The organism is Terriglobales bacterium, assembly GCA_035561515.1.
Classification (GTDB): Bacteria; Acidobacteriota; Terriglobia; order Terriglobales; family Acidobacteriaceae; genus DATMXP01.
On sequence record DATMXP010000007.1, the window covers coordinates 1 to 57671 of the forward strand.

At 54.5% G+C, this 57671-nt stretch carries 46 protein-coding genes; 30 read left to right on the forward strand and 16 right to left on the reverse strand.

Annotated features, from left to right (window positions below; translation table 11 throughout):
- The first annotated feature begins 85 nt into the window (after positions 1–85).
- The 9 genes from VN577_01265 to VN577_01305 all read left to right on the forward strand — a co-directional run bounded on the left by VN577_01265 (position 86) and on the right by VN577_01305 (position 9429).
- A complete protein-coding gene (locus VN577_01265; GenBank protein HWR13427.1) occupies positions 86–799 on the forward strand; it encodes an MBL fold metallo-hydrolase in 714 nt (237 codons plus the stop codon).
- Entirely contained in the window at positions 796–1830 is a 1035-nt protein-coding gene (locus tag VN577_01270; protein HWR13428.1) for a PLP-dependent lyase/thiolase, read from the forward strand. Before VN577_01265 ends, VN577_01270 begins: the two co-directional genes overlap by 4 nt.
- The gene (locus tag VN577_01275; GenBank protein ID HWR13429.1) at positions 1830–3290 is read left to right on the forward strand and encodes a M81 family metallopeptidase; all 1461 of its coding nucleotides are present in this window, start codon (positions 1830–1832) and stop codon (positions 3288–3290) included. The genes VN577_01270 and VN577_01275 overlap by 1 nt, the downstream gene beginning before the upstream one ends.
- Complete coding sequence (locus tag VN577_01280) at positions 3287–4051, forward strand: SDR family NAD(P)-dependent oxidoreductase (GenBank protein HWR13430.1); 765 nt, start codon at positions 3287–3289, stop codon at positions 4049–4051. The genes VN577_01275 and VN577_01280 overlap by 4 nt, the downstream gene beginning before the upstream one ends.
- A 99-nt stretch (positions 4052–4150) precedes the next feature.
- On the forward strand, positions 4151–5068 hold the full coding sequence (locus tag VN577_01285) for a succinylglutamate desuccinylase/aspartoacylase family protein (GenBank protein HWR13431.1): 918 nt from the start codon (positions 4151–4153) through the stop codon (positions 5066–5068).
- Positions 5069–6061 carry a dihydrodipicolinate synthase family protein gene (locus VN577_01290; protein ID HWR13432.1) on the forward strand — a complete coding sequence of 331 codons (993 nt, stop codon included), beginning with the start codon at positions 5069–5071 and terminating at the stop codon, positions 6059–6061.
- 92 nt (positions 6062–6153) lie between these two features.
- Positions 6154–7032 (forward strand): kelch repeat-containing protein, encoded by an 879-nt coding sequence (locus VN577_01295; protein ID HWR13433.1) that lies wholly within the window; start codon positions 6154–6156, stop codon positions 7030–7032.
- Between the two features lie 106 nt (positions 7033–7138).
- Positions 7139–8470 (forward strand): aspartate aminotransferase family protein, encoded by a 1332-nt coding sequence (locus VN577_01300; GenBank protein HWR13434.1) that lies wholly within the window; start codon positions 7139–7141, stop codon positions 8468–8470.
- Positions 8471–8484: 14 nt separating this feature from the next.
- Complete coding sequence (locus tag VN577_01305) at positions 8485–9429, forward strand: aminotransferase class IV (protein HWR13435.1); 945 nt, start codon at positions 8485–8487, stop codon at positions 9427–9429.
- Positions 9430–9518: 89 nt separating this feature from the next.
- Here the strand turns inward: VN577_01305 and VN577_01310 are convergent, their stop codons facing one another.
- Positions 9519–11024, reverse strand: a complete 1506-nt coding sequence (locus VN577_01310; protein HWR13436.1) for a sodium/solute symporter — start codon at positions 11022–11024, stop codon at positions 9519–9521.
- Between the two features lie 200 nt (positions 11025–11224).
- Here VN577_01310 and VN577_01315 point away from each other — a divergent pair, with 200 nt between their 5' ends.
- The 11 genes from VN577_01315 (at position 11225) to VN577_01365 (ending at position 29316) form a co-directional block, all read left to right on the forward strand.
- Positions 11225–14524 (forward strand): TonB-dependent receptor, encoded by a 3300-nt coding sequence (locus tag VN577_01315; GenBank protein HWR13437.1) that lies wholly within the window; start codon positions 11225–11227, stop codon positions 14522–14524.
- A gap of 184 nt (positions 14525–14708) precedes the next feature.
- A complete protein-coding gene (locus tag VN577_01320) occupies positions 14709–16385 on the forward strand; it encodes a sialidase family protein (GenBank protein ID HWR13438.1) in 1677 nt (558 codons plus the stop codon).
- A gap of 36 nt (positions 16386–16421) precedes the next feature.
- Entirely contained in the window at positions 16422–17531 is a 1110-nt protein-coding gene (locus VN577_01325; GenBank protein ID HWR13439.1) for a sialidase family protein, read from the forward strand.
- Between the two features lie 20 nt (positions 17532–17551).
- Positions 17552–19390 carry an exo-alpha-sialidase gene (locus VN577_01330; GenBank protein HWR13440.1) on the forward strand — a complete coding sequence of 613 codons (1839 nt, stop codon included), beginning with the start codon at positions 17552–17554 and terminating at the stop codon, positions 19388–19390.
- Between the two features lie 418 nt (positions 19391–19808).
- Positions 19809–21836 carry a VCBS repeat-containing protein gene (locus VN577_01335; protein HWR13441.1) on the forward strand — a complete coding sequence of 676 codons (2028 nt, stop codon included), beginning with the start codon at positions 19809–19811 and terminating at the stop codon, positions 21834–21836.
- The gene (locus tag VN577_01340) at positions 21833–22633 is read left to right on the forward strand and encodes an SDR family oxidoreductase (GenBank protein ID HWR13442.1); all 801 of its coding nucleotides are present in this window, start codon (positions 21833–21835) and stop codon (positions 22631–22633) included. The genes VN577_01335 and VN577_01340 overlap by 4 nt, the downstream gene beginning before the upstream one ends.
- A gap of 18 nt (positions 22634–22651) precedes the next feature.
- A complete protein-coding gene (locus VN577_01345; GenBank protein HWR13443.1) occupies positions 22652–23773 on the forward strand; it encodes a sialidase family protein in 1122 nt (373 codons plus the stop codon).
- 4 nt (positions 23774–23777) lie between these two features.
- Positions 23778–24179 carry a RidA family protein gene (locus tag VN577_01350; GenBank protein ID HWR13444.1) on the forward strand — a complete coding sequence of 134 codons (402 nt, stop codon included), beginning with the start codon at positions 23778–23780 and terminating at the stop codon, positions 24177–24179.
- On the forward strand, positions 24179–26647 hold the full coding sequence (locus tag VN577_01355) for a VCBS repeat-containing protein (protein ID HWR13445.1): 2469 nt from the start codon (positions 24179–24181) through the stop codon (positions 26645–26647). The genes VN577_01350 and VN577_01355 overlap by 1 nt, the downstream gene beginning before the upstream one ends.
- Positions 26648–26917: 270 nt before the next feature.
- Positions 26918–28570, forward strand: coding sequence for a sialidase family protein (locus VN577_01360; protein HWR13446.1), 1653 nt, complete (start codon positions 26918–26920; stop codon positions 28568–28570).
- A complete protein-coding gene (locus tag VN577_01365; protein ID HWR13447.1) occupies positions 28567–29316 on the forward strand; it encodes a phytanoyl-CoA dioxygenase family protein in 750 nt (249 codons plus the stop codon). Before VN577_01360 ends, VN577_01365 begins: the two co-directional genes overlap by 4 nt.
- Positions 29317–29714: 398 nt before the next feature.
- On the opposite strand, the gene VN577_01370 is transcribed toward VN577_01365, so the two are convergent.
- Positions 29715–29993, reverse strand: coding sequence for an HU family DNA-binding protein (locus tag VN577_01370; GenBank protein ID HWR13448.1), 279 nt, complete (start codon positions 29991–29993; stop codon positions 29715–29717).
- A 187-nt stretch (positions 29994–30180) separates the two neighbouring features.
- On the opposite strand from VN577_01370, the gene VN577_01375 reads away from it, so the two are divergent.
- Together VN577_01375 and VN577_01380 are read left to right on the forward strand one after the other, a co-directional pair.
- Positions 30181–30423 (forward strand): hypothetical protein, encoded by a 243-nt coding sequence (locus VN577_01375; GenBank protein ID HWR13449.1) that lies wholly within the window; start codon positions 30181–30183, stop codon positions 30421–30423.
- Positions 30424–30727: 304 nt separating this feature from the next.
- On the forward strand, positions 30728–30976 hold the full coding sequence (locus tag VN577_01380) for a helix-turn-helix transcriptional regulator (GenBank protein ID HWR13450.1): 249 nt from the start codon (positions 30728–30730) through the stop codon (positions 30974–30976).
- Positions 30977–31126: 150 nt separating this feature from the next.
- Here VN577_01380 and VN577_01385 read toward each other — a convergent pair whose 3' ends face one another.
- The 5 genes from VN577_01385 to VN577_01405 form a co-directional block, all read right to left on the reverse strand.
- Entirely contained in the window at positions 31127–31309 is a 183-nt protein-coding gene (locus VN577_01385; protein ID HWR13451.1) for a hypothetical protein, read from the reverse strand.
- Between the two features lie 162 nt (positions 31310–31471).
- Entirely contained in the window at positions 31472–32470 is a 999-nt protein-coding gene (locus VN577_01390) for an alpha/beta fold hydrolase (protein ID HWR13452.1), read from the reverse strand.
- A 488-nt stretch (positions 32471–32958) separates the two neighbouring features.
- Positions 32959–33786: a response regulator gene (locus VN577_01395; protein HWR13453.1), complete on the reverse strand. Its 828-nt coding sequence runs from the start codon at positions 33784–33786 to the stop codon at positions 32959–32961.
- Positions 33787–34141: 355 nt separating this feature from the next.
- Positions 34142–35593: a hypothetical protein gene (locus VN577_01400; protein HWR13454.1), complete on the reverse strand. Its 1452-nt coding sequence runs from the start codon at positions 35591–35593 to the stop codon at positions 34142–34144.
- A gap of 51 nt (positions 35594–35644) precedes the next feature.
- Positions 35645–37270, reverse strand: a complete 1626-nt coding sequence (locus tag VN577_01405) for a recombinase family protein (protein HWR13455.1) — start codon at positions 37268–37270, stop codon at positions 35645–35647.
- Positions 37271–38050: 780 nt separating this feature from the next.
- Here VN577_01405 and VN577_01410 point away from each other — a divergent pair.
- Positions 38051–38974: a 3-hydroxyacyl-CoA dehydrogenase family protein gene (locus VN577_01410; protein ID HWR13456.1), complete on the forward strand. Its 924-nt coding sequence runs from the start codon at positions 38051–38053 to the stop codon at positions 38972–38974.
- Positions 38975–38979: 5 nt separating this feature from the next.
- Here VN577_01410 and VN577_01415 read toward each other — a convergent pair whose 3' ends face one another.
- The 5 genes from VN577_01415 to VN577_01435 form a co-directional block, all read right to left on the reverse strand.
- Positions 38980–39498 (reverse strand): cupin domain-containing protein, encoded by a 519-nt coding sequence (locus VN577_01415; GenBank protein ID HWR13457.1) that lies wholly within the window; start codon positions 39496–39498, stop codon positions 38980–38982.
- A gap of 19 nt (positions 39499–39517) precedes the next feature.
- Positions 39518–40390 (reverse strand): 3-hydroxyacyl-CoA dehydrogenase NAD-binding domain-containing protein, encoded by an 873-nt coding sequence (locus VN577_01420; GenBank protein HWR13458.1) that lies wholly within the window; start codon positions 40388–40390, stop codon positions 39518–39520.
- Between the two features lie 98 nt (positions 40391–40488).
- Positions 40489–42204 (reverse strand): carboxylesterase family protein, encoded by a 1716-nt coding sequence (locus VN577_01425; GenBank protein ID HWR13459.1) that lies wholly within the window; start codon positions 42202–42204, stop codon positions 40489–40491.
- Positions 42205–42228: 24 nt separating this feature from the next.
- Positions 42229–43218 (reverse strand): 3-keto-5-aminohexanoate cleavage protein, encoded by a 990-nt coding sequence (locus VN577_01430; GenBank protein ID HWR13460.1) that lies wholly within the window; start codon positions 43216–43218, stop codon positions 42229–42231.
- A 213-nt stretch (positions 43219–43431) separates the two neighbouring features.
- Entirely contained in the window at positions 43432–44490 is a 1059-nt protein-coding gene (locus VN577_01435; GenBank protein HWR13461.1) for an AraC family transcriptional regulator, read from the reverse strand.
- 306 nt (positions 44491–44796) lie between these two features.
- Between VN577_01435 and VN577_01440 the strand changes: the two genes are divergently transcribed.
- The 7 genes from VN577_01440 (at position 44797) to VN577_01470 (ending at position 55514) form a co-directional block, all read left to right on the forward strand.
- Complete coding sequence (locus tag VN577_01440) at positions 44797–45459, forward strand: 3-oxoacid CoA-transferase subunit A (protein ID HWR13462.1); 663 nt, start codon at positions 44797–44799, stop codon at positions 45457–45459.
- Positions 45449–46135, forward strand: coding sequence for a 3-oxoacid CoA-transferase subunit B (locus VN577_01445; GenBank protein ID HWR13463.1), 687 nt, complete (start codon positions 45449–45451; stop codon positions 46133–46135). The genes VN577_01440 and VN577_01445 overlap by 11 nt, the downstream gene beginning before the upstream one ends.
- A 21-nt stretch (positions 46136–46156) precedes the next feature.
- Positions 46157–47338: an acetyl-CoA C-acetyltransferase gene (locus VN577_01450; GenBank protein ID HWR13464.1), complete on the forward strand. Its 1182-nt coding sequence runs from the start codon at positions 46157–46159 to the stop codon at positions 47336–47338.
- 389 nt (positions 47339–47727) lie between these two features.
- Positions 47728–51204 carry a carboxypeptidase-like regulatory domain-containing protein gene (locus VN577_01455; GenBank protein HWR13465.1) on the forward strand — a complete coding sequence of 1159 codons (3477 nt, stop codon included), beginning with the start codon at positions 47728–47730 and terminating at the stop codon, positions 51202–51204.
- 349 nt (positions 51205–51553) lie between these two features.
- Positions 51554–52348, forward strand: a complete 795-nt coding sequence (locus tag VN577_01460) for an SDR family oxidoreductase (protein ID HWR13466.1) — start codon at positions 51554–51556, stop codon at positions 52346–52348.
- A 167-nt stretch (positions 52349–52515) separates the two neighbouring features.
- Complete coding sequence (locus VN577_01465) at positions 52516–53853, forward strand: MFS transporter (GenBank protein ID HWR13467.1); 1338 nt, start codon at positions 52516–52518, stop codon at positions 53851–53853.
- Positions 53850–55514, forward strand: a complete 1665-nt coding sequence (locus tag VN577_01470; GenBank protein HWR13468.1) for a carboxylesterase family protein — start codon at positions 53850–53852, stop codon at positions 55512–55514. The genes VN577_01465 and VN577_01470 overlap by 4 nt, the downstream gene beginning before the upstream one ends.
- A gap of 127 nt (positions 55515–55641) precedes the next feature.
- On the opposite strand, the gene VN577_01475 is transcribed toward VN577_01470, so the two are convergent.
- The 4 genes from VN577_01475 to VN577_01490 form a co-directional block, all read right to left on the reverse strand.
- A complete protein-coding gene (locus VN577_01475) occupies positions 55642–56367 on the reverse strand; it encodes a DUF932 domain-containing protein (GenBank protein HWR13469.1) in 726 nt (241 codons plus the stop codon).
- A gap of 53 nt (positions 56368–56420) precedes the next feature.
- Positions 56421–56681 carry a hypothetical protein gene (locus VN577_01480; protein HWR13470.1) on the reverse strand — a complete coding sequence of 87 codons (261 nt, stop codon included), beginning with the start codon at positions 56679–56681 and terminating at the stop codon, positions 56421–56423.
- A 294-nt stretch (positions 56682–56975) separates the two neighbouring features.
- Complete coding sequence (locus tag VN577_01485) at positions 56976–57371, reverse strand: type II toxin-antitoxin system VapC family toxin (GenBank protein HWR13471.1); 396 nt, start codon at positions 57369–57371, stop codon at positions 56976–56978.
- Positions 57368–57619 (reverse strand): AbrB/MazE/SpoVT family DNA-binding domain-containing protein, encoded by a 252-nt coding sequence (locus VN577_01490; GenBank protein HWR13472.1) that lies wholly within the window; start codon positions 57617–57619, stop codon positions 57368–57370. Before VN577_01490 ends, VN577_01485 begins: the two co-directional genes overlap by 4 nt.
- Positions 57620–57671 lie beyond the last annotated feature (52 nt).

The following is a 57671-nucleotide window of genomic DNA, read 5'->3' on the forward strand; positions in this document are numbered from 1 at the left end:
AAAATATCCACTTGACGTTGGAGATGTATAAGTATACTGTCGACGGTCGATGCGGATCGCCGAGTCACTAGCGATGGTGGGAAGCATGCAGTTTGGTCTTTCAGGACCCCACGACTGTCATGTTTACGCATTGCGGGTACCCGGGGGGCTCGCGCTTATTGATTGCGGCGCGGGGACACACATGGATCGAATCGTCGACCACATCTCCAGTGAATATCCAAACTGCCCCGTTTTGGCGCTATTAATAACGCATGCTCACCTAGACCACTGCGGTGGCGCGGCCTTGACGAAACTGCGTTACGGCTGCGAGGTCATCGCTCCTGAATTGTCCAGAACAGTGCTACAAGATGCCGACGAGGAAAGATCTGGCCTTCGCACGGCGAGGGACCAAGGGGTCTATCCGGCCGGCTTCCGGATGCAACCGTGCACATTGGATCGGGTCGTTCAGGACGGCGACCGTTTTTTAGTAGCAGGACAGGAATTTACCGCGATTCATGTTCGCGGACATAGCCGCGATGCTTTTTGCTACGAAGCCCAAACTGACCTGGGGACCATTCTCTTCAGTGGTGACGTAGTCTTCTATGGCGGGGTACTCGGAGTCATCAACGCCGACGGCTCGGGAATGGAAGGATATCGAGCAGATCTGCACAAGCTCGAAGGTAGAGACATTCACGGACTCTTTCCGGGACACGGGATGTTCACCGTCAGCCAGGGGCAAAGGCACGTGAACATGGCCATCGAACAACTCAGGAGCGGGTTTCTTCCGCGACAGATTGGACAGGGAGATCTCCTGTTTTGAGCCGGATTGCAACACTCGGTGAAGGAAACACGCCACTCGTCGAGAGCGCGGAAATCGGCCGTGAATATGGCTTGCGAATTCTCTTCAAACTCGAGATGTGCAATCCAACTGGCTCTTACAAAGACCGGTTTATCGCAGCGGAAATAACGGAGCTTCTGACGCGTAACATCAAGGCCTGCATTGCAACCTCGTCCGGCAACACGGGAGCGTCGTTGGCGTCATTTAGTTCAAGGTATCGAATCGCATGCGCGATCTTTGTGAACGAGGCCGCTCCTGCGGGGAAGCTAGCGCAGATGCAGGCGCACGGGGCGCGAGTGTTCCGAGTGAAAGACTTCGTGACCTCTCCTGAAGTGACGGCCCGCGTGTATCGACGGCTGGACAAGATATCGAAGTGCGGCACAGTTCCCATGGTGGTTTCTGCCTATCGGTATTGCCCTAACGGGATGAAAGGAGTCGAAAGAATCGCCAAGGAACTGATCGAGCAATCCAATTCGCAGATCGATCACGTTTTTGTTCCGGTTGGCGGTGGAGGATTGTTCAGTGCTGTGTCGCGTGGTTTTTCCGCTGACGGGAACCCGCGGACCAAGATTCATGCCGTGCAGCCAGAAGGTTGCGCCACTGTGGTTTCCGCCTTCGTCGAAGGCCGCAATTCCATCGAACCGATCGTCAGCACAACGTGCGTAAGTGGTCTGTCGGTTCCGTACGACATTGATGCGAGTCTTGCTTTGTCGCAATTGAGGCAGGGGGGTGGTCGGGGGGTAACCATTTCTGACAGGGATGTCTTCGAAGCCCAACAACTCATGATGAAAACAGAAGGAATTTGGTGTGAACCGGCTGGGGCAGCCGCACTTGCAGGATGTCTTCGCGCGAGAAGGGCTGGCTGGATTAACAAGGGCGAGACCGTCGTGTGTCTCGTCACAGGTCATGGTTTCAAAGATCCAGAATCATTGGTTAGTGTCGCGAACGCGAATCCAGTCAAACTCATCGACGAAGGTGAAATTGGAGCAGAACTGCTGGGGGCATCGGCATAATGCGCATCGCGGTTGGAGGAATCTACCACGAGTCGAATTCGTTCTTTTCCGAACGCATGACACTAGAGCGCTTTGCCGAGTCACAGCTTCATTACGGCGAAGAGATTTTTCAGCGCTGGGCGGGAACTTGCTCGGAAATGGCTGGTTTTCTGAAGGGAGCGGAGCGATTCGGATTCGAGCCGATCGCTACGTTAATGGCTTGGGGCATGCCATCCGGTGTGGTAACGAGTGACACCTTTGAAATACTCGTTGGCGATCTCGTTGCCCGTATAGAAGCGTCGATGCCGCTGGATGGCGTCTTACTGAGCCTTCACGGTGCGATGGTATCCGAATCTTTTGACGATGCCGACGGAGAAATTCTGCGCCGTGTCCGGGCCAAAATCGGTTCTGAAGTTCCGCTTATTGCTACGCTCGACTTTCATGCGAATTTGACCGAACAGATGGTTCGCTGGGCCGATGCACTGGTCGTTTACGATACCTACCCACATGTGGACCAAGTCGAGCGAGGTCTCGAAGCTGCCGACATCATGCGCAGAATGCTGCGAGAAGGTCTTCGAGTGAGGATGGCGCTTGCTCGCCGTCCACTTCTGCCGCACATCCTGACCCAGTGCACTGACGGTCCTCCGATGGCGGACATACTTTCGGCTGCCCACGAGTGTGAAAACTCTCCTGAGATCGTCTGTGTCTCCGTAGCCGCAGGTTTCTCTTACACCGATGTCCCTCAGGCGGGTTTTGCCGTAGTTGCGGTGGCGGAATCACAGGATGCCGCAGATACGAGCGCTCGTTCGGTGGCCGATCTAGCCTGGCGGAGGCGCATCGAATTCGGGCGTGAGCTGCCAGATCCGAAAACTGCCGTTAAAGAGGCAATCTCCGCACGGGAAGGACTCACCGTATTGGTCGATGTAGGGGACAATCTCGGAGCCGGCACACCAGGCGACGGAACCATCCTGTTGCAGGAGTTACTCCGGGAAGGAGCACAAGATGCCCTCGTGCTGCTGTGTGATCCCGAATCGGTTGATGTTTCCATTCGGGCCGGAGTCCGCAGCAAGTTTTCTGCCAGAGTAGGCGGTAAGCGCGATGCTCATCACGGTGCGCCGGTCGAGGTAAATGGAACAGTGCGACTGTTAAGCGACGGTATTTATCGCAATGTCGGGTTCATGCGCGAAGGAGTACTCGAAGATCAGGGTCGCACCGCTGTAATTGATGCAGGCGGGGTGGTTCTGGTGCTGACTGAGCGTCGCATGCCGATGTGGAACTTACAGCAGTTGAGGTCATTGGGTATTGAGCCAACCAAGCTAAAAATAGTCGTGGTGAAGGCTGCGATTGCATACCGGGCTGCTTACGCGCCGATTGCGAACAAGATAATTGAGGTCAACACGCCAGGGCTGTCTGCGGCAGATGTGAAGGCCTTTAATTATAAGAAATTGGCACGCCCAATCTATCCGCTGGACGAAACATGAGCCTTGCTGGAAAAACCGCATTAGTCACCGGAGGGGCCACAGGTATTGGATTTGCAGTGGCTAAGTTGCTATCGGATCGAGGCTCACGGGTCGCCATTGGGCAGCCTGATCCGGATCAAGCTCGAAGTGCTGCCGCGCAATTACAGACCCCAGAAGCGATCGGCTTAGAGTTGGACATCCGAAGCCACTCTTCGGTAATTCGCTGCGTGGACTCACTCATTCACGCTTATGGCAGCCTTGATGTACTCGTGAACAACGCTAGCGTTACAGGCTGCACAGCATTGGAGCCATTCCTGACAAGCAGCCCCAGACTGGTTGACTTGATCGTCGATACCAATCTGAAGGGTACGATCTATTGCTCCCAAGCCGCCGCACAGCACATGAAAAGCTCAAAGCGAGGAGGAGCCATCGTGACCATAGCCTCCGTCGCAGCATATGCAGCACAAGAAAACGCGAGCCTTTACTGCGCTACGAAGAGCGCACAGGTAGCGCTGACGAAGGCCATGGCAATTGAGCTAGCGCAACATGGCATTCGGGTGAATTGCGTTGCGCCAGGAGATATTGAGACAGAAACGAGCGCGAATGCGATCAGTGACATAAAGGAGTCAGGAGCCAGTGGACGATTTCTAAGATATACGCCCGCAGGGCGACGAGGATCTCCTGCCGAAGTTGCGCAAGCAGTCGCTTTCCTCGCGTCGGATGAGGCACGTTTTATCACGGGCACAACCTTGCTGGTTGACGGCGGATTCCTTGCTTATTAGGAAACAGAGATTTTGAGCGATTTGAATCCAGTTCGGACAATTAAACCGTGCGACTTCGATCCATCGGAATACAGGCGCGGAGCTAAGTATGCGTTTGGGATGGATTTGGGGGGCGATGGCGTGGTCATTCCGTTGCTTCTGGTTCGTGGGGGCAGGCCGGGGAAAACCTTAGTGGTCACGGCCGGGGTTCACGGTGACGAGTTCGAAGGCGTTCGCGCCATCATGGAAACGTACGATGAGCTCGATCCGAACGACATGAGGGGAGATGTTCTCGCGGTGCCGGTTGCGAATCCGCCGGCATTCTGGAACCGGACGCGCACAAGTCCGCTGGATGGTAGCAATCTCGCGCGCTCTTTCCCGGGAACCGAAAGCGGTACTCCGACGCAGCTCATTGCCTTCCATCTTGGCCGCAGCATCATCGCCCGAGGTGACTTCTACCTGGATCTACATAGTGCGGGCATAAAGTTACTGATGCCGAGCATGGTTGGTTTTGCGGCGCATGATGCTCGCGCATGCGAGGCAGCCAAAATTTTTGGAGCGCCTGTTCTATGGGCACATCCATCCATTTCGCCCGGAAGGACCATATCTCTTTCAACTTCTCTCCATATTCCATCGTTGTACACCGAGGCACGAGGTGCGGGTCGAATCTCTCCTGATGATCTGAAGATGTTCAAGCGAGGAATTCGCAACCTGCTTTTCCACCTTTCGATCCTGGAAGGCAGTCCTGAAGTACTTCCGATTGAACACTATCTTGAAGGTGGTGGAGATATCGATGCGAGTGTCAGTGCCAGCCACAAGGGCTTTTTTGTCCCCTCCGTGGAGTTATTGGAGGAGGTTCGTGCAAATCAGTACGTTGGTAAAACTGTGAACCTATACGGACAAGAGGTGGAAAAGTTTATATCGCCTCGGGATGGCGTGATCGGCATGATTCATGCGCTCCCAGTCGTACAAGCGGGCGATTCGGTTTTTCTGATTACAGGTAAACACAAACAAGAGCTTCGGCGAGGAGACATTTGAATGGCAACGGATTGGAATCGTCGTGACTTCCTTAGAGCAAGCGTACTTGCCGGGACCGCTGCAGCATTGCCGCAGGTCGTGTTTGCGCGACATGCCGCAAATTCAAATAAGCTTTCGCCCGCAGACTTCAAACATCAACTGCGGGGACCCATCGTTTCCATCCCAACCCCCTTTACGCGGGAGTATTCGCTCGATGCTGTCGGCATTCGGCGGATGATCGACAACGCGCTGCAATATGGAATCCGGATTTTCGTGCTTACTGCCGGGGATAGTCAATATTTGTACTTGTCATACGATGAGATTAAGCAACTTGCTCGACTGGTAACGGACGCGGTGGGCCAGCGAGGCATCACTATTATTGGAACAGGTGCATGGTGGACAGACAGGACCATCGATTTTGCACATTATGCAGAAAAGATCGGGGCGACAGCACTGCAAGTTCTCAAGCCAACCGGTACAAACGAGGACACGGTCGTTGAGCACTTCAAGAGGATCTCTGAGGCGACAAAACTTCCTCTCGTTTTGCATGGCAACTTCCCCATGCCTGAACTTGGAAGATTGACTGAGATAGCTTCCGTTGTGGCGCTCAAAGAAGACATTAGTCTGGAGTACTACGTCGATGGAATTATTCGGTATGGAAACCGCATTAACTGCTTCTCGGGTGGTGGACTAGATTGGTTTGTGGTTGGGCAGCCCTACGGGGCAACCGCCTACTTCGATTCTTTTGCAACGTTCGCTCCTGAGATTTCTGCCCAATTCTGGGAAGCGGTCAAGCGCAACGATTACAGAGCCGAAACCGAGATCATCGCAAAATACGACCATCCATTCATCAAGAACTTCTCGGCGCCATTCTGGCACGCAACGCTCGAGTACTTTGGTATTGCGCAACGCTACTTAAGGCCTCCCCAACCAAGTTACACCGACGCTGAAATGCTCAAGGTCAAAGAGTTCTACGACCAGATGCATCTGCGTCCACGCAAGAAGTCTGCATAGGGGGACAACATATGTTGAGGAGAACTGCAATGTTGATGGGGGCATTAGCGCTTTTGAGTTCTGCACAAGCGGAACCCCTGAAGTGGAGAGAAATGGCAGAGTTGCCTCGGCCGGTTGCGGGATATATGGCTGGGGTAAGTAAGGGGAAACTTCTGATCATCGGGGGCAGTTATTGGAATGACGGTCAGAAGTACTGGTTTGACCAGGTTCAGATTTACGATCCTGCAACGAACAAGTGGAGTGTTGGCAGTTCGTTGCCGGAGGGACGCAGTGATGCTGCATCGGCGACCTTGGGCGAAGATATCTACGTTTTCGGCGGTGGGAGTAACTCGAACGTAGTGAAGGATGCGCTCGTGTTACATGAGGGAAAGTGGAATAGAGTTCCGAATGCTGACCTGCCGGAACCTCGTCTCTACTCCAATGCCGTTGCTGCACGTGGATGCATCTATCTCCTGGGCGGTATGTCGAAGGCGGGTGATTACAAAAATATGAGCAATTCGTTTTGGCGCTGGCGTCCCGGAAACAACAATTGGGAGATACTTCCCCCGCTGCCGGGGCCCGGCAGAATCAATCACGCCATGGCCGAAGTCAACGGCGTGATTTATGTATTCGGCGGTGCGGCCTCAGGACCGAAAGACGTCCAAAACCTGAACGACGCTTACAGCTTCGATCTAAACACCCGCAAGTGGACCCGGCTGTCTGATCTCAACGTGGCAAATCGCTCGTGGTGGGCGATCGGCGTTGGAACTCGTGCGCTCATCCTCGCCGGATACACAGATACGTTTGCCCGGGAAGTTTATTGGTACCAGCCTGGCCACGGACTCGAACCGGCTGGAGAACTGCCTCACGGTTTGGCCGATGTAAAGTTCTATCAAATCGGAAATATGGTGGTAGGCACAGGTGGCGAAGCCGGACCTGGCGTCCGAGGGAAGTGGACAGTGAAAGCCGAACTTCCGACTGATCACTCGTAGGACTGTCGGCGGAGGTTAGTTTCATCCATACGGTCCGCCCACTTATCGCCATATTACAAATCAATAATTGTCGACTGTCGACTGATTTCTGATTATAATTTCTCTCATGCCTGCCGTAGCCACCCTCGATCTCGACCGTCGCGATAGAAGTATTCGATCCAAAACCAAAGGATCGTTGCAGCGATACGAACGCGCTCAGAAGACGTTAGCCGGAGGGGTATCCAGTGGATTGCGCCGAGCTGCCCGACCCTATCCTTTGTATTTCAGTCGCGGGAAGGGAGCACATGTTGAAGACGTGGATGGCAATGTTTACACGGATTACGGGCTGGCTTGGGGCCCTCTGATTCTGGGGCAATCCCCTGATGAAATCAGCGAAGCGGTAGCGGAACAGTTAAGGCATGGAATCACCTTCGGCGCCCAGCATGATCTTGAGTTCGAGGTCGCCGAGCAACTGACTGAAATCATTCCTTGCGCCGACCAGGTTTGTTTCGCGAACAGCGGCACGGAAATCGTGCAAGTTGCGCTGCGGTTAGCGCGGGCGTACACGGGACGGGCAAAGTTCGTGAAATTCGAAGGGCACTATCATGGATGGGAAGACAGCGTTCTGGTCAGCTACCATCCCACGGCTTCGCAATTGTCTGCTGGCAAAATCGTTCCGGCGCCGGTTGCTTGCGGACAACGTGCTCACGACAGCGTTCTGATCGCTCAATGGAACGACCGTGCATCGGTCGAACAATTGTTTGCAGAACATGCACAACAGATCTCTGCGGTAATATGCGAACCTCTACTGTGCAACAGTGGGTGCATTCCAGCGGAGCCGGGATTTCTTGAGTTTCTCCGGGAGATAACCTCCCAGAACGGTGCACTCTTAATCTTTGATGAAGTGATCACGGGTTTTCGTCTTCACCTGCAAGGGGCGCAGGGTGTCTACGGAGTCGCGCCGGATTTGGCCACATACGCCAAGGCGGTCGGCGGCGGTCTACCTTTCAGTGTTCTTGCAGGACGAAAAGAGTTCATGAGTTTGATCGCCGAAGGCACGGTCGTGCATGCTGGTACGCTCAACGGAAATCCTGTCGTGCTGGCTGCCGCCAAGGCCACTCTCGATCTTCTCTCGAAAAATAATGGCTCGGTCTACAAGGATCTGGAGAAGCTCGGTTCTCGATTACGAGATGGAATTGAGATCCGTCTTCGCGAGCGCGGATATTCAGTCGTGACTTCGGGGGCAGGTGCGGTGTTTCACGTTTCCTTTATGGAACGGCCGGCACGATGCTACCGAGATATGCTGAACGCTGATACTCGGCAGTACAGTGATTTTGCTTTAGCGCTACTCGATGAAGGAGTACTCGTTCTCCCAGACGGCCGCTGGTACTGCTCGACTGCCCACACAGTAGAAGATATCGACGCGACGCTTCATGCAGTGGATCGTGCGCTTTCGTAAACAGGAGAATATTTATGGTTTCAGAACCGCTGGTATATATCCGTGGTCAGCTTCTTCCTGCATCGCAGGCTCACGTTTCCATCTACGATTTCGGAATTGTGCTTGGAGCGACAGTTACGGATCTGCTCAGAACCTTTCGGCAGGAACCCTATCGCCTGGAAGATCACATACGCCGTTTTTATGATTCGTGCAAATATGCGCGAATCACGCCTCCAATTTCAGCTAACGAAACAGCCGAGATCACAAAAGATTTAACTCGGCATAATGCCAAACTTGCGGGCTCCGATGCGGAGTTGGCTTTGGTTTACTTCATTACGCCCGGAGAGAATTTTGTGTATGCAGGTTCCGCGGCCGGTGGTGGCAGTAAACCGACTCCGACGTTGTGTATACATTCATTTCCAATGCCGTTTCACCTTTTCCGCCGATTCTTTGAAACCGGGTTACACCTCGTTACACCTGCAACACGTCACGTCCCACCGGAATGTGTGGATCCCAAAATCAAGAATCGCAGCCGATTGCACTGGTGGCTGGCGGAGCAGGAAGCACATCTTGTGGAGCCCACGGCCATGCCGCTTCTACTTGATCTGCAAGGGAATCTAACAGAAACCAGCGGATCGAATTTTCTTCTGGTCAAGAATGGCACGGTTTATTCGCCGCCGCCGCGAAATATCTTGTTGGGAATAAGCCGTAAGGTAGTGATTGAGCTTTGCCAAAAACTGCGTATTCCCTTCGTTGAGAGGGATCTTCAGGTGTACGACGCCCTTACGGCAGACGAGGCGTTCGTGACAACCACTCCGTACTGCATGGCCCCCGTAACCCGTATCAATGGAACTACGATAGGGGATGGGGCGGTCGGAGGACCGGTGTTCAATCGAATTCTTGAAGCGTGGAGCTACGCGGTTGACATCGATATTCGTGGCCAAGTGCTTGGATTGAAATCAGCCAACTCAGCTGTTTAGGATTTTTCGCGTCTCTTGAGCCGATGGCATCGCCTGATTCCATCGGCTGTTCTGGCGAGAAAGTAGATTCTACGGGCCCCGAATCAGCATTAAGCATCTTTTGGAGTGGCCAGATCGAGTCCAAGAACTAAGCCGCTTAGCTCAGATTCGTCGCGTGCCGGCTGAAGGAAGCCGAACAACCATCCAGCCCCGAACGTTACAAATGTGCCCACGATTGCATAGTAAAAGAACGCGATTTCAGTCTGCCAGGCTAACAGCGAAACGCTGAGCAATCCGATGATGGATCCCCCAATCGCAGAGGTTCCACGGGTTCGTTTCGTCAGCATTCCAAGGAGGAACATTCCGAGTACTGGTCCTCCGAGGAAGCTGTTGATCATGTTGAAGGCGTTGATAATCGGGCCAAGCCGATCAGCAAACAAAGCCGCAAGCGTCGCCGCTGCACCCCATCCCACCGTGCCAACTCGCCCCACAAAAACGGTTTCGCTGTCACTGCAATTAGGCCGAAACAATCGTTTGTAAAAGTCGACCGTTGTTGCAGTTGTCAAGGCATTGATGCCGGCGCTCATAACAGCCATTGACGCGGCAAAAATGGATGCAATGATCAGTCCCGAAAACCATCCGCCTAATTCGTTGACCACAAAGAAGGGCAGAATTGCATCCATGCTAGGCAACCCCTGTAACGATTGGGGATGGAACTCGTAGAACGCGTATAGAACTGGCCCAACTAAGTACAGCATCAGGGAAACCGGAACGAGAATAATAGCGTCCAGCAGAATCGATTTCCGGCCCTCCTTTAGGGAACGCGTGGTGAAGTAACGCTGCAAATAGGCCTGGTCAGTGCCGAGAGTGGAGAGCGCCATGAATCCGCCACCAATTGCAGCTGCCCAGAAAGTCGTAATTTGTGTGAGGTCGGTCGAGAAATTAAATAGATGGAATCGGCCTGCGCGTTCCGAAACATCCACCACAGCCCGTAGACCGCCCGGCACATGGGAAATCGACAGGCTCACGACGGTTATTAACCCGAAGATTAGAATCGAAAACTGCAGAACATCGGTCCAAATGACGGCCCTCATGCCACCCAGCGTCGTGTACAACGTGGTGCAGACTCCCATCATGAGAATGCATCCCCACAATGGCAATCCGGTTATCAGAGACAAAACCAGCGATGGTGCATAAATCACAATTGCGACATGAGATCCACGCAGCAACATAAAGATAGCGCTGCCCACAAGCCGGGTTTTCAGGTCAAAGCGACGTTCCAAATATTCATACGCCGTGAAGAACTTGAATCGTGAGTAGAAAGGCATGAACAAAAACATAACGGCTGGAGCGACAAACAAATATGTCCAGCTGGACCAGACCAATTCAAGATTGTTTTGATATGTCCAAGCTGGCGCACCCATATAGCTGATCGCACTCATATCAGCCGCAACCAGCGAAATTGCAACGGGTAGTGCACGCATATTGCGCCCACCCAGAAAGAAATCGCCAGTAGACGTCTTCTTACGGTAGAAGAGACTGCCAATAATACTGATAGCGGCGATGTACCCGCCCAGAATGGCCCATTCCGTGATGCCGAAATTGTTCACATTCATAGTCGACTGTCGGCAGATACTGCCACATTCTGTCTGGGAATTGCAATCAAGTTCTGAAGCAATCTGCGTGAAACATACCGCTGTGGGCTTAAATAAAATTTCTCTTGACTTTCGGTATGGAGTGGTTTAGAAATCGCCGACTGTCGACAGTTTGCAGTAGCCAATTGCTCGACGAACTTGCCTTGTGGGGGATGGCGCGTATGAGGTTCACCTCGCTTGTACTGGTTATTTTGCTGATTTCGGGGCTTGCATGGACGCAAACAACTACCCAAGGAGCTATTGTTGGAACCGTATACGACCAGTCGGGAGCGGTTGTGCCTGGTGCCGTCGTTAAGGCCGTCAATGTCTCCACTGGCATTGAAAATACCACCAAAAGTAATAGCCAAGGTGATTTCCGGTTTCGTCTTCTGCCCCCAGGTACATACTCCATCGGCGTAGAGCACGAAGGGTTCCAACGGTCGGAACTGCAGGGCATTGTGGTTGGCGTAGGCACTGTGGTGCGTGCGGATGTGGGGATGCAGATGGGGGCAGCTAGCTCGGAAATCACGGTTAGCTCCGATTCGGTTCAGGTGAATACGGAAGACGCCTCGAAAGGCAGTGTGATCGGAGCGGAGCAAATCCGGCATCTGCCGCTCAATGGACGCGAGTTCCTTAAGTTAGCCGCACTGGAAGCGGGTGCGGTTTCGGGTAATACGAAGCGCGGCGTCCACGGAAGTAAAGGGGTGGACGTCAGCTTTAACGGCTCTCGTAGTGGCTACAACAGCTACTACGTTAATGGTGCCGCAAATACAGATCCCCTTTACAACCAGATGCAGTCTTCACCGTCACTGGACGCGGTAGGCGAGTTCCGAGTGATGACCAACATGTACTCGGCGCAATACGGCAGGTCGGGCGGCGCGGTTGTGTCAATTGTCACCAAATCCGGCACCAACAATTTTCACGGCACCGCGTATGAGTACCACCGGAACAAGGCGCTCGATGCCTTGCCATACTTCTTCAAGGGAGAAAGAAACGAGCTTTCGAACTATTTGTTCAATCAGTTCGGCGGAACAATCGGTGGACCCATTATCAAGAAAAAGACTTTCTTTTTCTTCAATGCCGAGTTCTTTCGGCAAAAGAAACCAGGGCAACAGATGGTAAGTTTTGCACCCACAGCTGCAGAGCGACAGGGTGATTTCAGCAACACCATCAATCCGTATACAGGGAACCCTGTTCAATTGGTTAATCCGTTTACGGGAGATCCGATACCCGGAAACGTTCTTCCCGAGTCATTAATCAGTCCCATTGGAAGGAAGTTGATGGAAATATGGCCGGAGCCGAACCATTCCGGCGACGCGTTCCTGAACCTGCACCTGTTCCGCTCGGGTAAGCAGCGGCAGAAGAAATACCTGACCCGAATCGACCACCACTTCTCCGAAAAAGACGTCATTTCCGGAACTTTCGACTTTAACAACTACGACAACTTGAATCCAGGTATGAATGAATACGGAGATAAAGAATATGTCGAACACAGCCGTACCTGGTCGGGTTCATGGACGCATACCTTCACTCCCACGCTGGTCAACGATCTCAAGGGAAGTTTCTCTTCAATTCAGGCCGGAGACCAGTTCGCGCTGAATGACAAGAACTATTGCGTAGAGTGGGGTATCCACCCGATGACGAATACTCTGAAAGGCACATGCCGGATTCTGTTGTACACAATCGGGTATCAGCGTTACGACATCGGCAATGGAGGGGATTACAAGCACCATAACAACAGCTTTTATCTGAAGAATAATTTGATGTGGACGAAAGGGAATCATTCGTTCGCGATCGGGGGAGAGTTCACCCGCGACATGTTTAACTGGCAGTACAACGCCGGCAGCACTGAATATTACATCGGGCTGTTGGACGGAATGCCCGGGTACGAAAGCATCTATGGTGTCACTGGCACCGTGTTCGGCGATCTGCTCACAGCCATACCCAACCTCATTAACTACGGACTTGGCGGTACGGCTGGATCTCCAGATATGCACTTTAAGCGCAATGTCATCGGTGGCTACTTTGAAGATACGTGGAGAGTTAAGCCGTGGCTGACATTGACGCTTGGGATCCGGTACGACTACGAAGAGCCATTTGCTAATACCGACAACAAATTCATGACTCTCGATTTCGACACAGGATTGCCTCGCTATTCGAAGGGCGCCCCGCAGGACCTTTTAGAGCTAGTGCAATTCAATTACGAAACGGGCGGTCCCAACCGGCCGTATGATCCCAACAAAACGAATTTTGCGCCGCGTTTTGGTTTTGCTATCAGGCCATTCAATGACAACGGTACTGCGATTCGAGGCGGATACGGGCTGTTTTACACAACCGAGAATGCGTTCAACACCATGTACGGATCATGGGTGGCTCCATTCCAGGGCTTGGTAGGTGCCAGTGTTGGATATGCTCCGTTCTGGCAGGATAACCAGCGGCACCTGCAGACAATGGACCAACCGCCCTATGGGCTGGATTATGTCCGCGGTAAGAGTCCTGGCTTCTTCCTGCCCAATACTCCTTATTATCCAACCGGTTATGTACAGCAGTGGAATCTGACGGTTAACCGGGACCTCGGCCACAAGATGGGACTTGAGGTTGGATACGTTGGCAGCCATGGAGTAAACCTTAATGGCCAGATAAACATACAAGCTTATTCAGCGGACCTGCACAAGAAGGTTATAGCGAACAACTTCAGCAACTTTGGCCTGCGTACCAAAGGATTTAACTCACAATACGATGGCCTCCAGGCGACTTTCAAGAAGGCCACCTCGCATGGCCTCAACCTCTTGGTGAATTACACCTGGTCGCATACCTTTGCCCAATCATCCAATGACGATGCGCTGGAAAACCTTTTTACGGACGTTACAGCATCCGGCACAATTGCGAAGAAGATGTGGAGCCAAGCAGACTTCGATGTTCGTCATCGACTGACTATTTCAGGAGGTTACGAACTGCCTTTCGGCCGAGGAAAGGCTTTCGGCCCAAACTGGAATGGATTTCTAAACCAAGTGTTGGGCGGCTGGCGTTCGAATTTCATTTACACGTTCCAGAGCGGATTGCCGTACACGGTTTACACTTCGGCGCTTCGTTTTCCAGATCGTACGTGTGATGGAAACCTTCCAGCCGGTGAAAGGACAGCCGATCGCTGGTTCGACTACACTTGTTTCAGTACTCGTCCGCCGACCCCATACACAGATCCGAACACGGGAGTGACAACCCAAATCAATCTGCAGGGTGATTCCCGGCCGAATATTATTGCGGGTCCACGGCAAAACAGCCTCGATTTCGGTATCGAAAAGTACTTTACGATCCGCGAAGGCCACACACTGCAACTCCGAGCTGAGGCGTTCAATATACTGAATCACCCGAATCTACTGAGCCCGTCGGGCAATTACTTCTTCAACTCTGCTTCTGGGGCAAAAATCACAACTGCGCGAGATGGACGAGATATTCAACTAGCTTTGCGATACTCGTTCTAAGAAGCCTCTTCCCTGGGGCCTCGCTTCAGAGGCCCCATTTTTTGTCCTTAAGTAAATGGTTCAGTGATCCGCCATTCATGGCAGAGGAGGTTTGGGAGGGTTGCGCACAACTGTACTTTCTCCGCGCTCAGCGTTACTTGTCTCCTATTTACTGTATTCACTGGGCCTGCATGGCGCGGAACCGATGAAAACTTCGAACGCCGCCAAGGTGGAGTCCCCCTCCATTGTTGCCAGGTTCGCCGAAAGGGAATCGCCTCATGACAATGTAGCCAAACCTGTGATTCTAAGCGACGGCCGCTTACTTGGCCTCTCGCTTCAGACCACCGGAAATAAGCAGGAGATGTTTGGCCGATATTCGAAAGACAATGGGTATAGTTGGAGCGTTCCTCAATTCTTGTTCGCTCTCCCAGAACACGTAGGCGGCTTCGGTTACTTTTACGCATTTGCGGACCGTGACGGGGAAGTGCATGTGTTCTACCTCAATGACGGTAATACTGGGGTGATTCTCCCAAAATCTCCCGACGAAAAGGGTGTCCGCGAGGGAAACGTCCTCGACATCTGGCATGTGGTGTCACGCCATGGAGCGACGGAGTGGTCCCATGCAAAGAGCATCTGGACAGGCAGAGCGGGCGACCCACTTTCGGTCATTCAATTGAAGAGCGGCCGTATCTTGTTTCCGATTTCATACATGACTCCTCGCTCCTGGTCGAACCGAGGCGGCGGATTCAAGGAGTTCGAATACGTTGGTACCTTCAGCACCAGTGCCATCTACTCCGATGACGGCGGAAAAACGTGGATACAGTCCTCCGATGAACTGGTAGTGGCAGTTCCGGATCTATCGACTATCGGAGGTATGGAACCGGTGGTTCTGGAACTGCAGGACGGCAGGGTATGGATGTTGATCCGCACCCAACTCGGCCGATTCTACGAATCGTTCTCCCAAGATGGCGGCGAACACTGGACGCGCCCGAAACCGTCGTCGATTACTGCGTCTGAATCGCCAGCCGCGCTTGTTCGATTGCCGAACCAGGACATTCTCATGATATGGAATGAAGCGCGTCGATATGCCTATGCTTACGGCGGGCGACAGGTGCTGCATGCGGCAATTTCTTCCGATGAGGGACGAACCTGGCGTGGTCATCGAGAGATCTTTCGCGATCCGGCACGGAAGGACCCGCCACCACCTTCCGGCGACTGGGGTATTTCCTATGCGTTTCCGGTGGTCGCCAGAGATGGAGCTGTCATTTTTTCGGCATGGGTGGAGACGGGAAACGCGCGTCACATGTTCCGGCTTGATCCACGATGGCTGATCGAGACTCGTCAAGCGACAGACTTCAGCACTGGTCTCGACGACTGGACTGTCTTCGGGACGCGCGGCGTTGAATTAGTTCGAGTTGGTCAGCAATCCAAGTCTGTGCTGTCGATACGCCGAAGCGATCCTGAGTGGCCAGCCGGAGCCGTATGGAACTTTCCGATCGGCAGGGCGGGTACTCTGAAATTGAGGTTAATGCTCCGCGATGGGTTCGGAGGAAACACTCTCGGGCTGACTGACCACTATTCTGTACCGTTTGATGGGCGGGATGTTTTTCATAATGTTTTCAATTTTCCTATTCGTCCAGACGGAGTTCTGTTGGGAAAGAAGCTTACCGTCAATGTCTGGCACGACCTCGAGTTCCGTTGGGACACTGCTCGCCGCGTCTGTACAGTTCAAGTTGATGGGAAGCGCATAGGATCGGTGGATTCACAACATGTCAGCCGAGGCATCAATTACTTGCGGTTTCACGCCACGCCTGAGGAACCGGACTCTGGATTGTTAGTGCAGTCAGTTCAGGCGGATGTGTCAGAGGGGTGGCCGAGGTAGTATCACCGGCTGCAACATCAACAAGCTATGGGAAACATGATCGAATATCTAGAGTCGCTTGTCGTTTATGACAACCCGAGACCCCACGTCCACAGCCGTCATGGTTATCACCCTGGGCTGGCAGAACTACCTGATGGAGAATTGATCGGGTTGTTTCTGTTCGCTGAGGCATTCGAAGCTCCGAATGGAACGACTGTCGTCTCACGATCTCGCGATTCAGGCAAAACATGGGAGTTGCAGGGGCCGGTATACGACAAGTCTGTGATCGGATTTGAGACCACAGACACAATGAAACCTTGCGTTCTGCGTGACGGCACCCTGGTTGCGACCGGATATCGATTCCATCGGCATGATCCGGAACAAGCGATCGCCATACCGGAGACAGGAGGTTTTCAGCCCGGCGACAACATCGTCTGTTTTTCAACCGATGGAGGGCACACCTGGACAGTACCGCAGGCTATTCAGCGCAGTTACCCTGAACTACTGGAATTGTCCGGTCCCTGCATCGAGACTGCTTCTGGCGATCTGGTAGCAACTGCAGGTTTCTACAACTTACCGGATGGTTCCAATCCCACAGGCAGGTTTGGAGTAATTCTGCGAAGCCGCGACAAAGGCAAAAGCTGGGACGATGACGTCTACTTTGTGCCACCCGGCAAGATTACCCCATGGGAGACTCGGGTATGTGAGATGCAACCCGGACGCTTGGTTGCAATCGTCTGGGCCTATGATGCCGATAACCAGAGACACCTCTCCAACCGCGTAACCGTTTCGAACGACAATGGTTTTACGTGGTCTCCGCTCATTGACACCGGCCACATGGGTCAGGCTTCGAATTTGCTCTACTTCGGTGGAGATTATCTCGTCACGATTCATGCACACCGCGCCGAAGACCCGGGCATTTATATACGAATCGTGGATTTCTCGAACAATCACTGGAGGCTCGTCGATGAGACTTTGATCTGGGGCCGTGCTCTTGGCGAACAGACTAGATCTGGGCAATCGATGCGACAGATGTTCAGTTCGTTGCGGTTCGGCCAGCCATCCATCATGCGCCTGTCCAATGGAGAATTTATTGCGAGTCACTGGAGTATTGAGGATGGGCAAGGAAAGATCAGGGCGCACCGCTTGAGAATTTCCATCGACTAATTTGCAAAGGAAGTTCCTGGATGCGTTATTGCAGCTTATTACGTCACTTTTGGCTGGTGCTGATAGTAGCCAGCCTTTTGAACGCCAGTAACGTACAAGAAGTCACTGAGAAACCAAGGTTTAAGGTCGAGATCGCGCCGTGGCTGACGATACTACACAGTGCCGATAACAAAGAGATTTCATTATCAAAAGCCGCAGTATCGTCCGGCTTTCCACTAGTTGTTGGACCTAATCGTATCTTGATGCTTTTTCGAGGTCCTAAGCTTAACGAGGTGCAAGTTGCGATTTCGACCGATGGAGCGCGATCGTGGTCTCCTCGCGGTGTCATCGATAAAAATCCGGAACCCGGCATTACCGTTGGCCGCCCTGTCGCCGTGAAGTCGCGACACGGCTCGCTTTGGGTGTTCTATACGGGCTCCCTATCAGATGATGCTGAATGTCCCAAAGCTGGCTTGTGGGTGATCCAAAGCGACGACGGGGGAAAGTCGTGGGCTGAGCGGAAACGGATATGGACGGGAGACGCGGCAAATTTGCAGGGGGCGGTCGAGACCAGGTCCGGAACAATTGTTCTACCGTTCGGCTATCTTGTCTCACCCAATCGGTTCGCAAATGGAGTTATTCTTTCCCGCGATCGAGGGAAGACGTGGAAGTTAGTACCGTCAGTAGTTGATATTCCTCTCGCTGCGGACAGAGCCAGACGCGAACATGGCGTGGCTGGAGGCGCGCTGGAGGCAGCAATCGTGCAGCTGAAGGATGGCCGGCTTTGGATATTGGCGCGCACAATCACCGGCAACCTATGGCAATCCTTTTCCAAGGATGATGGCGAAACTTGGGCGCCGGCATCTCCAAGCTTATTAACGTGCGGGGGATCGGTGCATTTGACACGTCTGGCCAGTGGCAGGTTAGCGTTGGTTTGGAACCAGGCGGACTGGTCCAATGATCCATTCTGGCATTATCCATGGAATTTACGTGAAGTATCTCTCGCATTTTCCGAAGACGACGGCAAGACGTGGGATAAGCCGATGGTGTTTGCACGCGGTGAGTCAGAACTGCATTCCCTCGTTACCGAAGTTTCGCCCGGAGTTCTGCTGCTCACGCTTCCGCAGGACGGGTTGCTGTTGGAAGGCAGGGAAGGATCGATCAGGACGGCTCAAGAGTGGGCACGCTTTGATTCGCCGTTCATATTTCGCAAATATTCCTCCCGGCCGACAGCCCCACAAGTGTGGGCGCAGCTCTACCGTTATGGCCATATGAATAAAGAGGAGGCAGGGGCGGAATCACCTCGCGTGGTCTTTATTGGCGACTCCATCACGGATTATTGGAGTCTCGACAAGTTTTTCCCGGGCCGCGGGTATATCAACCGCGGTATCTCAGGGCAGACTACCCCTCAAATGATGTTACGTTTCTTTCCTGATGTAATTGCTCTGAAACCAGACGTGGTGGTTATCCTCGGAGGTACCAACGATGTTGCCCGTGACCCAGGGCCCCATGTTCCGGTTCAGATGATGGAAGACTCTGTCCGGGCGATGGTAGAGTTGGCACACAAACATCATATTCGCGTTGTGCTCTGCACCATTCCTCCGGTAAGCGACTATAACGGATTCAGTCGCACCAAAGACAGACCGGCTGCGGCTATCAAACTCTGGAACAGCTGGCTTCGAAAATATGCTGCCGAAGTACAAGCGGGATTGGCGGATTACTTTTCCGTTATGGCAGACGAAAACCAACTGCTAAGGGCCGACTACTCAATCGATGGCGTTCATCCTAATGACATCGGCTATGCTGCAATGGCGCCGGCAGTGCAATCGGCGATCGAACGGTCCACACAACATGGACCTGTCGGCAGTCGTCAGCCATGAGCCACTTTGCAAATTCGGCTGTTCAACCATAAACAGCCGCCAAAAGTAACCTCGTATTCTGCTTGTAAATTGTCTAGGCAAGTGCTAAAACTGTCGACGGTCGACAGTTATGATTGTAAACTGCCTTCGCCGGAATCAGTCATTTGTGTGCGTGCTGTTTTGGATGCTGTTCGCTGGCGAGTTTGCGGCCGCTCAGAAACTACCACCGTGGAGCGACCGACACCCTGATCGCTTGATCATGAGAATTGAACCTCATGACCTGAGGGGTCGCGCTCTTGATCGGATGCCGGCACAAATTAGGCTAAACGGACCAATTGATCCGGGGTCGATCCAGATCGTTCAATTCGATCCTAAAACGGGCAGAGTGATTAATGATGCGGTCCCGTTTCGGTTTAACTCGTCCCCGCCAACATTGTTCATGAGTCATTACTGGTCACCGAATGGCGGTAGCGGCGGCACTCTTGCCTGGTTGCACGAACAACAAGGAAAGCAGAGTTCCTACTATCTCGTATATTACGACGGCAGCGATGTACGCTCGGGAGTGCCACCCCGCTCATGGCTGGGTGACGGCGACATACCATACGTGCCGAGAGCTGCCTTTCCGCAAGTTTTGATGATTCGTCCAGCGGCATTCGACTGGGACGGCGATGGCCGTTCGGATGTGATTGTCGGCGATCAGCTTGGGTATGTCGCGCTGTACCGCAACACCGGTTCAAAAAGTTCGCCTGCATTTGGCATGGGCGAACCGATTATTGCCAATGAAAAGGCGGTCAAAGTGCAATGGTGCGCGGCACCTGCAGTCGTCGATTGGAATGGCGACGGACTGCCGGACCTTTTGGTGGCACAAGAGCCGCAGGGCGTGATCCGCTATTACCAAAATGTGGGAACCAGGAAATCGCCAATCCTCGCTGATCGAGGACTGGTCCAGGCCGACGGTGAGGTGCTGAAGCCTCCTTATCTGCCTGTGCCCGAAATGCCTCCAGGCATCTTTGGTGACACGTATGGAAGTATTCCAACCGCTGTCGATTGGGACGGGGACGGAAAACTGGATCTACTTCTGGGGAGCTACATCACAGGGCAGTTTTATCTTTATGCCCAAGCCGGAAAGAATCCCGACGGAACACCCGTATTGCGCTATTCCGGACCGTTATCTGGGGAGGCTGGGCCACTGGACGTGACATGGAACTCCACGCCTTCCGTGGCCGACTTGAATGGTGATGGCAAACTCGACCTTGTAAGTGGAAGCTTCGGTATGTCATCCACAGGGTCCGATCGTCCAGAGGATTCTCGAATCCACTATTTCGTGCGAAACGGTACGTCGATGCACGAGCTTCCCTTTCCATTTGAAGGAGATGAGTCGAGTATTCTGCAGAAACTAGCAGAGAACGGAGGCGCTCCCTTTTCGACTGCGCTTGCCGATTTGAATGCCGATGGATTGACCGACCTGTTGATCGGAACGAACGGCGGCACCGTTGTCTACTTTCCCAATGTTGGCGATGCGAAGAATCCACAATTCCGTTTTAGTGGAACATTGGAAGGTTCCTGGGTCCCCAATCGCTGGAACTTCGATTCGATCGTTGACTTCCATGAAAATGGACAGCGCGCTCTTCTCGAAGGTTTATACGGAACCAAGGTCACTCTACGAACTAACTGGCCTGACAAAACGGAGAGTATCGAGCTAAAGACGGTGTCAGGAAAATCCATCGGTCGCCCGGCATCGCACGGCGACAATTTCGGTAATGCACAGATGTACGACTTCGACCGCGATGGGAAGCGTGACCTGATTTTCGGCACAGTTGACGGACGCGTGTTGCTTTATCGAAACGTGGGGACGCGTCACGAGCCTGCTTTTGCTGATGTTGAAATGATGCACCTTTCCAGTGGCGCCCCGCTCGTCGCAGGTTTTCCTGACGACACTAACATCACCGATTTCACTGTTCTGCAAGGGAATCGCGCCATTCCGGCCGCTGCCGATTTCGACGGTGATCAAAAAACCGACCTCATCGTCGGCAATGCAATTGGGCAGGTTCTATTCTTCAAAAACGTCGGCGACAATGCGAAACCGGCATTTGCCGCTCCTGTTCAACTGCTTGAGCGAGAAGGACGAGTATTTCTCGTCGCTACAGACTGGAATCGAGACGGTATACCGGACTTGGTCGTGACTTCTGGTGGCAAGCGGGGCAAGCAGATATCGATACTTTTACACGGGCGGGATCCCGGATCGGCTTCATTTCTCCCGGTAAAGGATATTCCGGCGCAAACGGAAATTCCATATCCCGTCCCGGCGGTGATCGACTGGGACCAGGATGGCGATCAAGATCTGCTCGTGGCCTCCTCTTATGGATTTGTTTATCGATTCGATGGAAGTTTCATTGAGCACGGATACGCGAAAGCCGACCTCATCAAACATGAGAGCAGGCGAAAAGAAGCGAAAGGCGTTAGATGACTCAAGCGCGAATACCGCAAGCGCCCGAATTATACAGCCTCGGTGACCGGGTCGCGTTGGTGACAGGTGGCTCCGGAATATATGGAGCGCACATTGTTAGTGCACTCGCTGAATCCGGCGCACATGTTGTCGTCGCATCTCGCAATCGCGAGAAATGCCAGAAATTTGCGGCAAAGCTGTGCGCCTCGGGATTGCAGGTCGAGGCTACCGAACTCGATCTTACCTCGGAGGCCTCTATTCAGAAAGTCCGCGACGAAATCGTCATCAAGTTCGGCCGAATCGACGTGCTGGTGAACAACGCCGTGGCGCGAGCCGGCGGAGACCTCCATAACACTACGGCTGCCGAATGGGAGGAGACCATGAGAGTGAACTCCACTGGACTTTTTCAGGCGTGCAAGGTCTTTTCCGGGCCGATGCAAGAGAGACGCAGCGGTTCAATCCTTAACATTGCATCCATTTATGGAATGGTCGGTCCGGATTTCTCGATCTACGAAGGCACATCCCTGACCAGTCCCGTCGCCTATTCCTTCGCTAAGGGAGGGATGATCAACTTGACGCGATATCTCGCCAGTTACCTGGCTCCTTTTAATGTCCGCGTCAATTGCCTCTCCCCTGGCGGCATGCAGACCGAAGATACACCGATAGAGTTCGTACCTCAGTACAGTCGCCGGACGCCTATGAGCAGGATGGCGGAACCGGCCGACATCAAAGGTCCCGTCGTGTTCTTCGCATCAGAGGCATCTCGTTACATCACGGGTCAGAATCTTGCTGTAGACGGCGGTTGGACCGCCATCTGATACACGGAGGCATTAAAGATGCGGATGAAAGCTTTTTGGCGCTATGCCGCCATCAGTTTGTTCGTTCTGCAAATGTCTGTTGGTCTTCGAGCGGAGCAACCGATGTTTGAGCTTGGAGTCGTTGCACCGTCGCGAGCTCCTGACTTCGTTACCAATGCGTATTCTGTGATTGCTCGTCTCACGAACGGGAGGCTGGTCATCGTCTATTCCGTGGTCGGATCGCAGAAGCCGTCAAAGATGAAGATTGTCAGTAGCGTTTCGGATGACGGAGGCAAGACATGGTCGGCCCCGAAGATCGTGTTCGATCATCCTGGCGCCCTGGACGCCGATCCGAGTCTGCTCGTCGACCGGGATCGTGTATTGGTCTTTTCTACGACGGTTCCGGAGCCCACCAAAATTGATCGCAGTCTGATCTACATGCGTGAAAGCAAGGACGGCGTGAATTGGGGCGAGGAAGTCCTGCTGAAGACGCCACGTCGATACATAGCCGGGAAGATTCACCAGGGACATCGTTTATCCGATGGGACACTGATCATGAGCTACGCCTGGGACACCTGGGCAGATCAAGGTATGCCTCCCGCCACCGAGGGCGAGATGAATCTGAAGGCAGGAGTATTGCGGTCTACCGACGGAGGTAAGACCTGGGTGCCTGGAGCCGATCTCTACGCCGATGTGCCCAAAACCTCGCCACATTCCACTGCGGGACTAGACGAGGCAGCGATCGTGGTTCTCGCCGACGGCAGAGTCATGACGCTGATGCGTGCTCCAGGAACCAAACTCTATCAATCATGGAGTAACGATGGGGGCCTGACATGGGAAACGCCACGCCCGAGCACTTTGACTGCGCATAACTCGCCTCCCGCTTTGTGGAAACTCGACAACTCCTCCGATGTCGTTGTGGTTTGGAATAACTCTCCGACCGGACGAACTCCACTCTGCGTGGCATTGTCCAGCAATGGAGGAAAGTCATGGTCGGAGCCGAAGGTAATCGTCGATACGAAGGGGCCGCAGGTGTCCTATCCCTCCGTGGCGCAGGCCAAAGACGGAACCATCATCGCCGTTTGGCAACAGCAGTTACCAGAAGGGGGTAGAGAGATTCGCATGGCCCGTTTCAATCGTGCTTGGCTGCAGGGGAAATAAGGAAATGAGACAAACCATCCGAACCGACAAAGCTCCTCGGCCGGCTGCTTCATATGAGCAGGGGGTGCGTGCCGGCGATCTGGTGTTCGTTTCTGGGCAGGTAGCAAACGACCTAACCGGCAAGATCATCGACGGATCAATAGAAGAGCAGGTAACGCTCGCACTGACAAACATCGAAAACATCGTAAAAGCCGCGGGAGGAGACCGAAACGACATCGTTCGGTGCGGCGTGTACTTATCTGACCTGGCCGATTTCGCCGCCATGAACAAAGCCTATACGGAGTTCTTCGGCGAGGCTGTGCCGGCGCGCACGACGGTCCAGGCTGGACTCGGAGAACTTCGTGTCGAGATCGATGCCTTCGCACACGTTCCAGCAGAAACACAAAAAGAACGCCGGAGGAAGTAATGCGGAACGGGTTCCGCTTCGCCTTATCGATAGTTCGATCACCAGCACTGAGATCGCTGGCGGTGCAATGCTTTGCCTGGATGATCCTGTGGAGCGGAACTGGCTGGGCGAGCGGATCGGAAGTTCGAAAAGAGCCAGAATGGGTCGGCAAAGGGAAGTACCGCATCCTCGTCCGTGTCGATCCAATCGATTTGGGGTCCCGGAAATCGGATGAGATGCCTACGCGCATTCACATCAGTTCCGAGACAATTCTAGCCAGCGCAGGGCACGCCGGCAGGCTCGACGTTCGCTCGATCGAAGTGGGGCGGTACGATCCTGTTATGGGCCGTCCACTCCCGTACGGCAAATGGGTATATGCACATGCCGATTGGGAAGTTCCTTTTCGCTGGTACGACGACTCGATTCCGGAGGATTTCCCCGAAGCTGACAACATCAACCCGGCTACCGGCGAACTAAAGTTCACACCGCAGCGCGGCTGGGGATACTTCTATGAAACACTCGGCGAGTGGAAGAGTGGCAATCTCGCCTGGATTCACACTCAACAGAGAAATAGTCCCTCTTACTATGCAATTTATTTTGATCTGCTTCCGCCGGGGACTGAACCGAATGCAACGCCCCGAACTGGATACCTCGGCGATGGCATGGAGCGGATTGCCGAGATCGGGGAAAGCACCCACGGACTAATCCTGAGCCGGGTTGAAGTCGCTGATTGGAATGGCGATGGCCTTCCGGATATCCTGGTCGGCGCGCAACGTGGCGGCATTGTGTGGTATCCGAATCGCGGCACCGCGCAGGATCCGAAATTCCCCTATTCCCAGCTTCTCTTTACCGTCGATGGTAAACCGCTGGATGCGGGATTCAGTGCAACTCCGCTGGTCGTGGATTGGGACGGAGATGAAATAGAAGACCTTGTCTGCGGAGCCGAATGGAACCGCCTGATCTGGTACAAAAACGTCGGCACCAACAAGGACCGCCGTCTCGTTTACAAGGGTCTCATCTATGCCGATGATGGTAAGCCCTTCGAACTGCCACACAAGCCCGTACCGGAAGGCGAGGGCATCTATTTGCGTGATTATCACCCGGTAGTTGCATCAGCCGACCTCACCGGGGATGGCAAGCCGGACATCATCGCGGGTGGATATGTTACCGGTCGTATTTACCTGTTCGAAAACCGGGGACGTGACAGAAACGGACTGCCCATACTGCACTTCGTGGGTCCGCTCGCAGCCGAAGGAATTCCTATCGATGTGGGTTGGTCGGCAGCTCCAACGGTTGCTGACCTCAACGGGGACGGACTCCTGGATATCGTCTCCGGCGATATGCCTATGACCGAAGGCGGAGGCGATTCGGGGAGCAGCGAGGACTTTCTCTACTACTTTGAGAACGTGGGCACCCGTAGCTCGCCGGCGTTCAAGAAGCGCAGATTCCCGGTGCAGGGAACCTTTCCCGTAGGTGCGATCGCGGCGCCTCGCACCGCGGACCTTAACGGTGATGGCCTTTTGGATTTGGTTGTAGTCGCCAACACCAATCTGTCTATTTACTTCAATGTTGGCAGCAACAAGTCGCCCCTTTGGAAATATGAGCCTCCACTACCCGGAGCCTGGAAAACGGCACCCTTGCTCGCGTGGAGCTCCCAGGCGATTGATTGGAATCAAGACGGACATTTTGATCTGGTCGATGGTTTTTCGGTTCGCCTTAACGAAGGTAAAGGGAATCCGCAATTGTTTGGCGAGCCGAAGAGCATTCTCGGAAAGGGAGAAGAGATCTTCCACAAATCGCCGTATGGAGATCAGTGGACGTTTACGCACGTTGCTGATGTCGATGCCGATGGCAAGCAGGACGTCCTCTACGGGGTTCATGAAGGAAACGTATTCCTGCATAGAAATCTTAGCGACGCTAAGGGCACTCGCTTCGATGTGAAAGGCGTCTTGTTGAAAACCGAAAACGGTGAGCCCATTCAGGTGGGTCCCGAGCCCGGACGTAAGTGGGATTTTGATGTTCTGCAGGGAGCCCGCACCACTTTGGCTGCTGCGGACTTCGACCGCGACGGAAAGTTGGACCTGGTCGTCGGCGACACGTACGGAAAGGTCCGATATTTCCGAAACAAAACTGGCGGGCCTGAACCTCGATTTGAAGATGCTCTGCTCATTGCCGACGCCGGCAGTCGATTAGTGCCGAGCGTCGTTGATTGGAATCTAGATGGCTGGCCTGACGTCATCATTGGGACGGGCCAAGCATCGGTTGTTTTAAACAGTGGGTCCCCCGGCGGGAACCGCTTCCTGGCAGCTAAATCGTTGGACCTTTCGTACCTTCCCTTCCAGGTCTCGATCCTGCCGGTGGACTGGAACGAAGACGGAGATATTGATCTCGTCGCACGCGCTTCGTACGGCTATACCTGCTGGTTTGACCGGACGTTCCTGCTCAAAGGATACGCGGCAGCGACGGTCCAAAAAGTAGAAGCACGCTAGCCCTCGGGCTTTGAGAACAAGCGGCCAACGATTAGGAACTACAAAAGAGGAAAACAGCAGACCATAACTATGAATAGTGCTGACCAACTCAATCTCAAAATGCAAGGCCCTTCCAAAAACCGTGCTTTTCTGATTGTCGTCTGTATCCTTGCATTTTTTACGCTCACTGCGCCTGCAGCTTCGCGTAACCACCCAAGCTCTCTCAATCCTCCCCGCGTTGTGTCCCAGTTCTCTGCAGCTCCTAACGCGCATTACCCGTTTCGCGAAAACATGCACAGGGCCTTGCTGCTGCCCGATGGCCGCCTAATCGCCCTCTCGATTGCACGGGAGAATGGTCAGCAGACGATGCAGGCCCGCTACTCTTTCGACAACGGAGAACACTGGTCAGAGCCAGAAAATCTCTTTTTATGGCCAAAGGAGGCAGGGGGCTTTGGGTTGTTCGAAGCTCTCGTGGACAAAGATGGTGAGATTCACATCTGGTCATTGTGCGACGGCAATTCCGGCATTCTCTATCGCAATCCGAAAGGCAAAGCTGTCCGGCCTGGGATGGTTCTCGACATCTGGCACGTGCGTTCAAACAACCGGCGAAATGCTTGGACGCAACCTAAAGCAATTTGGACTGGCCATGGGAGCGATCTGCTTTCGGCCATCCAATTGCACAACGGGCGTTTAGTTCTTCCGTATTCTTTCAATAACGGTGAACGCTGGGAAAGCCCAACATCTGGGTTTCACGCTTTTTCTTACTCTGGCCCTTATCGCGTCTCGGTCTTGTATTCCGATGACAACGGCGATAGCTGGCACCAATCCCCCGACGTTTTGAGCGTCCAAACACCGGACCTGAGTACATACGGGGCTGACGAACCCGTCGTAATACAACTCAAGAATGGTAGGGTTTGGATGTTGATTCGAACCCAGCGTGGTCGTTTCTACGAATCGTTCTCAGACGACGGTTCGCGCTGGAGTACCGCCGAACCAACGCAACTTTATTCTTCCGATTCTCCCGCTGGCTTGCTGCGCCTTAAGGACGGATCGATACTGCTAATTTCGAATGCTTGCCTGCGATATCCGTATGCCTATGGTGCCCGAAACGTGCTGCACGGAGCTATCTCCAGCGACGAAGGCGAAACATGGCGAGGCTTTCGGGAACTCGTGAGAGACCCTGCGAGAGATGATCCTCCCGATCGCAAAGGCGATTACGGCATCTCTTACTCGTTCCCGACCCTAACCAAGGATGGCAAGGTGCTGTTTTCCAATTGGGTTGAGAGCGGGAGAAGTCGCACGTTCCGGCTCTTCGATCCTTCCTGGTTGCTGGAAACGAAGCAATCGACCGATTTCTCTAACGGAATCGACGAATGGTCGGTTTTCGGCAGCAAAGGTGTGAGCCTGGCACCGGATCCGAGCAAGAGCTCGTCAAAGGCCCTGGCCATTCGGAAGCTAGATGCGCAGTGGCCTGCGGCCGCAGTATGGAATTTCCCAGTTGGCGCAAAAGGTCGACTGCACTTGGAAATAATGCTTCGCGATGGCTTTGGTGGAGCACTTATCGGCCTTACTGATCACTTTTCTGTTCCATGGGATCTCGAAGACAGAATCTATAACGCGATCAGCCTTCCTATTAATTCAGACGGAAACATTCTTTCAGACGCAAAGCTGGCCGCTGGCCGATGGCATTCGCTGCTACTCGAATGGGATGCTGGCAAGGGACATTGTCGTATTTCTGTGGACGGCAAGCCGGCAGGCGTGCTCGGGATGAATCGACGGGTACGAGGCATCAATTATTTACGGATTCGATCCGTTGCAAATCGCCCGGATTCAGGATTGTTGATACGTTCCGTAAGTGCTGACGTAACGGATTCGTGGAGCGTGAATTCCGCCGCGGCGGTTCTAAGCGGTCAATCTAATCACGCGACGAGGGTTGAAAAATGAGTTTATCTGACCTGAAGCATAGATTTGACCTGGACGGTTATGTCGTTGTTCGAAACTTCTTGAATGGAGAGAAGCTTGGAAAGTTAAGAAATGAGCTGGATCGATATATCACAACAATCGTGCCAGCTCTTCCTCGCACAGACGTCTTTTACGAGAACCGTATGACTGAATCCACTCTAAAACAAATGGCGAAGATCAAGGAGCACGACAGCTGGTTCTCTGAGTTGATTAGCTGTGAACCGTGGATAGGGCTAGCCAAAACGCTTCTCGACGACGAGGTCGTGCCGCGAGAATTAGAGTGGTTCAATAAGCCACCGAGAATCGGTAAGCCTACGCCGCCCCATCAGGATGGATTCTATTTCATGCTTGAGCCAAATGAGGCCGTAACAATGTGGTTGGCTCTCGATCCAGCAGACGAATCTAACGGATGCGTTCGCTATATCCCCGGTTCGCATAAGCTCAATATTCGACCACACCAAAAAACCCAAGTGTTGGGATTCTCTCAAGGTATCTCCGACTACGGCCCCGCTGATTTCGAGAAGGAAGTGCCGATGATAGTTGAGCCCGGGGATTTGCTTGTACACCACGCGCTGACAATCCACCGCGCTGATGGAAACGAAAGCGAGAGAGATAGGCGCTCCTTGGGCATGATTTACTTTGCAAAACGAGCTCGACAGGATTCGAGCACCCTTTCTGCATACCAGGAAAACCTGTATGCCGAACTTGAAAAGAACGAGAAAATCTGATGACATCTGGCCGGCGCACTTATTTTGGTAGTGCGTGCAGGCGCACCTGAGGCTCCCTCCACCTCAAACCGACAGCCATTCCATTCAATTCCGTCGCCTCGTATCTTTCCCGCCCCTCCTTCCTCCCGTCGGTCACACCCTATCCGATCAGCGTTCTCCGCGTCTCGCTTGCACCCATGTATCGAACGGCTCGCGGACAGAAGCCCTGTTGCTAGCGGCAGGGCTTCGATTTTGCTGAGCGCATTGAGGTTACCTTCCTTTGGACGGAGGTGGCGGTGCTGGCTACTCGACCCGCGCCAGCCGCCGATTCCGCGCCGGTTCCAGTCAGAAAACGACTAAGACGTTCGCGATCAACATCGCGAGAAGCTGACAAACACTAGAACTCAGAGTCACGCTGACTATTTCTTCCCCACCACTTTCTTGAGTTCCACTCCGGGGCTGAACCTTACAGCTCGTCTGGAGGCGACCTTTATCAATGCCCCGGTTTGTGGGTTATGGGCGTTCCGTGCTTTACGCTGGTAGGTGGAGAAGGTGCCGAAACCGTAAAGGGTTACGTCATCTCCGTGCTTCAGGGCAGCGGTGATCGCGGTGATCATTGTTTCGATCATCTTAAGTGCACTGGCCTTACTAGTCTCGTTTTCCAGAGCGATTCGGTTGGTAAGGTCTGTTTTGTTCATCTACCCTCGCGTGTTACGCCCCTCGCGGAGACAGAAGGAACTCGCTGCCGCAGGACGCGCTTTCGTGGAATGCCGCAGCCTGTCACCATTTTGGGGGTTGACTCAGTGATGTGGCTCACATTTATGGAACAAACTTCGTGCGTGAAACCGGGTGAAGCAGCATCAGGCACCGGAATAAAATGCTTTCATGATCACCGAAAGGGTTGGCGACGGTAGCTGGGCGGATATACCCGGCACTCATTTGCGCGTCTACGCGGAACTGGAGCCAACTGGATGGGCCTTCTCCGTCTTCGATCTCAACCGAAAGGTCTGGGTGGTGCAGGGGCAGAGTGCTGATGACGAGGCAGACGCGCGGAACACAGCCGAGCGATGGGTTTTTCAAGCTGGGCTCTTGATGCCGGGGACCTCGCTTCAGTGGCAGCGGCAATAGGCAATAGCGTAGCGGCAAGGAGTTCGAAGGTTATGTTAAACCTCATGACGCAGCTCGAGTGGCTCTGTTTTCTAGGTGCCATCGCCGGAACAGCGTTAATGATGTACTGCATCAAACTCCGCTTTGACCGCAAAGACAGGACACGATCACATTCTGGCAAGCAAACGTGCGTCGGGAAATCAGATACTCTGTGAGTCCGTGACTTAACAGGTGCTCTCTACTAACACCTGCGTGACGTAAATCACAGCTTTACCTTCTACGGTTCGGCAGTATACGGCTCAAATCCACGCTGAGGAGATCAGGTATGGCAAGGAATCTGAAACTCAGTAAAGCGGTGGCAAATCTCCGTACCAAACTCGAACTATCCCAAGGCAAGTTTGGCGAAAAACTCGGTGTGAGTGCGATGGCGATCTCAAGGTGGGAGGCAGCAACGAATCAACCACCTGCTGACTGCACCGTGGCCATGGCAAAGATGGCTCCCAATTTTGAGCAGTTTTGGTTCTTTCTGGGACAGATTGGTCTGACCAAGAAAGATATTGCACGCCGGTCTTAAAACGTTCGACGCGGTTGCGAACTGAGGATTCGCGTTGTCAGCGTTTCCGCTTTTGGCGCCGAACAGCGGAGATCGAGTCTTTGAGTGCTGCGGAGATGTCAACGTCGGTTCTCGCGACATGAGCGGGACCGGGCATGTGCGCCTCTTGACCTAGCCAGCGACTGATCTCTCGAGCGTCGGCGACCATGAATCGCCCTGCCGCTTCACTGGCATACCACTTCTTGCCCAACGTTGGGCGGTAGCTGTGCCGATTCCTAGATAGTCACCGATCGCCTTCCAGCCCGTGAGGACTTCAGGCGGATGGTTTTGTGCGTTCTTCTTCGCCTTCGGCATGGCCTGCGATCTAACGCCTAGCGTGACGGGACGCCGCTCCGAAATAGCGATCAGGATACCGCTCCCGCATGGGTGGAAATGGGCCACTTGTCCAAAGCGGAACTCTACCGAGTGCCCATTAAATCATTGGGGATGCTACCCGGCTCGCGCTTAGTTAAGGCTTCAGTCAACCAGGTGAGCGCGGAAAAACTCCACCACCTTGACGTTGAACTCCGCGTGGAATGCAGCCCGATCGAAACCGGATGCTGACGAACAGATTTCCGGCTTGGCGGCGGCGAGGCGTTTATCACATGGCGGCAAAAAATCGTAATGGCCCGCTGCTGGTACCACGTGATACTCCGGTGGAACAGACAATGCTGCCCGTACGGCCTCTTCGTAATAAGGAGTGGGCTGGTGACGGTCATTTTTCGCACGCCAGATCTGGATGGGTATGCGGGCGTTCTTCAGTCCCTGTTTGTCGAAGGTGAATCCGAACGCCGGAGCAGCGGCGACAATCGCCTTGATCCGCACGTCGGAAATCCAAGCGTCTCTTGGCTCGCGAATTGGGAGATTGCGCGGATCGATACCCGCTCGGCGCATGGCGGTGCACAAATCGTGATCGCGGTGAGCCTGGCAGTAAGCTCCAATCCGTGTTAAGTCCGGGATGCCGCCAGCTGCCACCAAGACTGTGAAACCCCCGTTCGAAAATCCGAATGCCCCGACTTTCTTGTGGTCAAGGATACGGCGTTCTGACCATTTCCCAAGCATATATGAGATGAGCGTGTGGAGCTGTTTCGGCCTGCGCCATAGCTGCAGGACCTTGCTCTCACCATCGTATGAATCGCCGGAATGATTTATTGCCGCGACCACGAAGCCCGCCTGAGCGAGAGCGATCGCGGTGTCGTGATGACCTTCGTATGAGCCGCCGCCACCATGCGATAGCACAATTAAAGGTAAATGGTCGCCTTGCACCGGCGCATTCGAGACGACACCAGGCCTGTTCCCCTGTGCCGCACTCCGCCCCGAAGTCGGATACCAGATACCACCCTGCAGTGGTGTCTCCGAGCCGTTATCGATGAGGATTTTTTCGAAGCCGACCATGCGGACATCAACCGCTTGAGCAATGGCCGTCGCGGCACCAAAACACAACAGAAAGGCTGTCATGGTAATGACTGTTCGCATTTGTTCCCCTAACCATCGATCGCACATGATATCGAACAAATCTGTTCCCCAGTTGGTGAGAATATCTCATCTCGCCAGTGTCTGGTCCTTTCCCAACAACAAACAAGTTAGGGCGATCCACTCAGCGCCTCTTCGGCGCTTGGTCTACCGCAGACCTATTGAAAGCACCAGTTCGTAGGAAGTCTTCCGGAAGACCGCGGGTTTTGTAAGGCTCTGGCGAATACTGTGTCCGAAGCGACCTAGTGTCCGCCGTGAAATGCCGACTCGATTTTGGCCAAGTAGCTAGTGGGTGCAATCGCTGCTACGACTGTAAGCGGCGGCCTCTGGCAGCTCTTCTCATGCTTTAGCGCCATATGTTGGCATAGCGTCGATAACAGGCGCTTGCGCTCACTGTCTCACCGTCAGATTACCTTGTGTACGGGATTTCCGAACAGCAATCACGAGTCTGGAAGGCTTGAAGCGCCTATAATTTAAGCCTTCACACATGCTTAAACAGTTTCTTCGACTCTACGCCGCTCACGAAGATACGAAGAGATGCTTACTTCCAACTGCGCTGCGAGGCTGTCGTCCAGCCACTTCAGGTCAGGGATGACAGTGCTTATTTCAAGTTCCAGAAGATGCGACTGAAGGCAATCGTGGATCGCTCGCATGAGCATGCGAGCATCACGCACCAAGAGTTCTATCTTGAAGCCTTGTTCAAATCTCATTCTTCCATGAGATTCGGCAGCACGCATCGTCTTGGCAGGCGTCACCTCGGGATGTTTGGACTCTAGCGTCTCTGCTAGTTCCTGAACCATTAGCCGCAGGTGGTCTGCCCTGTCCTCTTCATTTAGCGGGAGTCGGGATAACTTGTCATCCATTCTCATGTACTCCAGAGTGACCTTAACAATCGCACTTGATTGTTCCCGCAGCAAAGTCGATACTCGCTTGTTGCCCGAACCTCTTGATTGACTGGGTTCGGTTATGCGCTTTGCGAGGGCCTCTACCAACTCAGTTGGATTGGCTGGCTTTACAAAGAAATCATCTACCTGTGCTCGGATCGCTGTCAGTGCACTCTCGAAGGCCGGATACCCCGTCAGGATGAAGTTGCGACATTTGGGCTGCGAACGGCGCATCGCACTCACAACCGTGAATCCGTCTCCCGGCTCACCGATGTTCAAGTCGCTCAGTAACACGTCGAATTCCATTGTGGTGATAAAGCCTAGAGCCTCAGATACGCTCGCCGCGACTGTGGTGTGGTAACCAGACATCTCCAAGACGTGCGGCATGGTCGCTCGTAGTCCGGGGTCGTCATCTACAAACAGGAGAGTCGGCATATTTGATTGGATGAAGATGGATCCCGCAAAAATGTGCGCTACCTTCCGCCAGCAGCTCGAAAGCGGTGGGAAAACGATCCGAACAAAGCATCCACGGGCGCGGTAAAAGCATCGGCCAAAGGGATGACCACAGTTCTAGACGAGGTGAGTCACTGTTCTAATCTGAATCCGCCTCCGTGGTGGCGCTCATGTGCTTCGAAATTTCGTCGAGCACCTCGCAGACACTTCAAGCCCTCCTTCTTTCCTCCCTAGCACGTCAGGATACCGATCGGATCAATGCCACGGCCCGAATTTAAGGTCGAGACCGTGGTGAGTGACGAGGAAATGCGATTGACGTCGCCAAACGCCTCACTTCCTACCACGTGTAGTGAACGCTGTAGGTCACTATCTGCTCAGCGTTGGGTTGCACCGTGACCTGAAATTCCATCTGTTGTGCATCGGTCTTGCGATGGGTATGGGACTCCTGCGCGATGCGCCAGTTGAGTCCGCGATAGAGGCGTTCGACAACCGTGAACGTGACCGGTTCTTTCTTGCGGTTGCGAAGTCGAATCTCGAACGATTCATCGATGAAATCCTTGTTGGTATCGATAATGTAATTAGTACGCTTGCGCTCGCCGACGAGGTCGAAGGCGTTACCGGTATAAACGCGGATCAGTTCATCTTTCGGGGTGTGGTCGATCAGGCTCTCGCCGGTAAATTGCAGGCTGCCATCGATGTCGCGACGGTAGAAGCGGAGCTTTCCCTTCGGCAGTGGGATACCTAACCCATTCTTCCCGGAGTTTGTGAACTGTGTCATTACCCACACTTTTTTGTTGCATTGTGTTCCAAGTTCGCGGTTGCCGCGGATACTTTCGCCCGACCAATAACGGTACTGATTCCAGTCGAGGTTAGCGCCGTCGTATACATAAAGCTTCCTCGCGACCACGCCGGTGCCTCGGACGAACTCAACCTGCTTTGTTTCCTGGTCGTGAAGGGTAGTGGGATGCGCCAGAGTGTAAAGGTGATATTCGTCAAACGCGCGTTCCGTCACCACCGGCGACATGGCTTCCTCAGCTCTTGCCTTGGCGGCAGCGGCCTGAAAATTACGGTAGTCGTTCGTTTCGATCTTATTTACGTCTCCTGCAAGGAGCCGGATGTTAGCGTTTTCGAAGACATGGCCCGTCCGGTTATTGATCGTAATCCAGCCCACCAGATCGAGAATGTCGCCCTTTGCAGGCGCAACGAGGTTGTAGTCGGCTTCCCAGCCCATGCCGCCGGTAACATAGGAAAGTTCGGCGTCAAACTGTCCGGGTTTGTCGGTGCGGACCTGCCAGGCGAGAGCCGGTTTAAGGATCGTGTCCCCGGTCAGAGCAGGGAACAGCGGTAGGCCAGGCAATCCAAAGCGAAGCTGTCCATTAACCTCGATGAGTGGTTGCTGGTAACTGGCTTGCTGGTATTGCCCATACCGCGGGATGTATCCGCTACGAATGATCTTTCCCTTAACGATCTTCGTCGTGTCCACCTGGAAATCGATGGTCTGTCCCTCATAGAGAGACAGCAGAGCCTCCTGGGTTATCGGATCCGCTCGATAGTTCTGCTCCAGGACTTGTAGCGACCGCTGCATCGTCGGATCGCGAAGGACGACTGAGTCAGGCTCGACCAGTGCTGTGATTTCGGTGAAACGAACGTCGTTGATTCCGGGGGAAAGGTTCAGGGAGACCGTCTCGCGTACCAACCCGAAATTCTGGTTGTAGATCGTCAGTGAGGTGTTTTGCGCCGCGAGAGTGCAGCCGGTGAGTAAAGCTACTGCCCATAGAGCTAATTTCATGTTCTTCCTCGTCTTACAGGAGGAGAACGGGGCAGAGTTGCCGGCTTGCAGTTACCTTGGTGTAACCGGCATCGGATCCTGGGATTTGGTCGTGTGAGTCAGCCTTGTGTTTCGTCCTTTTAGATTGGCGGCGAGTCTTTCAGCTCTTGTGCTCGCTTTTGTTAATCTGCCTACCGCGTCGTACAGGTCCGAGATACCATTTAATTCCACCGAGCTCCTCAAGTACCTGTCACCGGGATGGAACCTGGCTTCGGTACGGGGTCGGATTCTCTTTTGTATAACGAAGAAGCGCTCCAAGTATTGATTGCTGGAGTCAAACAGGCAAAGCAGTAACACACGGTTCTTCTTCTTATCTGAACTGGCTGGTGTTACTCTCCAGCGCGGCTCTCCGGACTTAGTGGTGAAATACACGCACGTGACGACGCCGACGGTGCCTCTTCGTTTCAGACGGAGATAGCTTTTCTGAAAACGCTTGCCTGCGACGATCGCAACTCTGTTCGGGTCCGCCCGGACGATTGCTTCCATGATCTCGCTTCGGATCATCAGATTCTTCCGTCGTCTTTCGCTCCGCGCAATCTGGGTGGTGTGATCAATTCCCAGACGCTCACACAACTTCCCAATCGAACCGAACCTCTCGATAAAAGTATGCAAGTGCGCTGCGCCGGGAACGGTGTTGATGCCCGAAAGGGGAGCATTTAAACCATGATGCTCGAGGTAGGCTCGCATTTGACCCAACAACTCCTCGTCGCTCCGGTAGAAGGTTCGATTCCGCAAAGCCGCTTGGGCCTTGTCGAAGAGTTCTTGGCTTACGATCGCAGCATGAGTGTTTGGGACGATAATCCATTCATCGGGAGGTAGGCGTTTGACACCCTCTCCCAGTCGCTGGGTCCTTTTTCCAAAGACCGTCGATCCCATGTACTTGGGTTGAGTCAGAATTCGACTGACGGCCTGAAAGTACCATTTGCGGCCATTCAGAAACGGCACGCCACGGTTATTCAAGTGCCTGGCGATCGCTGTCGGCAACATTTCGTCCTCGGCCGCTAGTCGGTAAATCTCTCTCACAACTTCTACCTCTTCGGCCGGACCATGGACCAGGATTACGTGGTCGCTTTGAATCGCCTTCCGTTCGCCATAGTTGAGCAAATACTTCGGAATTCTGTCCCTGCTGACCAGCATTCTGCGAAACCCATAGCCAGGCGCACATCCGATTTTGAAGCCCAGATTCACTACTCTTTTTTGCCCTTCGTAAACCTTCACCGATAGCTCGCGACTGTATTCACCTGCCATCACTCTTTTCAGACTCTTCATGATCAGGCTCGGCATGGAATTGTCATTTGCAAACGTTTCGGCACAGTAGTTGACTGGCACTCCTGACGACTTACAAATGAACTCGTAGTGGGCCGCTTCGTCGGTGTCCTGGAACCTTCCCCATCGGCTTACGTCATAGACCAAAATAGCCTTGTAACCAGCGTCAGGGCTGACGACATCGCGGAGTAGCTGCTGTAGGCCCGCCCTTTCTCTCAGCACTAACCCAGAGCGCGCCTCGTCGAGATAGGTCCTAACGATTTCAAAACCGTGCGCTTCGGCATAGCGAGCGATGGTGGCTGCTTGGTTTATGAGGGAATACTGTTGTTGTTCGGTCGACATGCGGAGATACTGTGCGGCGGGAACAGACATTACCGATCTCCTGATGTGGAATGCCAAATGCTATCGGTACCGAAATGGGAAAGTCGGAATGCGAAACCGAGGAGCGGCCTTGCCGATTACATTATGTCCGCAAATGTTGAACCGGTCACAATAGAAGCGTGAAATCGAAATCTGAAGCTCATGATCAGTTGTCGTTGGCAGCTGCAGTAGCACGTCTCAGCGATGACCTGAACAACCACCTAACTGCGATGACACTTCGGGTTGGTATTCTACGAGAAAGATGCAACTGGGAATGTGACGGCTATTCCTTATTAGAACTCGCCAAGGCAGCAGCGGCGATAACGAGAATTAGTCTAGAGCTTCGCGATCTCAGCGACTCTGTTTTGGATACACAGGTCTCGGAAAACACCGGATCAGAAACTCAGAAAAGCGGTTTCTTGATAGGTGTGAGTGCCACCTCGGTTCCAGAGTGAGTCGACCGCCATCATCGCTAATCTACGGCTGATGACCAACCTTTTTTGGCGTATCTCTGGACATCGCGTTTCCTGGCGCACGGCCCTAGGTTGACTCCGAATTCATGAACGGCATACAAGCGTCCCTGTGGTGGGCGAATCGTTGTCTGGTAGGGCAGAGGTGGTTTAGTCCCGTTTTGCCGTTCAATGTCTTTGGAAACGCCGATGACCGAGCTCCGATTGTCCGAAGTTTACATTCCTGTGTCCTGTCGGAACCTCCCGTTTAACGTTTTGCACCACTAAGCTTAAGTTCATGAAAGAGGAACCGAATTCATATGCTGGCCGGAGGACTTATCCGATGGGGTTGCAGGTAGCCATTATTGGTGCAGGCTTGATGGGTCATGGGATCGCGCAGGTGTTTGCAACTGCCGGGCACGAGGTAGTAATTGTCGATGTAAACGACCTTACCTTAAGCACCGTGCATAACCGAGTCTCGGCGAGCCTCGCTGAGCTTGGCATTGAATCGGGATCAGTTCTCGGCCGGATCAAGCTGAACAAATGCGCCGGAGATGCCGTGCGCGACTGCAGTGTGGTCATTGAAGCTGTGCCTGAGAGACTGGATCTGAAACGGGCCCTGTTCCAAGAGATCGCCGAAACGGCTCCGGTTGAGGCTCTTCTGGCAAGCAACACGTCGACAATTCCGATTACAGAAATCGGTCGCGATCTGCCGGAGAGTGCGCGCCGCCGCCTCGTGGGATTACATTGGTGGTACCCTGCCGTGCTGATCCCCTTGGTTGAGGTGATTGCAACGGATTTTGTCGACCCTGAGTATTTCGATCGCGCCTTTCAGTTGATGGCATCCATCGGCAAGGAGCCTGTAAGGGTCAATCGCGATATTCCCGGCTTCCTCGGAAACAGACTGTTGCACGCATTGAACCGGGAAGCCTTGTCGCTGGTGAACTCGGGAGTCTGTGACGCAGAAACCATCGACAAAGTAATCAAGCTCAGTTTTGGCAGGCGCTTTTCGGTACTGGGTCCCATGGAGGGAATTGACCTGGTGGGGCTTGAATTGGTAAGGAACGTCCATAACATACTGTTCCCTTACCTGGAAGACTCTTCCGAAGCATCTCCTCTTCTTGACCGACTCATTGATCGGCACAACCTTGGAATGGCAACCGGCGAAGGTCTCAGAAAGTGGACAGCGGAACAGATCGCAGAAACCAAGAGCCACTTATCGACTCACCTACTAACAATGGCTCGCGGCGCGAATGGAAAAGGTTAGCTTTGCTATTGCGTGACGAGGACCGCCATCAGGAGCGCGTCCTCGTTCCCGCGATTCACCCAGGCATGATTGGTGCCGCGCTGCACTACCGCATCAAATGGCTCTAAGTCGTGCTCGGTTTTGTCCAGAACCAGGGTGATCTTTCCCGGCAAAAGAATAATGTAATCGGTAGTAGGCGTTTTGTGCATTCCCGGGTCGCGGCTGCTATCTGGCTGAGCGTCGCCGGCATCCATCGAGAGGAACAGGTCCGCCCATAGTTTTTGCTGCTCAGCAGTCGACAGGTGAGCCATCTTCGACGCCGGGGGGATCTGAAAAAAGCGAAAGACGGTGCCACCTTCGCGCCGGTAGAGCTGTTTGGAATGTAGGCCCAAGTCTTCCGTTGATGACTGCGTAGGCAAATCCCGGCCTGTCATCCAGATCTCGGTGAGTCCGCCTATCACATTCTTTGCGGGCCCGTCGGCAAGCCCATACGACATGCCACGCTCGTCATTGCAGGTGATAATGCGGCGAATCGACCTGATCATTGCGACTTCCTCGGAACCGCTAAGAGGAATAGGAATAAAATCCCTTGCCTGCCTTGCGCCCCAGCCAACCAGCGTTGACCATGCGAATCAGCAAGGGACAAGGACGGTACTTCGGATCGCCAGTTTCCTCGACCAGAACCCGCATAATGTCTAGGCAGATATCGAGGCCGATGAAATCCGCCAACGTCAAGGGTCCCATCGGGTGAGCCATGCCAAGCTTGAAGACGGCATCGACACTTTCCGGCGTCGCGATGCCTTCCATCACGGTGAACATCGCTTCATTCAGCAGTGGCATCAGCACGCGATTGGATACGAAGCCTGCGGAGTCATTCACCTGTACCGGTGTTTTTCCCAACTGCTGCACAAGCTCAAGAACGATCTGCGTGGTTTCCTCCGACGTTTGTATGGCGCGCACGACCTCCACCAGTTTCATCACTGGGACAGGATTGAAGAAGTGCATGCCGATCACCTTGTCGGGCCTGGACGTAGCAGCCGCTAATTTGGTGATGGAAATCGACGAGGTGTTCGTGGCCAGAATCACGCTGTGCGGCAGAATGCCATCCAATTGGGCCAACACGCCGCGTTTCGTTTCGTATTTCTCATGAATGGCTTCAATCACCAGGGAAGACTGCACCAGGTCACCGAGACTCCTGGTTGTGCTGATGCGGCTCAAGGCTTGTTTCTGCTCATCCTCGGTGATAACGCCGCGGCTAAGTTCACGACCGAGGTTTTTGGTGATGGCAGCCATGGCACGCTCCAATGCGCCATCTGCCGAGTCGCACAAAGCGACGAACTTACCACTGCGAGCGACAACGTGGGCTATTCCTGATCCCATGGTGCCCGCACCAACCACTCCAATGCGCAGGCCAGCCTGGACCGTGTTACCAGCCATAGCAGTCCCTTCTTTCCATTCATAGTTATCGACATCAATACAAAGTTATTGACCGCCAGCAACGCGACAAGTTGTGAAAATCGAGCATCGATTCCAATCTATCGCTCAGGCGAAGCCGCGCACTTCTGCGTCTGTTTACACTGCGCCTGCTGAGCTGGGAGTTTCGGCGAGACTATACCGACGTTCCAATGCCAAGGCTGGTCTCCGCGCGCTCGCCGCCTGCAAACCACCTCTTCGGTGAGCTCGTACATCCCCGGCAACAGGCAGCTTGAAGGATGAGGTGCATCCGTTATATTCATATACGCGCCTGCGGATCCAAAAGCCGGCCAGGCGGGCCCATGCTTGGCCGTCGGATGGCCGGTACGAGCAAACGAGGTCCAATAATCAGTCATCGCTTCGGAAAGCGTCTTCTCTTCTTCAGTGTCCGGGTTTTTCGGCCAAAGCGGTGGTGTTCCACTGAACGTGCCGAACACATACGGCACCTCGCTTGCGTGAAAGCCGTGCAGGCCAGCGGCATCCGCGGCGGGGTAACCGTGGTCCCAGAAGTAAAGGAATGATGGCACTCCCAGTGCAGTCTGCTTTTCTACGAGGCGCATCGATGACCATCCATAGAAAGCATCTCGCGTCGTCGCCAATACGCTCTCCTGGAGATTGGCAGAAGGATAGAGCCGAAGGAATTCGTCGGCGAGATCCGCATATCGGTCGCGAATGATGGCCTCGTATTCAGCGGCGCTCGCCGGCGGCGGCGGGGCGAGAATCCGCAACGATCGTATTTCGCCGCTGTTAAATCCGGTAAGCAGCGGTACAGGAGCTTGTTCGCCGCGATCAAACACCTCAACCAACTGGCGGGGCAGCACGCGGCCGTCAATCGTGCCGGAAGGAGCAAATCCTTCCGCAACCGCCACCGCAGTCAGCGTGCCTCCGTCCATGGCACGCAACGCGGCAATATTTGGCATATGCAGGGCGTCAGCAAGCTTGGCGCCCACTTCTTCGGCGGGTAGTAATCCGAAGCGTCCCTGTTTCAGTTCAGGTGTCGTGGCCATGTAGGTACTTTGCACGATCGATTTGGCAAACAGGCCACGAGCGGAAGGCGCCGCCATCAGGTAGGTGACGCTCAGTCCGCCGGAGGATTCGCCGGCGATGGTGACATTCGACGGGTCGCCACCGAATGCGCCAATATTGTGATGAACCCATCGCAGCGCTTCAATCTGGTCCAACAGCCCGTAATTTCCGGATACCTGGAGCGGCGACTCCTTGCTTAGCTCGGGATGCGCGAGCCAGCCGAGGACACCAACGCGATAGTTAATCGTGACGACAACGATGCCCCGGCTGGCCATCTGGGAGCCGTTGTACATTGGATCTCCGCCAAACCCAGTGAGGAGAGAACCTCCGTGTATCCAGACAAAAACTGGCGCCTTGTGCGATCCTGCAGGAGCCCAAACATTGAGCGTCAGGCAATCCTCGCTCATCGGTTTTGGACCGCGAACATAGATCTTCGAGAGTGTAGGTTGGGGCTGGAAACATGCCGACCCGAACTCGGTGGCTTTCTTGATGCCATTCCAGCGCGGCATGGGGCGCGGCGGCTTCCAGCGCAGCGACCCAACCGGCGGCAGTGCATAAGGGATGCCCCTGAATACACGCAGACTCCCTTCAGCCCGGCCTTCCAACGTCCCTGCTGGCGCCTTAACCAAAACGTTGGCTTCGCTACTGGATCGCATAGGCGTCGTTTGAACTTGTTGAGCAAAATTCGACGGCGGCAGGACGATAACCGCCACCGTTAAGGACGAGACGAAGAAGCGACGAAAAGAGATCATCGGGCCAACTTTGCGGTTTTGTTTTCAATTACGCAGGCCAACGCCAGAAACAGCAACACCGCCTTCGAAATGGACATGTTCTGCGCCCTTAAGTTGCAATGTCTGTCTCACCTCCGCGGGAGTTGCTATCTCAAAGGAAAGTTCTTCGATGATACGGCGAATCTTCCTTACCTGCTCGGCGTTACTTTTCGCCTTTACGCCCGGCGCGAGAAACAGATTGTCTTCCAGCCCTACCCGGACATTTGAGCCCATGATGACTCCCGTGGTGAGAAGGGACATTTGGTGACGTCCTGCGCCCAATACGGAAAACTGATAGGAATCACGTCCGAAGAGTTTGTCGGCGGTGGATCGCATCGTCACGACGTTTTCTGGGTCAGGCCCAATGCCTCCCAGGACTCCGAATATGGCCTGAATAAAGATCGGTGGCTTAACGATCTGGCGATCGACGAAGTAGGCAAGGTTATAAAGATGACCGACATCGTAGCATTCAAGCTCGAACCGAGTGCCTTCTTCGCCGAGATGGCGGAGGATGTATTCGATGTCCGCGAAGGTGTTCTTGAAGACAATATCTTTCATGCCTTCAACCTGTGGTTTCTCCCAGTCATAGCGCCACTCGCTGATGCGCTCCGCCACCGGATGAATGGAGAAGTTCATTGACCCCATGTTCAACGAGCACATTTCCGGTTTCACTTCCATCGGGTAGGTGAGTCGTTGCTCGATGGTCATATTTGTGCTGCCGCCGGTCGTGATGTTAATAATCGCGCCGGTGCGTTCTGCCAGTATCTCTGCCAATTTCGGGCAAATCTGCCGAAAGTGTTCCGGATCACCTGAAGGCCTGCCATTGGCAGGGTTTCTGGCATGCATATGGAGAATCGCGGCCCCAGCCTCGGCCGCCTCAACAGCGCTGTCAATAATTTGGGACGGAGTGATCGGGAGATACTCCGACATGGTCGGAGTGTGGACAGCACCGGTAACAGCGCATGAAACGATAACTTTGCGGTTCTTGCTTGCCATATTCGGCCTCAAATGAAGCAATCACCGCGATGATAAGAAGTTGAAGATAAGACACGACAGGTTCTCAGCGGACTTTTTCATGTCGTTTTCGGACCCTTAGAAATCGCCGCAGGCGGACTGGCTCCACCCCCGTCCTTTCGACGTACCTCGAAGACGCCTATGCCGGGGAGGTGAGGCCGCTTCGGTACGTAGTAAGCCGGGATGAACTCGGCTTCAGGATTGAAGGGAAGATTGCAGCTTTCTCCGAAAGTTTGCCGGCGTGCCGCCCGTCCATCTGTGAAACGCATGCCGAAAGTTCGCGGCCTCGCTGAACCCCAACAGCTCCGAAATCTCTTCCGTGCTGAGGTTCGTTGCGCGGAGATATTCTTTAGCGAAATTGCAGCGGACATCGTCGAGGATCTGCGTAAACGAGGTTCCCTCGGAGCGCAATTTGCGATGCAACGTACGCACGGTAGTGGCGAGCTGTTGGGCGACCATTTCCATGGTTGATGAGTGTTTCGGTGTCGAGGCGATGATCTGATAAACCTCACCCACCACCCCGGTCGAGGTCTTCACTTCGCCGAGGATCCGCTCGCAGGTGTCGCGCATGAGCTTGGAGGTCAGGCGATGCGCCATGTGCGGTTTCTCACCGAGGAGGGAGGCGGGATAGGAAAGCTCGCACACTGGCTCGCCGAACCGCAGTTCGCAACCCACGTAACGTTTATAAAGGCTAAGGTGCCGGGGAGCTGGGTAGGGAAGCGCCGCGCGGAGCGGACGGCAACGCTCCGGGTGCACAACCGTTTTCAGATGTGTCGTCAGCTGGGTCAGCTGCTGCTCCAAGAGAAAGCGAGTCAGGAGAGCAGAGTGGGTCATCGTCGGGTTCATCGCCAGGACCCATGAAACAGACTCGTTCTCCTCGCGCCAGGTCATCGACACAAGTGGCGTCGCCAGCCGGTGATACTTGACCGCCACCTGGAAGTACTCACGAATAGTCGTACTGCACAGCAGCGCAAAGCCATACATCCCATACGCCGACAATGGAATTCGACTTCCGACACGGAATGGAGTTTCCGGATCTTTAGATAGCTGCAGAGCGTTGTTGCAAACCGTGATGTACTGGCGAATACACGTTAGAGTCTCGGGGTGAGTAAGACTCTCCAGCGACAGGCCAGTACCTGACAGGCTCGCTTCCGGCGCAATCCCCTGCTCCCTGAGAACTTCAACCAGGGCTGCAATCTTGTAAGGTCCGTATCGTTTTTCATTCCAAAGAGGAAGTTGGTGATCTCGAAACATTGTCCTCAACGAAACGATCGGTGTCCGATTAAAACATAGCCCGTTTCATTATGCATAACTAGTCTTGCGTTTCAAGAGGCTGACTAAATCTCTGCTTTTGTTGAGAACGGTCGGTCCTGTGCTGGCGCGTTAGGACCCTGCGAGTCTTGGGGTCTCAGGAAGAGTGTTTCATCGGACGTTCGCCTCAGAGCGAGCCGGAAAGGAGCTTCACTTCGTGACCTGGGAGTCGTTTTGAGTCGAACGAAGCTTTGCCGCGAATCGAAGTGGCGAACTGTTGGAGATCAACAGAACGAAAGGCCATTATCTATGAAGAAAGTAATCAGTTGTGAGAAGGCAATCGAGATGATCCCGGACGGCGCATCTCTGCTGATCGGCGGATTCATGGGCGTAGGCTCGCCTCACCGCTTGATCGACGAACTGGTTCGTCAGAGCCGAAAGCGGCTTACGGTGATCGCAAATGATACCGGAAGGCCGGGCTTCGGAGTCGGACGGCTGATCGACGCGAAACTCGTCAGCAAACTCATGGCAACCCACATCGGGTTGAATCCTGAAACCCAAAAACAGTTGATCAACGGTGACATAGAAGTTGAACTTTGTCCCCAGGGGACCTTGGCCGAGCGTATTCGTTCAGGTGGCTTTGGTCTCGGAGGCGTTTTGACGCCGACCGGCGTCGGAACCGTGGTAGAGGACCACAAGCAGAAGCTTGAAGTGGATGGCAGAATCTACCTACTCGAAAAACCTGTCACTGCGGACTTCGCTCTTCTGGCAGCGCATCGTTCCGACTATCTCGGCAACTTGGAGTACTCTCTGACCGCCCGTAACTTCAATGTAGTAATGGCAACTGCCGGCAAGACTGTTATTGCAGAAGCGGATCACATCGTTCCTAGCGGCGTGATTCCACCGGACGCCGTGGCCACTCCATTTGTGTGCATCAACTACATCATCGGAAGAGGACAAAATGGACAGTAAGGTCATCATCGCGAAGCGCGTTGCATTGGAACTGAAGGACGGCATGCTCGTCAATCTCGGTATCGGATTACCCACTACGGTGCCCAACTATCTTGCACCGGGCAGTGAAGTGTATTTTCAATCTGAAAACGGCATCATCGGCATGGCTCCGGCGCCGGATGCGGCCATGACAGAACCGTCACTGACGGATGCAGGCGGCGGATACGTCGGCGCTATCCCCGGAGCTGCCAGCATCGACAGTTGCCTCTCTTTCGGGTTGATCCGCGGCGGCCATCTCGATCTCACAGTTTTGGGCGGTCTCGAGGTCGATGAGGCAGGTCAGCTAGCCAACTGGATGGTACCCGGCAAGATGATCCCCGGCATGGGTGGCGCGATGGACCTCGTTACCGGTACAAAGAAAGTGATCGTCGCCATGGTTCATCAGGCAAAGGGGAAATCGAAAATCCTGAAGAAGTGCACGTTGCCGCTCACCTCAATTCGACGCGTCGATCTCGTCGTTACCGATATGGCCGTTATCGAACCGACTGAAAAAGGCCTGGTCTTACGGGAACTGGCGCCAGGCGTAACCAAGGAGCAGGTGATTGCGGCTACTGAGGCAACGCTGATCATCCCGGATGAACTACCCGAAATGCCAATCTCCTGCACCGAAGAAAAGGAACCAGCTGTACATGTGTAGTGCATTCTGAAAGGAGTCATAATGACTGACATCGTAATTGTTTCCGCAGCCCGCACCGCCGTCGGCAAGTTTGGGGGGGCACTTGCCAAGATCTCGGGACCAGAGCTGGGCGCTGTTGCCATTCGCGCGGTTTTGGATCGTGCCAAACTGGACCCCGCTCAAGTCAGCGAAGTGGTCATGGGCGAGGTGTTGACCGCCGGCTTGGGTCAAAACCCTGCACGTCAGGCATCGATCAAAGCGGGCCTCGCTCACGATATCCCTGCCATGACTATAAACAAAGTATGCGGTTCGGGGCTCAAGGCGGTGATGCTTGCCGCGAACTCGATCATCGCCGGCGATTCTGAAATTGTCGTCGCAGGCGGCCAGGAAAACATGAGCGCCGCGCCACACTTGCTTCCCGGTTCGCGCGACGGCTTCCGTCTTGGCAACGCCACCTTGGAGGACAGCATGATCGTCGATGGTCTCTGGGACGTTTACAACCAGTACCATATGGGTATCACCGCCGAGAACGTCGCCAAGCAGTACGGCATCACACGCGAACACCAGGATAAGTTCGCGGTGGACTCTCAAAACAAGGCAGAGGCCGCCCAAAAAGCGGGAAAGTTCAGGGACGAGATCGTGCCGGTTGCGATTCCCCAGCGCAAAGGTGATCCGGTAATGTTCACGGACGATGAGTTCATTCGCCACGGCGCCACCCTGGAGTCTGTCCAGGGCCTCAAGCCTGCTTTCGATAAAACCGGCACCGTCACTGCCGCGAACGCTTCTGGCATCAACGACGGCGCTGCCGCAGTCCTGGTAATGTCGGAAAAGAAAGCCGGCGATCTCGGCCTGACGCCGATGGCAAGAATTGCCGGCTATGCGACCGCGGGTGTCGACCCCAAATTCATGGGAATGGGGCCAGTCCCCGCATCACGCCGCTGTCTTGAACGTGCCGGATGGAAAGTCACCGACCTGGATCTGATGGAAATCAATGAGGCCTTTGCCGCACAATCCTGCGCTGTTCACAAGGAAATGGGATGGGACCTTTCCAAGGTCAACGTGAATGGTGGAGCGATCGCCATTGGCCACCCGATCGGAGCGTCCGGATGCCGCATTCTGGTTACGCTGCTTTATGAAATGCAGCGGCGTCGTGCCGGCAAAGGTCTGGCTTCGCTTTGTATCGGCGGAGGCATGGGCGTTGCCATGGCTATTGAGCGAATATAGCAATCACAACTGCTTATTTCGGGCTCGCATCTTAGCGAGCCCGTGCCTTTCAGAGGAGTACTGATACGCCATTGTTGTGAGTTTTGTAGTTCGTAGTGTTTACCCGGGGACCGATCGTTCGCCCCATCATCGCAACCAAGCCAGCGCGACCCCGAGCAGCCCGGATCCTCCTTCGAGAACGCTTTCTCAGCGCCCAATTTGGAAGCTAGAGTTTTCTGTGCTAATAGAATGCCCCTCCGAGGTTTGTTCTTCGGAGGTGGGCAACTGACATCAGAATGTCTGTTCAAAACCTGTCGCGTCCAGCATTTGTTTTCTACGATCACGCACGTTTTTCTGTGCCGGATTCGGATAGCAAGATTCGAAAGGCTAGATTGAAGAGGAGAAAACAAATGCGTTGCTCCCGCCAACTGCAAACGGTTCGCAGGCTGACTCTCTCGTCCTGCGATTGTCCCTTCGCAATGTTCGTGTTATTCGCACTCTTTGGATTCAGCACTCTGCTCTACGCACAGACAGGTGGAACAGGGGCCATCAGCGGCGTGATCACGGACGCCACGGGTGCAATGGTGGTAGGCGCCCAAGTCAAGGTTACGGATGTGGCCACAGGCTATAAGCGCACCTCTCAATCGAATGACAATGGACTCTATGTTGTCTCGCTGCTTCCACCGGGTAAATACGCCTTCGAAGTTACGAGCCCAGGTTTTAAAGGAGTGTCGTCGCCGGACGTGCGGGTGATCGTCGCGGAGACAACGACATTGAACATATCCATGGAACCGGGCACGGTGACGGAAACGGTTACGATATCTTCTACATCCGTGGATTTGGAGACCGAATCGAGTTCACTGGGGCGCGTGACGGATTCAGTTTTGGTCGAGAATCTGCCTTTGGTCACGCGTAACTTTACTCAGATTATCGGCTTGAACCCAGGTATCTCGCAGGAGGCAAACAACGCCGGGAGTATCGGAAAAGGAGGTGGCGGCCAAGGAGCGAGTCCAGGAGCCGGCAGTTTCCTGAGCAACGGGGCCACTTCCGTTGACAACAACTTCAAAATGAACGGCCTACCCGTCAACGACATAGCGCAGTCACCGGGTGGAGGCTCGCCGGGTGCTCCGGTTCCCAATCCCGACACCATTCAGGAATTCAAAGTGCAAACCGCCCTGTATGATGCCACCACAGGCCGCAATGCTGGTGCCAACGTCGATCTCATTACCAAAGGCGGCTCCAACCAGTACCACGCCACATTGTTCGAGTATTTCCGGAATGAAGCTCTCAACGCCAATGACTGGTTCGCTAATCGTTCCGGCCAGCCGCGTAGTATTCTGCGGCAGAATCAATATGGCTTTACCGTAGGCGGTCCGCTGGTCAAAGACAAGCTCCTGTTCTTTGGTTCGTGGCAGGGCACAAAGCAGCTCAACGGCGTTGATCCCACGAGTCATAGACTTGTCTCTCTCCCTCCCCTTACAAACGACCGGTCAGCAGCGGGATTGGGAGCGGTTTTCGGTGGCGCTTACGGGTACCTCGGCAATTTTCCCGGCAACGTAGTCCTCCACGATGGTTCAAACATTGCTCCTCAGGCTTTGGCGCTACTCCAGGCAAAACTGCCCAACGGCGAGTACGTAATACCGACGCCGCAGACGATCGACAGTAGCAAGCCGCTCGATATTCGAGGCACCTCGTATCTGAGCATTCCCGGTACTTTCAATGAAAACCAATGGATGGTGAACAGCGATTACCTGCGGTCCGACCGCGACAAGATGTCCTTTCGCTATTTCGGCCAGTCCAGCGATATGACTGTGACCCTTCCCAATAGTACTGCCGGATTCCCGCTCACCTATCCGCAGCGTTACGACGTGGTCTCGTTTGGGGACACCTACGTCCTGAACTCCAATATGGCAAACCAATTTCTCGTCGGTTTCCATCGGACGACCTCGGACATGCTGTACGACAGTGCGTTCAAATTTTCGGACTTGGGCATAACCGTCCCACAGCAGGAGGATGCCTACCCGGTCATCGTGGTCGCGGGTCCTGCATTTTCGGTCGGTAATGGTGCGTCGGTGGCCTTCATGCAGTACGAGACCAACATCACCGACATGTTGTCCTGGGTGAAGGGAAAGCACCACTTCAATTTCGGCGGTGGCTTCGGCTATGGTAGGGATGTTTTACGGAAATTTGACTATCCGGGTATCGTTGTTCCGCTAACTTGGGCGGATCTCCTGCTGGGGCGCAACTTTACGTTTGCGCCTGGCCTTGCCTACAGCAACATTTACCAATCGACTAACCTGTTTGGCGATACCGGGCGCGACTGGCGCTACAAGAATTTCGACGCCTACGTTCAAGACAATTTCAATGTGAGGCCCGGTCTGACGCTCAACCTAGGCTTGCGGTTCGAACACCTCGCTGCCTTAGGAGACGCAGGCGGCCGTATGGGCAACATGGACGTTTCCGCAATCAATCCCGATCCGTCTGCGGCGGGTTCTATCGAGGGCTACGTCGTTCCGTCGAATTTCAGGGGCACCATTCCCGCTGGAGTGGGCAGGGTGGGTACTACATCTGGATTTAATAACGAGGGGCAGAATGTATGGAATCCGCGCCTGGGGTTTGCTTGGGTACTACCTGGTTCGGATCGGTTCGTACTTCGGGGCGGTGCAGGCGTTTATCACACTTCGGTGATTGGCCAGATGAATCTGCAACTGACCACGACGCCTCCGTACGGTATTTTCAATTCGTTAGCCGGACCAGCCAATGGAAGTGCAACTCTTGCCAATCCCTTCCCGGCGGCTGTGCCACTCCCTTCATTCCCGGTTTACTCCCCCTCTACCAATTACTCCATGTGGGCAATCGCGATGGACTTTCGTCCTCCGACAACCTATCACTACAGTCTCGGTCTTCAGTCCAAACTCCCTGGCGGAGCCATCCTGGATGTCTCCTACGCGGGAGCACGCAACCTGCACATGGTTATGAGTACGTCAATTAATCAGGCGAATCTGGCCTCTGCCGCCAACCCGATTCGTGGCGTAACCACCAATACCATTGCGAACATCAATTCTCGCAAGCCGTATCTCGGGTGGAATACGGGCCAAATGCGCTTGTTTAAAACCGGCGGCCAGGCTTGGTATAACGCATTGCAGGTTTCGCTATCTCAGCAAAGGAAGAAACTGTACTACCAGGCTTCCTATACCTGGGCGCGTTTGCTAACTCCCCAACCGAGTACTTCCTTGGGGACGAACTACAGCCTCTTATCCGGCGATCAGAACGATCTGCGCAAAGGATACGGACCGGACCCGTGGATTCGGCCGCAGCGGTTCATATTGTCCGCCGTCTATGGTCTCCCCGAACCCTCGAAATCGAATCGTTTGCTTTCAGCTACTCTCGGTGGTTGGAGTATCTCAACCGTGACCTTGGTCCAGGCAGGCCACCAGATGGGCATTGCCTACAACAATGCTAACAACATTTACGGCATCACCTCTGATCGCCCGAGCTTTGCACCGGGTTGCACCGCTGCGAATATCGCAGTTCCGGGATCGGTCAGTAGCAAAGTGGACAACTATATCAACCGCTCTTGCCTTGCCGCTCCGGCAGTTATCGGTAGCGACGGTATCGGCACTGATTTCGGCAACACCCCGATCGGCATACTGCGGGGACCCGGCCAGTTCAATATCGATCTCTCGCTCGGCAAGAGCTTTCAGGTGCCGTGGCCGAACGATGGCGCCTCCATACAATTCCGGTCGGACTTCTTTAACGCGCTCAACCACGCGAATTTTGCCGATCCGAACTTGGGCTACACCACGACGCCTTCTGCCTTTGGGACCATCCGAGCGATGAGTACCAATCCGAGGGTGATTCAATTCTCGTTGAAGTATGCATTTTAGATCTTCGGTCTTTTGACTTCGTATCATTTTTGCCCACCTCTTTGCCACTTACTGGCGGGAGGTGGGTTTTCTTGCAGGCCACAAATCACCCTGCATGATGTCCGCCCGCAGGAGTTCGCAGGTAAACGACAGTACTTTCAACAATGCCTAAACGACTTCAAATGGTAACGGAGCGAAAAACCGATCAACGAACAGACTGTGCTGCGCGGTCGGGAATGACTTGAAAATGTCCGCTCGGAACCTGTCGCGTCTGGTCGTCAATTCTTATCATTTTTCACCGCTTACTGTATCAAGAACAAGGAAGGCGAACGGTGTCTTCCAGACGAACTGGTAGCCAACGGAGGCAAGGATGACGTTTAAAGAGCGACTCTACCCCCAGCCAGGGCTGCGAGTGCTGGTGACTGCCGGGGCTTCCGGTATTGGAGCGGCGATTGCAGCTGGGTTCGCGGAAACAGGGGCCGACCTCCACGTCTGCGATGTCGACGACAATGTCTTGGCCGCTTTCAAGAAATCCTTTCCTTCCAGCGTGGTAACCAATGCCGATGTGGCCGACGAAGCGCAGGTCGCAGCCATGTTCAAGAGTCAGCGTTCCCGATTTGGCGGCCTTGACGTCCTCATTAATTGCGCCGGCATCGCCGGTCCAACCGCCGGGGTGGATACGATTGCGTTGGAGGCGTGGACGCGCACGATCGAAGTGAACCTGACCGGGCAGTTCCTCTGCCTGCGCCATGCTGTGCCCATGCTGCGTGAGTCGAAATACGCCAACATTGTCTGTATATCCTCGGTTGGCGGTCGCCTGGGCTTTCCCTGGCGCACGCCGTATGCGGCCACGAAGTGGGGCATTGTAGGCATCGTGAAATCACTGGCTATTGAACTCGGCCCCGATAACATCAGGGTGAATGCGGTGCTTCCGGGTGCGGTCGAAGGTCCGAGGATCGATGCTGTAATAAGTGCTCGCGCGAAGAAAGAAGGTGTGGAAGAGTCGGAGCTGCGCAAAGAGTACCTCAGCAGAATCTCGTTACGTCGAATGGTAACCGCCGACGACGTCGCGCTCACCTGCCTGTATCTGTGCTCGCCGGCAGGTCAGAACATTTCCGGACAGGCAATCGGCGTGGATGGCAATATGGAGTACCTCTCCAGGTAGCCATTCAAAGAAGAGCGGGCACCACGCAAGCTCGATTTAAGAAAAAATAGGGAGGGATTTGTGTACAGCAACCCCGGCGCGCGAGTGGCTTCGCCGACCACCAGCCTTTGCGGCTCCGCATTGAGACTGCACTCACCACGCCGCTGCAGCCGTAGGGGGATGTGATTATGGCAGCGCATCCGCCGTCAACGCATGTAGCACAAGTTGCCCAATCATCCAATCCGATTCCTGCTGTTCCTGGACGCCGCGCGTGGATTGTTCTTGTAACGCTCATTGTGGTGTACGTGCTGAACTTTCTGTGCCGTCAGTTGCCGGGCATTCTTGCCAAACCAATCCAGGACAGTTTGCACCTCTCGGACGGCCAGCTTGGGAAGGTAGGTGGCCTCTATTTCGCGCTCTTTTATTGCACGATTTCGATCCCGGTGGGCTGGCTTGCCGACCGGACAAGCAGGTCAAAGGTTCTGACATTGGCATGCGCTGTGTGGAGCGCCGCGACGATGGCCTGCGGTCAGGTTACTTCGTATCTGCAGTTTGCTTTCGCCTATATGACAGTCGGCTTCGGCGAGGCTGGCGGCGTTCCGCCATCGTACTCAATCATCTCTGATTATTTCCCGTCCGGCCGCCGCGGAACGGCGCTGGGGCTCTACAACATCGGCCCGCCGGTGGGCGCTGCACTGGGAATTGCCTTCGGTGCTTCCATCACGGCCGCTTTCGGTTGGCGTGATGCTTTTCTTTTTCTCGGGGGATTTGGTCTCATCGTCGCGATCGTGATCCCGTTCCTTGTACGCGAACCTCAACGCGGCGGGTTGGATCGCGCTTCTGCCCAAATGGCCGCTACCAAGCCCGGATTCCTCGAAACGTTCAAGATGTACTTCTCGCGTCCTTCTCTTGTACTCGCCGCTTTGGCTGCCGGCGCCACTCAGTTCATCACCTATGGGTTAAGTAACTTCGCCGTCCTCTTCCTCATGCGTGAAAAAGAAATGACGCTCAAGGAAGTCGCCGTCTATTACGCATTAGTAGTGGCGATCGGAATGGGCGGCAGTATGCTTGTCTCCGGACGCCTGCTTGACCGGTTTGCGCGACGTGCGAAACAGGCTTATGCCTTGGTTCCTGCTACTTCGCTGACACTGGCTGTTCCGTTCTATCTCGCGTTTGTCTGGCAGCCCTTCTGGGGCATCGCTTTAATCTTCCTTACCGCAACGATGTTCCTGAATTTCTTCTTTTTAACGTCGGTGGTTACACTGGTTCAGGAGGAGGTGCGTCCGGACCAGCGCGTTATGTCGGGTGCGCTGCTGTTGCTGGTGATGAACTTCATGGGCCTTGGACTAGGTCCCACACTGGTGGGCGCGATGAGCGACTTTTTCCGTCCCAACCATCCGAATAATTCATTGCAGCTCGCCCTTTACGTGCTCACAGTGTTTTACGTCGTAGCGGTGGCGCTTTTCCTGTTGTTGGCACGCGTGCTCAAGAAGGAAAGCCGAATCGGTGGAGAAACTGCTCGATGATCGCACTTCGTCAGTTGCTTCTGTCTGCCATGGGCGCCTGCATTGCGCTGGCACCTGCAAGTTTCGCGCAACTCGAAAAAACCACGACGCCTTCCGCAGTCCGTGAAAAAGGCCCGATCGTGCATGCTCCCGCCGGTGAAGTCGAAGGGCAACGGGAAGGCGATCTGCGTGTCTTCAAGGGCATCCCTTATGCGTTGCCTCCGACCGGCTCGCAGCGTTGGCGGCCACCCAGTTCGATGCCGCGGTGGCAGGGAGTTCGGAATGCCACCGCATTTGGATCCAGTTGCTTCCAACTTGCGAGCGTCTACACCTGGGTCCCGATGCAAATGAGCGAGGACTGTCTTACGTTAAACATCTGGGCTCCCGTCGATGCGCGCAACGCGCCCATCTTCTTTTGGATTCACGGGGGCGCTCTAACCACCGGGACGAGCGCCGGGTATGACGGGCGACGGCTCGCAGAACGGGGTATTCTCGTCGTCTCCATCAACTACCGACTCGGTGTCTTCGGTTACCTCGCTCATCCTGAACTCAGCAAAGAGTCGGCTTCTGGCGTTTCCGGCAACTACGGATTGCTGGACCAGATTCAGGCACTCAAGTGGGTGCAGCAGAACATCAGCGCGTTTGGCGGCGATCCTTCCAACGTCACCATTGCAGGTGAATCTGCGGGAGCGCTGAGCGTTATGTACCTGATGACATCGCCGCCCGCTCGCGGCCTTTTCGCGAAGGCGATTCTGGAAAGTGCCTACATGATTTCAACGCCTGAGCTGAAGAAGCGCAATCACGGCGCGCTCTCCGCGGAGGAATCAGGTTCCCAACTTGCCGCTGCCATTCATGCTCCGAGTGTCGCGGCATTGAGGGCCATGGATCCCGCTGTGTTGAACAACGCGGCCTTTACCGCCGGATTCGAGCCGTACGGTGCCGTCGACGGGCACGTTTTACCTCGACAGCTTGTGGACGTGTTCGATCGGGGCGAACAAGCGCCTGTGCCGCTGCTTGCTGGATTCAACAGCGGCGAGATCAGCGCGATGAGATTCCTCGCACCGCATGCTCCAGCGACTGCGAAAGAATACGAATTCACGATTCGTGACCGTTATCTCGATCTTGCCGATGAGTTCCTGAAGCTTTACCCGAGCGCTCAAATGCAGGACAGCATTCTGGCCACCACGCGAGATGCGCTGTACGGATGGACGGCGGAGCGGCTGGTAAGAAAGCAGGCAAAGCTGGGACTCCCGACCTTCCTATATTTTTTTGATCACGGGTACCCGGCGGCCGACGATGCCGGGGTGCGTGCTTTTCACGCGAGCGAGTTGCCCTATGTGTTTGGGAATATTGATCGCACAATGCCACTTTGGCCAAAGATTCCGACAACCGCGTTGGAAAGAAGACTTTCCGACGCAATGATCGGTTATTGGACCGCATTTGTGCGCACGGGGCGCCCATCTGCCGCAAATGAAGCGGACTGGCCGACATTCGAACCAGCAGGTTCCTACATGGCGTTCGAACAGGCGCCGCGTGCGTCCACCCATCTGTTGCCGGGAATGTACGAGTTGAACGAAGAGGTTGTTTGCCGGCGGCGAGCGAGCGGGGATATCCCCTGGAATTGGAATGTCGGCTTAGTCTCGCCCAAACTGCCGCCTCAGCCGGCGCAGTGCACGCAGTGAGGTAAAACCCGCTGAATGGCATCTACTGCGCCGGCACCGCACTCTGTCGGCGAGAAGGCGTTCCCAGCCGGATTTGCTGTTCTCCGCAGTGTCGCTGGTGAGGAACTGATCGGGAAGAATCTGGAGTTCAGAGCAGATTGGTGTGTTGCAGAAACTCTCCCAACTTAGCCGTTGCCTTGAACTGCGGCATCGGCTCCAGTTCCTTGAACGCCGACGTGAAGGCGTTCGACAGGCTCCACATCGTGCGCGGCTGGAATTCCTCGTATTTCGGATGGAAGTAGAGGTCGTGGACCACCCCGGCGAGGTGCTTCGGCGCCTGCAGGTCGCCTTCGATGAACGCGCGATAGATGATCAGTTTGGCCGTGGCGGTCTCTAACTGCAGGGCTCGCCATTCCTCCGTCTGCCGCCGCATGGGCTCGAAGTTGCGTTGCATGCGGTCGACGCCAATGGCAAGGCTGTCCTGCAGCGAGAAGTTCTTCGAATGCTTCGCCAGCACCGGTGTGAAATCGCCGGTGAAGGCCATGTTTTCACACACCAGGACCCGCAGGCCGGTGGTGATGGCGAGCCGGAAAGACTTGTCGTGGCTGTTGCGGATGCCGATGGAGAACCGGCAACCTGCAAATCCGGCAGCCAGGTCGAGCACGCCGAACATCTTCATGCCGTCCGGCGATACTGCGTATTCCTCGTTGACAACGCCGATCTGGCGGAAGGCGAGGGTTTCGGCCAGCGATTCCACGATCTCGTGGTGTGGAATCGGACGATGGGTTGCGGTTGCGGCGGGCGTCGGCAGCTGCGCCAACTCGGCCCGCCCAATCTTGGTATTGCTGGAAATCAAGGTGCCAGTCTCAAGCATGGGAATGCCTCCTACTGAGTTTCCGGGAGGTGCGCTCTGGCGGGCGCAACCTCCTAAGATCGCCGCTTCCGGCGGTACGGCCCCGATATCGGGTTGTGAATTGTGCGGAAGGGAGTGGCGGAGCAAGCCAGGTCCGAGGCATCGCCGCACGCCGCCCGCACCTCATTGGCGTGCAAATTGAGCAACCGAAGGTGAGCCAGGTTGCGCAGGTCGATGGGCGTGAGGTGTTTGAGAGCACGAAACACCGCACGGCTTGACTTGCCAATCAGATAAAAGTCGCTGTTCTGCCGCTCGCCGCATACAGTCCGACGCATGGTGTAGTGCGCAACTATTTCAACGGCGACTCGGCCCTCATCGGTGAAGCGATTGCTTTGGTTGGATTCGGCATCTCAGAGGAGCGAGATTGTGTCCGGCTTCGCGGGATTTCTTGCCGGGAACGTCCGGTGCGCCCGCTCTGGCGTGAGACAGTTCGCTAAATCCCGCACTTGGTTTAACGCGGTCACGAGGTTAGGTGCTCAGATTTAGCCCACGCGTTTTGTGGCGACGTTTAGCAAGCCCGCCGAGACGGGGTACTTGCGGCCGAAAGGCGTCGCCTCTTCTTATCGGTATCACAGTAGACGGGCACGCCTGCCCTGCGATTGGCAGAGGGACACGGCCTTGGCGTCGAAGGAGACGAACTCGTCTGCACCCAGCCAGTCTCCTTCATAAGCGATCACGCCGTCAGCAAAGTCTCCACCAGCGTCCAATACGCACAGACCAGCCTCGACGGCTGGCCGATTTGCGACAACATTGGCGCTCCTCATTAGACGACGAATTGCATCCGAGATGTCGAAAACAGATCTCTTGTAACCTCGACGAAGTACCCACACAAATTCGCACAGGACCGCGATGGGCACTGCGACCAAATCGGCGTCTTCTAGGACCTTGGTGGCGCGCGGGGCTTGCTTGGAATCGTCCTGAACCGCAGCTCTGATGAGCACGTTCGTGTCCGCTGTAATTTTCATTTCGCTTTTGCCCATCCCTGGCTGGCAATCTCGTTGATCTGATCGACACTCAGCTTGGGGCCTCTCCTTTGGGATAGGCAGCCGACGAATTCGGTAATCTTGCCATCCTGTGAAGCCGCTCGTACCACGATCCGGCCATCGGGTAGTTTGTCCGCTTCGATTTTCTCGCCTGGTCTTACCCCAAGATGCTGGAGCAACTCCTGCTTGAGCGTAACCTGGCCTTTGGCAGTAACGGTAAGCGTCGTCATACCTCGTCTCCTAGCTGAATCCTAGTTCCATCGTAAGGCAAAAATGCCTTAC

Bases quoted from the DNA above. Each gene is read 5' to 3' on its own strand.
- VN577_01265 (HWR13427.1), top strand. From the start codon at position 86: ATGCAGTTTGGTCTTTCAGGACCCCACGACTGTCATGTTTACGCATTG.
- VN577_01275 (HWR13429.1), top strand. From the start codon at position 1,830: ATGCGCATCGCGGTTGGAGGAATCTACCACGAGTCGAATTCGTTCTTT.
- VN577_01280 (HWR13430.1), top strand. From the start codon at position 3,287: ATGAGCCTTGCTGGAAAAACCGCATTAGTCACCGGAGGGGCCACAGGT.
- VN577_01285 (HWR13431.1), top strand. From the start codon at position 4,151: ATGGATTTGGGGGGCGATGGCGTGGTCATTCCGTTGCTTCTGGTTCGT.
- VN577_01290 (HWR13432.1), top strand. From the start codon at position 5,069: ATGGCAACGGATTGGAATCGTCGTGACTTCCTTAGAGCAAGCGTACTT.
- VN577_01295 (HWR13433.1), top strand. From the start codon at position 6,154: ATGGCAGAGTTGCCTCGGCCGGTTGCGGGATATATGGCTGGGGTAAGT.
- VN577_01300 (HWR13434.1), top strand. From the start codon at position 7,139: ATGCCTGCCGTAGCCACCCTCGATCTCGACCGTCGCGATAGAAGTATT.
- VN577_01305 (HWR13435.1), top strand. From the start codon at position 8,485: ATGGTTTCAGAACCGCTGGTATATATCCGTGGTCAGCTTCTTCCTGCA.
- VN577_01310 (HWR13436.1), bottom strand. From the start codon at position 11,024: ATGAATGTGAACAATTTCGGCATCACGGAATGGGCCATTCTGGGCGGG.
- VN577_01315 (HWR13437.1), top strand. From the start codon at position 11,225: ATGAGGTTCACCTCGCTTGTACTGGTTATTTTGCTGATTTCGGGGCTT.
- VN577_01320 (HWR13438.1), top strand. From the start codon at position 14,709: ATGAAAACTTCGAACGCCGCCAAGGTGGAGTCCCCCTCCATTGTTGCC.
- VN577_01325 (HWR13439.1), top strand. From the start codon at position 16,422: ATGATCGAATATCTAGAGTCGCTTGTCGTTTATGACAACCCGAGACCC.
- VN577_01330 (HWR13440.1), top strand. From the start codon at position 17,552: ATGCGTTATTGCAGCTTATTACGTCACTTTTGGCTGGTGCTGATAGTA.
- VN577_01335 (HWR13441.1), top strand. From the start codon at position 19,809: ATGAGTCATTACTGGTCACCGAATGGCGGTAGCGGCGGCACTCTTGCC.
- VN577_01340 (HWR13442.1), top strand. From the start codon at position 21,833: ATGACTCAAGCGCGAATACCGCAAGCGCCCGAATTATACAGCCTCGGT.
- VN577_01345 (HWR13443.1), top strand. From the start codon at position 22,652: ATGCGGATGAAAGCTTTTTGGCGCTATGCCGCCATCAGTTTGTTCGTT.
- VN577_01350 (HWR13444.1), top strand. From the start codon at position 23,778: ATGAGACAAACCATCCGAACCGACAAAGCTCCTCGGCCGGCTGCTTCA.
- VN577_01355 (HWR13445.1), top strand. From the start codon at position 24,179: ATGCGGAACGGGTTCCGCTTCGCCTTATCGATAGTTCGATCACCAGCA.
- VN577_01360 (HWR13446.1), top strand. From the start codon at position 26,918: ATGCACAGGGCCTTGCTGCTGCCCGATGGCCGCCTAATCGCCCTCTCG.
- VN577_01365 (HWR13447.1), top strand. From the start codon at position 28,567: ATGAGTTTATCTGACCTGAAGCATAGATTTGACCTGGACGGTTATGTC.
- VN577_01370 (HWR13448.1), bottom strand. From the start codon at position 29,993: ATGAACAAAACAGACCTTACCAACCGAATCGCTCTGGAAAACGAGACT.
- VN577_01375 (HWR13449.1), top strand. From the start codon at position 30,181: ATGATCACCGAAAGGGTTGGCGACGGTAGCTGGGCGGATATACCCGGC.
- VN577_01380 (HWR13450.1), top strand. From the start codon at position 30,728: ATGGCAAGGAATCTGAAACTCAGTAAAGCGGTGGCAAATCTCCGTACC.
- VN577_01385 (HWR13451.1), bottom strand. From the start codon at position 31,309: ATGCCGAAGGCGAAGAAGAACGCACAAAACCATCCGCCTGAAGTCCTC.
- VN577_01390 (HWR13452.1), bottom strand. From the start codon at position 32,470: ATGCGAACAGTCATTACCATGACAGCCTTTCTGTTGTGTTTTGGTGCC.
- VN577_01395 (HWR13453.1), bottom strand. From the start codon at position 33,786: ATGCCGACTCTCCTGTTTGTAGATGACGACCCCGGACTACGAGCGACC.
- VN577_01400 (HWR13454.1), bottom strand. From the start codon at position 35,593: ATGAAATTAGCTCTATGGGCAGTAGCTTTACTCACCGGCTGCACTCTC.
- VN577_01405 (HWR13455.1), bottom strand. From the start codon at position 37,270: ATGTCTGTTCCCGCCGCACAGTATCTCCGCATGTCGACCGAACAACAA.
- VN577_01410 (HWR13456.1), top strand. From the start codon at position 38,051: ATGGGGTTGCAGGTAGCCATTATTGGTGCAGGCTTGATGGGTCATGGG.
- VN577_01415 (HWR13457.1), bottom strand. From the start codon at position 39,498: ATGATCAGGTCGATTCGCCGCATTATCACCTGCAATGACGAGCGTGGC.
- VN577_01420 (HWR13458.1), bottom strand. From the start codon at position 40,390: ATGGCTGGTAACACGGTCCAGGCTGGCCTGCGCATTGGAGTGGTTGGT.
- VN577_01425 (HWR13459.1), bottom strand. From the start codon at position 42,204: ATGATCTCTTTTCGTCGCTTCTTCGTCTCGTCCTTAACGGTGGCGGTT.
- VN577_01430 (HWR13460.1), bottom strand. From the start codon at position 43,218: ATGGCAAGCAAGAACCGCAAAGTTATCGTTTCATGCGCTGTTACCGGT.
- VN577_01435 (HWR13461.1), bottom strand. From the start codon at position 44,490: ATGTTTCGAGATCACCAACTTCCTCTTTGGAATGAAAAACGATACGGA.
- VN577_01440 (HWR13462.1), top strand. From the start codon at position 44,797: ATGAAGAAAGTAATCAGTTGTGAGAAGGCAATCGAGATGATCCCGGAC.
- VN577_01445 (HWR13463.1), top strand. From the start codon at position 45,449: ATGGACAGTAAGGTCATCATCGCGAAGCGCGTTGCATTGGAACTGAAG.
- VN577_01450 (HWR13464.1), top strand. From the start codon at position 46,157: ATGACTGACATCGTAATTGTTTCCGCAGCCCGCACCGCCGTCGGCAAG.
- VN577_01455 (HWR13465.1), top strand. From the start codon at position 47,728: ATGCGTTGCTCCCGCCAACTGCAAACGGTTCGCAGGCTGACTCTCTCG.
- VN577_01460 (HWR13466.1), top strand. From the start codon at position 51,554: ATGACGTTTAAAGAGCGACTCTACCCCCAGCCAGGGCTGCGAGTGCTG.
- VN577_01465 (HWR13467.1), top strand. From the start codon at position 52,516: ATGGCAGCGCATCCGCCGTCAACGCATGTAGCACAAGTTGCCCAATCA.
- VN577_01470 (HWR13468.1), top strand. From the start codon at position 53,850: ATGATCGCACTTCGTCAGTTGCTTCTGTCTGCCATGGGCGCCTGCATT.
- VN577_01475 (HWR13469.1), bottom strand. From the start codon at position 56,367: ATGCTTGAGACTGGCACCTTGATTTCCAGCAATACCAAGATTGGGCGG.
- VN577_01480 (HWR13470.1), bottom strand. From the start codon at position 56,681: ATGCGTCGGACTGTATGCGGCGAGCGGCAGAACAGCGACTTTTATCTG.
- VN577_01485 (HWR13471.1), bottom strand. From the start codon at position 57,371: ATGAAAATTACAGCGGACACGAACGTGCTCATCAGAGCTGCGGTTCAG.
- VN577_01490 (HWR13472.1), bottom strand. From the start codon at position 57,619: ATGACGACGCTTACCGTTACTGCCAAAGGCCAGGTTACGCTCAAGCAG.